Origin of the sequence: Paenibacillus sp. CECT 9249 (genome assembly GCF_918697855.1) — a bacterium.
GTDB lineage: Bacteria > Bacillota > Bacilli > Paenibacillales > Paenibacillaceae > MSJ-34.
The window spans coordinates 1-46,446 of sequence record NZ_CAKKLI010000044.1 but is presented as its reverse complement, the minus strand read 5'-3'; the positions used below and the strand labels follow the sequence as shown (position 1 = coordinate 46,446).

General features: G+C 49.9%; 43 protein-coding genes and 1 tRNA gene. 34 read left to right on the top strand and 10 right to left on the bottom strand.

What is annotated here, in order from left to right; translation table 11 throughout:
* Positions 1-294: 294 nt before the first annotated feature.
* On the bottom strand, positions 295-1,368 hold the full coding sequence (locus LQ229_RS21925; RefSeq protein ID WP_230192915.1) for an HD-GYP domain-containing protein: 1,074 nt from the start codon (positions 1,366-1,368) through the stop codon (positions 295-297).
* Positions 1,369-1,541: 173 nt separating this feature from the next.
* Positions 1,542-4,082, bottom strand: coding sequence for a DNA gyrase subunit A (gene gyrA, locus LQ229_RS21920; RefSeq protein WP_216537705.1), 2,541 nt, complete (start codon positions 4,080-4,082; stop codon positions 1,542-1,544).
* A 232-nt stretch (positions 4,083-4,314) separates the two neighbouring features.
* Here gyrA and LQ229_RS21915 point away from each other — a divergent pair, with 232 nt between their 5' ends.
* Positions 4,315-5,103 carry a YheC/YheD family protein gene (locus tag LQ229_RS21915; protein WP_356711636.1) on the top strand — a complete coding sequence of 263 codons (789 nt, stop codon included), beginning with the start codon at positions 4,315-4,317 and terminating at the stop codon, positions 5,101-5,103.
* Between the two features lie 52 nt (positions 5,104-5,155).
* Here LQ229_RS21915 and gyrB read toward each other — a convergent pair whose 3' ends face one another.
* From gyrB to dnaA, 6 genes are all read right to left on the bottom strand, one after another.
* A complete protein-coding gene (gene gyrB / locus LQ229_RS21910) occupies positions 5,156-7,066 on the bottom strand; it encodes a DNA topoisomerase (ATP-hydrolyzing) subunit B (RefSeq protein WP_216537703.1) in 1,911 nt (636 codons plus the stop codon).
* Between the two features lie 43 nt (positions 7,067-7,109).
* Positions 7,110-7,361 carry an extracellular matrix regulator RemB gene (gene remB, locus LQ229_RS21905; RefSeq protein ID WP_216537702.1) on the bottom strand — a complete coding sequence of 84 codons (252 nt, stop codon included), beginning with the start codon at positions 7,359-7,361 and terminating at the stop codon, positions 7,110-7,112.
* A gap of 12 nt (positions 7,362-7,373) precedes the next feature.
* Positions 7,374-8,474, bottom strand: coding sequence for a DNA replication/repair protein RecF (recF, locus tag LQ229_RS21900; protein WP_216537701.1), 1,101 nt, complete (start codon positions 8,472-8,474; stop codon positions 7,374-7,376).
* Between the two features lie 35 nt (positions 8,475-8,509).
* Complete coding sequence (gene yaaA, locus LQ229_RS21895) at positions 8,510-8,725, bottom strand: S4 domain-containing protein YaaA (protein WP_216537700.1); 216 nt, start codon at positions 8,723-8,725, stop codon at positions 8,510-8,512.
* A gap of 33 nt (positions 8,726-8,758) precedes the next feature.
* Positions 8,759-9,901: a DNA polymerase III subunit beta gene (gene dnaN, locus LQ229_RS21890; protein WP_230192914.1), complete on the bottom strand. Its 1,143-nt coding sequence runs from the start codon at positions 9,899-9,901 to the stop codon at positions 8,759-8,761.
* Positions 9,902-10,098: 197 nt separating this feature from the next.
* The gene (gene dnaA / locus LQ229_RS21885) at positions 10,099-11,457 is read right to left on the bottom strand and encodes a chromosomal replication initiator protein DnaA (RefSeq protein WP_216537698.1); all 1,359 of its coding nucleotides are present in this window, start codon (positions 11,455-11,457) and stop codon (positions 10,099-10,101) included.
* Positions 11,458-11,972: 515 nt separating this feature from the next.
* On the opposite strand from dnaA, the gene rpmH reads away from it, so the two are divergent.
* The 12 genes from rpmH to LQ229_RS21825 all read left to right on the top strand — a co-directional run bounded on the left by rpmH (position 11,973) and on the right by LQ229_RS21825 (position 23,370).
* Positions 11,973-12,107, top strand: coding sequence for a 50S ribosomal protein L34 (gene rpmH / locus LQ229_RS21880; protein WP_040735642.1), 135 nt, complete (start codon positions 11,973-11,975; stop codon positions 12,105-12,107).
* Positions 12,108-12,289: 182 nt separating this feature from the next.
* Positions 12,290-12,646 carry a ribonuclease P protein component gene (gene rnpA, locus LQ229_RS21875; protein ID WP_216537697.1) on the top strand — a complete coding sequence of 119 codons (357 nt, stop codon included), beginning with the start codon at positions 12,290-12,292 and terminating at the stop codon, positions 12,644-12,646.
* 105 nt (positions 12,647-12,751) lie between these two features.
* Entirely contained in the window at positions 12,752-13,525 is a 774-nt protein-coding gene (locus LQ229_RS21870; RefSeq protein WP_216537696.1) for a YidC/Oxa1 family membrane protein insertase, read from the top strand.
* A complete protein-coding gene (gene jag / locus LQ229_RS21865) occupies positions 13,522-14,193 on the top strand; it encodes an RNA-binding cell elongation regulator Jag/EloR (RefSeq protein WP_216537695.1) in 672 nt (223 codons plus the stop codon). Before LQ229_RS21870 ends, jag begins: the two co-directional genes overlap by 4 nt.
* A 135-nt stretch (positions 14,194-14,328) precedes the next feature.
* Positions 14,329-15,705 carry a tRNA uridine-5-carboxymethylaminomethyl(34) synthesis GTPase MnmE gene (mnmE, locus tag LQ229_RS21860; protein ID WP_230192913.1) on the top strand — a complete coding sequence of 459 codons (1,377 nt, stop codon included), beginning with the start codon at positions 14,329-14,331 and terminating at the stop codon, positions 15,703-15,705.
* A 103-nt stretch (positions 15,706-15,808) separates the two neighbouring features.
* A complete protein-coding gene (gene mnmG, locus LQ229_RS21855) occupies positions 15,809-17,701 on the top strand; it encodes a tRNA uridine-5-carboxymethylaminomethyl(34) synthesis enzyme MnmG (RefSeq protein WP_216537693.1) in 1,893 nt (630 codons plus the stop codon).
* Position 17,702: 1 nt separating this feature from the next.
* Positions 17,703-18,425 carry a 16S rRNA (guanine(527)-N(7))-methyltransferase RsmG gene (gene rsmG / locus LQ229_RS21850; protein ID WP_216537692.1) on the top strand — a complete coding sequence of 241 codons (723 nt, stop codon included), beginning with the start codon at positions 17,703-17,705 and terminating at the stop codon, positions 18,423-18,425.
* Between the two features lie 605 nt (positions 18,426-19,030).
* Positions 19,031-19,846: a nucleoid occlusion protein gene (noc, locus tag LQ229_RS21845; RefSeq protein ID WP_216537691.1), complete on the top strand. Its 816-nt coding sequence runs from the start codon at positions 19,031-19,033 to the stop codon at positions 19,844-19,846.
* A gap of 118 nt (positions 19,847-19,964) precedes the next feature.
* Positions 19,965-20,726: an AAA family ATPase gene (locus LQ229_RS21840; RefSeq protein WP_216537690.1), complete on the top strand. Its 762-nt coding sequence runs from the start codon at positions 19,965-19,967 to the stop codon at positions 20,724-20,726.
* Positions 20,719-21,558, top strand: a complete 840-nt coding sequence (locus LQ229_RS21835; RefSeq protein ID WP_216537689.1) for a ParB/RepB/Spo0J family partition protein — start codon at positions 20,719-20,721, stop codon at positions 21,556-21,558. The genes LQ229_RS21840 and LQ229_RS21835 overlap by 8 nt, the downstream gene beginning before the upstream one ends.
* A gap of 135 nt (positions 21,559-21,693) precedes the next feature.
* Complete coding sequence (locus LQ229_RS21830; RefSeq protein WP_216537688.1) at positions 21,694-22,857, top strand: aminotransferase class V-fold PLP-dependent enzyme; 1,164 nt, start codon at positions 21,694-21,696, stop codon at positions 22,855-22,857.
* 21 nt (positions 22,858-22,878) lie between these two features.
* A complete protein-coding gene (locus LQ229_RS21825; RefSeq protein WP_230192912.1) occupies positions 22,879-23,370 on the top strand; it encodes a DUF4446 family protein in 492 nt (163 codons plus the stop codon).
* On the opposite strand, the gene yyaC is transcribed toward LQ229_RS21825, so the two are convergent.
* Positions 23,345-23,953, bottom strand: a complete 609-nt coding sequence (gene yyaC, locus LQ229_RS21820; protein WP_216537687.1) for a spore protease YyaC — start codon at positions 23,951-23,953, stop codon at positions 23,345-23,347. The genes LQ229_RS21825 and yyaC overlap by 26 nt on opposite strands.
* Before the next feature lie 150 nt (positions 23,954-24,103).
* Between yyaC and LQ229_RS21815 the strand changes: the two genes are divergently transcribed.
* From LQ229_RS21815 to LQ229_RS21800, 4 genes are all read left to right on the top strand, one after another.
* Positions 24,104-24,358, top strand: a complete 255-nt coding sequence (locus tag LQ229_RS21815; protein WP_230192911.1) for a DUF3343 domain-containing protein — start codon at positions 24,104-24,106, stop codon at positions 24,356-24,358.
* 28 nt (positions 24,359-24,386) lie between these two features.
* Positions 24,387-25,325, top strand: a complete 939-nt coding sequence (locus tag LQ229_RS21810; RefSeq protein ID WP_230192910.1) for a mechanosensitive ion channel family protein — start codon at positions 24,387-24,389, stop codon at positions 25,323-25,325.
* Positions 25,315-25,536 carry a DUF951 domain-containing protein gene (locus LQ229_RS21805; RefSeq protein WP_216537686.1) on the top strand — a complete coding sequence of 74 codons (222 nt, stop codon included), beginning with the start codon at positions 25,315-25,317 and terminating at the stop codon, positions 25,534-25,536. Before LQ229_RS21810 ends, LQ229_RS21805 begins: the two co-directional genes overlap by 11 nt.
* A gap of 128 nt (positions 25,537-25,664) precedes the next feature.
* Positions 25,665-25,755, top strand: a tRNA-Ser gene (locus tag LQ229_RS21800).
* A gap of 802 nt (positions 25,756-26,557) precedes the next feature.
* On the opposite strand, the gene LQ229_RS21795 is transcribed toward LQ229_RS21800, so the two are convergent.
* Positions 26,558-26,749, bottom strand: a complete 192-nt coding sequence (locus tag LQ229_RS21795) for a YjzC family protein (protein WP_216537685.1) — start codon at positions 26,747-26,749, stop codon at positions 26,558-26,560.
* A 214-nt stretch (positions 26,750-26,963) separates the two neighbouring features.
* On the opposite strand from LQ229_RS21795, the gene rpsF reads away from it, so the two are divergent.
* The 17 genes from rpsF (at position 26,964) to LQ229_RS21710 (ending at position 46,268) form a co-directional block, all read left to right on the top strand.
* Positions 26,964-27,248, top strand: a complete 285-nt coding sequence (gene rpsF / locus LQ229_RS21790; RefSeq protein ID WP_216537684.1) for a 30S ribosomal protein S6 — start codon at positions 26,964-26,966, stop codon at positions 27,246-27,248.
* 46 nt (positions 27,249-27,294) lie between these two features.
* Positions 27,295-27,801 carry a single-stranded DNA-binding protein gene (ssb, locus tag LQ229_RS21785; protein ID WP_216537683.1) on the top strand — a complete coding sequence of 169 codons (507 nt, stop codon included), beginning with the start codon at positions 27,295-27,297 and terminating at the stop codon, positions 27,799-27,801.
* A gap of 21 nt (positions 27,802-27,822) precedes the next feature.
* The gene (gene rpsR / locus LQ229_RS21780) at positions 27,823-28,104 is read left to right on the top strand and encodes a 30S ribosomal protein S18 (protein WP_216537682.1); all 282 of its coding nucleotides are present in this window, start codon (positions 27,823-27,825) and stop codon (positions 28,102-28,104) included.
* 285 nt (positions 28,105-28,389) lie between these two features.
* Positions 28,390-30,195, top strand: coding sequence for a sensor histidine kinase (locus LQ229_RS21775; RefSeq protein WP_230192909.1), 1,806 nt, complete (start codon positions 28,390-28,392; stop codon positions 30,193-30,195).
* 2 nt (positions 30,196-30,197) lie between these two features.
* Positions 30,198-31,862, top strand: a complete 1,665-nt coding sequence (locus LQ229_RS21770) for a response regulator (RefSeq protein ID WP_216537680.1) — start codon at positions 30,198-30,200, stop codon at positions 31,860-31,862.
* A 181-nt stretch (positions 31,863-32,043) separates the two neighbouring features.
* A complete protein-coding gene (locus tag LQ229_RS21765; RefSeq protein WP_230192908.1) occupies positions 32,044-33,618 on the top strand; it encodes an extracellular solute-binding protein in 1,575 nt (524 codons plus the stop codon).
* A 34-nt stretch (positions 33,619-33,652) separates the two neighbouring features.
* Positions 33,653-34,615: an ABC transporter permease subunit gene (locus tag LQ229_RS21760; protein WP_216537678.1), complete on the top strand. Its 963-nt coding sequence runs from the start codon at positions 33,653-33,655 to the stop codon at positions 34,613-34,615.
* A gap of 16 nt (positions 34,616-34,631) precedes the next feature.
* Positions 34,632-35,525, top strand: coding sequence for a carbohydrate ABC transporter permease (locus LQ229_RS21755; RefSeq protein ID WP_216537677.1), 894 nt, complete (start codon positions 34,632-34,634; stop codon positions 35,523-35,525).
* A gap of 60 nt (positions 35,526-35,585) precedes the next feature.
* Positions 35,586-37,619, top strand: a complete 2,034-nt coding sequence (locus LQ229_RS21750; protein WP_230192907.1) for an alpha-L-arabinofuranosidase C-terminal domain-containing protein — start codon at positions 35,586-35,588, stop codon at positions 37,617-37,619.
* Positions 37,616-39,379: a sugar-binding domain-containing protein gene (locus LQ229_RS21745; RefSeq protein ID WP_230192906.1), complete on the top strand. Its 1,764-nt coding sequence runs from the start codon at positions 37,616-37,618 to the stop codon at positions 39,377-39,379. Before LQ229_RS21750 ends, LQ229_RS21745 begins: the two co-directional genes overlap by 4 nt.
* A 192-nt stretch (positions 39,380-39,571) precedes the next feature.
* Positions 39,572-40,267 carry a Crp/Fnr family transcriptional regulator gene (locus tag LQ229_RS21740; RefSeq protein WP_216537674.1) on the top strand — a complete coding sequence of 232 codons (696 nt, stop codon included), beginning with the start codon at positions 39,572-39,574 and terminating at the stop codon, positions 40,265-40,267.
* A 38-nt stretch (positions 40,268-40,305) separates the two neighbouring features.
* Positions 40,306-41,052: a nucleoside phosphorylase gene (locus LQ229_RS21735; protein ID WP_230192905.1), complete on the top strand. Its 747-nt coding sequence runs from the start codon at positions 40,306-40,308 to the stop codon at positions 41,050-41,052.
* Positions 41,053-41,081: 29 nt separating this feature from the next.
* Positions 41,082-41,690 carry an ECF transporter S component gene (locus LQ229_RS21730; protein WP_216537672.1) on the top strand — a complete coding sequence of 203 codons (609 nt, stop codon included), beginning with the start codon at positions 41,082-41,084 and terminating at the stop codon, positions 41,688-41,690.
* 42 nt (positions 41,691-41,732) lie between these two features.
* Positions 41,733-42,500 carry an energy-coupling factor transporter transmembrane component T gene (locus LQ229_RS21725; RefSeq protein WP_216537671.1) on the top strand — a complete coding sequence of 256 codons (768 nt, stop codon included), beginning with the start codon at positions 41,733-41,735 and terminating at the stop codon, positions 42,498-42,500.
* Complete coding sequence (locus tag LQ229_RS21720) at positions 42,497-43,342, top strand: ATP-binding cassette domain-containing protein (RefSeq protein ID WP_216537670.1); 846 nt, start codon at positions 42,497-42,499, stop codon at positions 43,340-43,342. The genes LQ229_RS21725 and LQ229_RS21720 overlap by 4 nt, the downstream gene beginning before the upstream one ends.
* A complete protein-coding gene (locus tag LQ229_RS21715; RefSeq protein WP_230192904.1) occupies positions 43,339-44,166 on the top strand; it encodes an ATP-binding cassette domain-containing protein in 828 nt (275 codons plus the stop codon). Before LQ229_RS21720 ends, LQ229_RS21715 begins: the two co-directional genes overlap by 4 nt.
* Positions 44,163-46,268 (top strand): 5'-nucleotidase C-terminal domain-containing protein, encoded by a 2,106-nt coding sequence (locus tag LQ229_RS21710; protein WP_230192903.1) that lies wholly within the window; start codon positions 44,163-44,165, stop codon positions 46,266-46,268. Before LQ229_RS21715 ends, LQ229_RS21710 begins: the two co-directional genes overlap by 4 nt.
* The last annotated feature ends 178 nt before the right edge of the window (positions 46,269-46,446 follow it).

Genomic DNA, 46,446 nt, shown 5'->3' with positions numbered 1-46,446 from the left:
TTCGTTGCTGACGAGAACTTGTCGTTCTCATTTATTGTTGCTTAATTCGCTCGTTGTTCAGTTTTCAAAGAACAAATTTTTTTGCTCATCTCCGCTCTTGTTCAGCGGCGACTTAAATAATATAACATATTCAATCTATAAATTGCAAGAGTTTTTTTACAAGAATTTTTTGTTAATAACAATTCTTTATTTACAAACAAAAAAACTGTTGCAATCCACTCCCCGCTCCCGTAAAAGCAGGAATATGAATATACCACAGTTTGATACGAAAAGTCCAGCTTTATACCGTTGTAATTATTTCCGAATGATGCCCTCGATCATCAAATCCCGCTCCAACGCCAAATTAAAAATGTCTCCGTCGATGGACACCCAAGGCCGAGTCGGGTGGCTGCGGTCGGTAAATACGATTTCTCCCAGTCGGCCGTTATTCAGCCGGACAAGAGCCCCGTTCTGAAACTGCGTTACTTTCACAATAAACGTCTGAACATAACCGGCGTCCAATTTGCCGAACGACTCCTTCGATAACTGCTCAAGCACCGTGAAAGGGGATTGTTTCTTCTTATAAGCGCGATTCAACGTCATGGCGTGATAAATATCGGCCACGGCGACGATTTTCGCATAGGGATGGATTTTATCCCCTTGGACCCCGAGCGGATATCCGCTACCGTCCACTTTCTCGTGATGCTGCAACGCCGCCAATTTCACGCCGTCATTAATGGCGGTTATATTTTTCAACAGTTGGTAACCGTACTTCGTATGATTTCTCATTTCCCGCTCTTCTTCCTGCGTTAATGACGCGGGCTTGCTTATAATCGCCGGATCGATCCGCATATTTCCGATGTCGTGCAGCAATCCGGCCAGGGCGACTTGCATCCAATCCTTAGGCCCGAGCCCCACCCATTTGGCCAATAAATAAGAAGTTAAAGCGGATAGCGCCGCATGATGATACATGTATTCTTCTTCCATTGCTTGTTCGGGCATGAATGTCAAAATATTGTATTCCGATATTCTCGCGAACAATGACTCCAGTCGTTTCCGCAATTCGATAATCGGGATATCTCCCGCCAAGGCGGACGAAAACGCCCGTTTGACGAGAAGAATCGTCTGGTCGTACTCGCTTTGGAACGAATCGGCAATCGCTGGCACTCTTCCTTCCATCGCCGGTTGCAAATCATCTTCTTGGACCGTCGCCTCCCCTTCTCTTTCTCTTTGGACGGAAACGGTCCGGACCAGAAAGGCTTCGAGAATTTCCAAGTCGCGGCTGCTAATCACTCTTCCCTTCTGAAAAAGGACGCTGCCTAGCGGACTATGCACGTCTTCCGCAATCGTATCGCCGGGTTTCAATTCGGATAATAATAATTGAGCCATACGCGTTAAACAACTCCTAAAATCAACCTATGTTTGTCATATATTCATCACATTTTCGGCAAATCCTGCTGGCTGAACCCGTCAATACGAAAAATAAAAAAGGCATGAACCGATGAAAATGGGCATCTTCCTCACCGATCAAGGAAAATGCCCATGTCCCTATAAAACGCTAGCTATTGTTCGTCATCCGCCGACGGGTCGGCGATTTGTTGTCCGTCCGCATCGGATTCGGTTCCTTCAACCGCCGCGCTGCCGTCCAATGCGGATTGCTCCGCATCTTGATCTTCTTCTTCGCTCTTATCCGCGCGCGCAACCGTCGCTACGGAATCTTCCTCGCGAATGTTGATCAATTTGACGCCTTGCGTGTAGCGGCCCATGGTCGAAATGCCGCTCATGCTCATACGGATCAATGTTCCGGACTCCGTAATAATCATAAGGTCTTCGTCATTCTGAACGACCTTCAGCCCGACAACCGGCCCGTTCTTCTCGGTGACATTGATCGTTTTGATCCCTTTGCCGCCGCGGCTTTGGATCCGGTATTCAGACATCGGCGTCCGCTTGCCGTACCCTTTCGATGTAACGATCAATACGTCTTGATCCGGCTGCACGACATCCATATCGATCACTTTATCGTCGTCGTCGATGGCGATCCCTTTCACCCCGGAAGCGCCGCGTCCCATCGAACGCACGTCCTTCTCCGGAAAACGAATCGACATGCCTTGACTCGTACCCATGATGATCTCTTGATTGCCGTCCGTCAGTTTGACGCCAATCAACTCGTCCTCTTCGCGCAGCGTAATCGCAATCAGACCGACTTTGCGAATGTTGGAGTAATCGTCGAGCGGCGTTTTCTTGACGATTCCGTGGCGGGTCGCGAAGAACAGGAATTTATCCGCTTCGAATTGCTCCACGGGAATGACCGCATTGATCATTTCTCCTTGCTCGATCTGAATCAAATTGATAATCGGCGTTCCGCGGGCAGTCCGGCTTAATTCCGGAATTTCGTATGCCTTTATCCGGTACACCTTTCCTTTATTCGTGAAGAACATAAGATAGTGATGCGAGTTCGTCACGAATAAATGCTCGACGAAGTCGTTATCCTTCGTATCCATTCCCATGACGCCTTTCCCGCCGCGGCGTTGGCTGCGGTACGTATTCAAAGGCAATCGTTTGATATAACCGGTATGGGTAATCGTTACGATAACTTCCTCGCGCGGAATCAAATCTTCATCGAGAATGCTCTCTTCGCCGACCGTAATTTCGGTGCGGCGCTCATCCCCGAACTTCTCTTTAATCTCGTTCAGCTCTTCGCTAATGATGTCGAGCACCAATTGCTCGCTCGCCAAGATCGCGCGATATTCTTCGATCTTTTTCAACAATTCCGCATATTCGCTCTCGATTTTCTCGCGTTCCAATCCGGTCAACCGGCGCAAACGCATGTCGAGAATCGCTTGGGCTTGATCGAAGCTTAAACCGAACCGTCCCATCAGCCCTTCGCGCGCTTCCTCATCCGATTTCGACGAACGAATTAATGCAATCACTTCGTCGATATGATCGAGCGCAATCCGCAGCCCTTCGAGAATATGAGCCCGCGCTTCCGCTTTCTTCAAATCGAATTCGGTGCGGCGGCGGATCACTTCAATCTGATGCTGCAAATAATGGCTTAACATTTCTTTCAGATTCAGAATTTTCGGTTCGTTATTCACGATCGCCAGCATATTAATGCCGAAATTGGATTGCATGGCGGTATGTTTGTACAGGTTGTTCAACACGATGTTCGGATTAACGTCGCGGCGCAGTTCGATGACAACTCGCATGCCCGTGCGGTCCGATTCGTCGCGCAAATCGGTAATGCCCTCGATCTTCTTCTCCCGCACCAGCTCGGCGATTTTCTCGACGAGACGCGCCTTAATGACTTGATAAGGCAGCTCGTGCACAATGATGCGGGCTTTGCCGCCCGACTCTTCAATCGTCGCCCGCGCCCGCATCGTGACGGTACCGCGTCCGGTCGCATATGCTTGGCGAATGCCTTCGCGCCCGAGAATAAAGCCGGCCGTTGGAAAATCGGGGCCTTTAATATATTCCATCATCTCCAGCGGCGTAAGATCCGGGTTGCGGATTAACGCCTGGACGCCGTCAATGACTTCCCCTAAGTTATGGGGCGGAATATTAGTCGCCATCCCGACCGCGATCCCGGAGACGCCGTTCACAAGCAAGTTCGGATAGCGCGCCGGCAACACGACCGGTTCTTGCTCTTCTCCGTCATAGTTCGGAGCGAAGTCGATTGTCTCCTTATTGATGTCGCGCAGCATTTCCATTGCAATTTTCGAAAGACGCGCCTCCGTATAGCGCATCGCCGCAGCCATATCTCCATCGATCGAGCCGAAGTTGCCGTGCCCGTCCACCAGCATATATCGAAGCGAGAAGTCCTGCGCCATCCGCACCATCGTCTCATAGACGGCCGAATCGCCGTGCGGATGGTACTTACCGATGACTTCGCCGACGATTCTCGCCGATTTCTTATAAGGCTTGTCCGGCGACATGCCGAGTTCCGACATCGCGTACAAAATTCTGCGATGCACCGGCTTCAGTCCGTCGCGAACGTCCGGCAATGCCCGGCTTACAATGATGCTCATTGCATAACTCATAAAAGAATCGCGCATTTCTACGCCAATATCGCGATCTTTAATTTGCGAGCTTTTTTCCTCTGCCATGATGGACCTCCTCAATAAAGCGTTTATGCTTTTATATCAAAAATGCCGGTTTTTCCTATATTTACGCTAACATTCATTATATTACTTTCACGAAACAAGTACAATTAAACGTATGCCTACTTCCGAATCGCCTCGTTCTACATACTATGAACCATGAGATAACACGCACAACAGATTTATTATACCACTCAATTCCTTTTCTGTCCTTCGTGAATTAATTCTAAGCGAAAGGTTGATCGCTTTGGCTATTCAGCGGGTATTCAGCAAATGGGCCAAAACAAAGACGCTGCTAAAGAATAGCAAGTTGCAAAACTGTATTCCGGAGACGCGCAAAATGAATGCCGCATCTTTAAAATCGATGCTGGATCAATACAACATGGTGTATGTGAAGCCGGTACGGGGTACGTACGGCATCGGAGTCATGCTGGTGGAAAAACATTCGGGCCAAAGCGGGGGCGCCGATCATTATCGTTACCACGTTGGTACGGAATCGAAAAACTTTGCGTCCTATGAGCGAATGTACCTGTCTCTTATGCCCAAAACTCGAGGCAAACCGTACATCGTCCAGCGCGGCATTCATTTGTTGAAGCATCGCAAGCGCCGTTTCGACATTCGCGTCATGGTACAAAAAAATTTGCAAGATGAATGGGAAACGACGGGGATCATCGGGCGGTTGGCTGCGCCGCAGAAAGTGGTGACCAATTACCACAGCGGCGGTAAACCGCTCTCATTCTCCAAGTTAATGTCGTCGCATCTGAATCCCGCGGAAAAAAAACAGTTGGCCGAAAAGCTGAAAATACTAGGAGTAACCGTCGGCCGGCAATTGGAGAAATCGTATCCCCGCCTGAAGGAGCTGGGACTGGACGTAGCCATCGACGAACAATTCAAGCCTTGGGTGCTGGAGGTCAACACCTGTCCGGACCCGTTCATCTTTCGCAACCTGAAGAACAAAAAAATATTCCGGAAAATGTACCGTTATGCCCTGCATTACGGGCGCTACAAGCCTCGAAAAAAGAGTTGAGAGAAGATGGGAAACCATCTTCTCTCATTATGAACGATAGGAACAATTCAAATTAAATATCCAAATTCTTGACATGTTTCGCATATTGTTGAATAAAATCGCGGCGCGGCTCCACGTTATCGCCCATCAGCGTATCGAACAGCGTATCCGCCTCAATCGCATCTTCGATCGATACTTGCAGCATCGTCCGGCTTTCCGGATCCATCGTCGTTTCCCACAATTGGCTGGCATTCATCTCGCCCAAACCTTTGTAGCGTTGAATGTTCAATTTGACGCCCTCGCCGAATTCCGCGATAATCTCGTCCCGCTGCTTCTCGCTTTCCGCGTAACGGACGACTTTATTGCGTTCGATCTTGAAGAGCGGCGGCTGCGCGATATAGATATATCCGGCTTCGACCAGTTTCCGCATGTAACGGTAAAAGAACGTCAGCAGCAATGTGCGAATATGAGCGCCGTCCACGTCGGCGTCGGTCATAATAATGATTTTGTGGTAGCGCGCTTTGCTCAGGTCGAAATCGTCGCCGATCCCGGTGCCAAGCGCCGTAATGATCGCGCGAATTTCCGCGTTGGACAAAATGCGGTCCAATCTGGCCTTCTCTACGTTCAAAATTTTACCGCGCAGCGGCAAAATCGCCTGGAAGTGACGGTCGCGGCCTTGCTTCGCTGATCCGCCGGCCGAGTCGCCCTCGACAATATACAATTCGCTGATAGACGCGTCTTTCGACGAGCAGTCCGCCAGCTTCCCGGGAAGGGAGCTGACTTCGAGAGCGCTTTTGCGCCGCGTCAGTTCGCGCGCCTTGCGCGCAGCTTCGCGCGCACGCGACGCCTGCAAGCCTTTTTCCACGATCTTCTTGGAGACGGCCGGATTCTCATCCAGAAACTCCTGGAATTTCTCGGCAAAGAACGATTCGACGATACTGCGCACTTCGCTGTTGCCAAGCTTCGTCTTCGTCTGTCCTTCGAACTGCGGCTCCGGAATTTTGACGGAAATAATCGCCGTCAAGCCTTCGCGGACGTCGTCCCCGGACAAGTTGGAATCATTGCCTTTGATCGCATTCGTTTTGCGGGCGTAATCGTTAATAATGCGCGTCAAAGCGCTCTTAAAGCCCGATTCATGCGTTCCGCCTTCATGCGTATTAATATTGTTCGCGAACGAATATATATTCTCGGTGTATGAATCGTTGTATTGCAGCGCCACTTCCACCTGAATGGAATCTTTCGCGCCTTCCACATAGATCGGCGTCTCATGCAACGGTTCGCGGTTGCGGTTCAAATATTCGACGAATTGAATGATTCCCCCGTCGTATTTAAATGTGTTCGACGTATCCGTTCGTTCGTCATGAATGGAAATCTCAATCCCTTTATTCAAAAACGCCAATTCGCGTACGCGGGATATCAGCGTATCGTAATCGTATTCCGTCGTTTCCGTAAAAATATCGGGATCCGGCTTAAACCGTACGATCGTTCCCGTTTCTTCCGTATCGCCGACAATTTTCAAATCGTATTGCGGAACGCCGCGGCGGTATTCTTGCTGGTAAATATGCCCTTTGATTTTGACTTGTACGATCAGATGCTCCGACAACGCGTTGACGACCGACACCCCGACGCCATGCAAACCGCCCGACACTTTATACCCTTCGCCGCCGAATTTTCCGCCCGCATGCAATACCGTCATAACGACTTCCAGCGTGGAACGTTTCATTTTCGCATTTTCCCCAACCGGAATTCCTCGGCCGTTATCGATGACGGTTATGCTGTTGTCCTGGTGGATGATAATGCTGATTTTGTCGCAAAATCCCGCTAAAGCTTCGTCAATACTGTTATCGACAACTTCCCATACCAGATGATGAAGCCCTTTGGCGCTCGTCGAACCGATATACATCCCCGGACGTTTGCGAACCGCCTCGAGTCCTTCCAATACTTGAATCTGGCTCTCATCATACGTATGTTCATTCAAAGACATGCCCTTCACCTACTTCTATAAATTCAGTTGCAACATATCCCGTTTACGCTCCCGCCGTAAAGGAATTCGCCCGCTTCTTCAACGTTGTGGAGGATATCGGCGAATAATACACTTTACTTTTGGTGACGACGATGGATTTCGCTTCTTCTTCTCCGATCATTTCCGCGTGTTTATGTTGATGCGCATGCGCTAAATATTGTTTCGTCAATTTAGACGATTTCTCAATCGTAATATCGAAAATGGCGATAAGCTCCGAGCTGCGAATGACTTTTTCTCCGCCTAAATGTATATACACCGCGCTTCACTCCTAACGCATCACATGCCCTTGCCGGACATGATAAATATTGGCATCCTTCAACTTGCTCGCGTTAATGCTTTCTATGCCGGTCGTCGTAATGAAAGTTTGCACTTTGTTCTGAAACGTCTCGATAAGCTGCGTTTGCCGATATTGATCCAGCTCCGACAGAACATCGTCCAAGAGCAAAATCGGATATTCGCCGATTTCCTCGTTAATCAGCTCGATCTCCGCCAATTTCAACGATAAGGCCGTCGTCCGCTGTTGGCCTTGCGAACCGTACGTCTGGACTTCTTTATCGTTAATATAAAAGGACATGTCGTCGCGATGCGGCCCAACAAGCGTCATTCCGCGCCTCATCTCTTGTTCCTTCATTTGTGATAACTTTAACATAAAATGATCAAATAGAACAGTTTCATCTTCCTCTTCCGCGCGAAAGGACGGCAAATAAGCCATCGAAAACGATTCTGCCCCGTTCGTAATCCCATGGTGTATCGTCGTTGCCCAATGTTGCAGTTTTTTTATAAATTGTTTCCTTTTCAACATGATTTTAACACCGTTTGCCGCAAGCTGTTCGTTCCAAACGGCGAGCAATTCCGATTGATGCCCGCCGTTTTGTTTCAGCATGTTGTTGCGCTGAATCAATATTTTCTGATATTGCTGCAAATGGTACAAATAACTGGGCTGCACTTGCCCGATCTCCATATCGAGAAAACGCCGCCTTATCCCCGGGCTGCCTTTCACGATCTCCAAATCTTCGGGAGCGAACATGACGACGTTGAGCGCGCCGATAAAATTGCTCAGCTTCTTTTGTTCCAGCCCGTTGATTTTCGCTTTTTTCCCTTGCTGCGAAATGGACAGATCCAATGCGACAGCTCCGTATTTTTTGTCGATCGCCGCATGCAGTTTGGCTGCGTCCGCCTCAAACCGGATCAGTTCCTTGTCTTTGCCGGTGCGATGCGATTTCGTCAACGCCAGCACGTAAATCGCTTCCAGCAGATTCGTTTTGCCTTGCGCATTTTGCCCGATAAATATATTCACTTTCTGATCGGTATGAAGTTCCACTCGCTCAAAATTGCGATATTGCTGTAAGTCGATCTGTTTTAAAAACACAACCCGGCCTCCTGCAGTTCAAGTCCGACCGTCCTTTACCCTTGCACGACCTGAAACTCGCCGCATCCTTCCACATGCACGATATCGGACGGATACAGCTTTCGTCCCCGCCGATTTTCCGGCTCTCCGTTCACGCGAACGGTACCTTCCTGCAAGAACGCTTTGGCATGGCCCCCGGTAGCGATACAGTCGGCCAGCTTGAGAAACTGTCCTAACGTAATATATTCGGTTTGAATTTCAACCTGGTTCATCTCGGCAATTCCTTTCCGACCGCAGCCGCCGATCTAGTTCGTCGTACGGTACGGCAATATTAAATGCAAGCTGTCGCTATGTTCCTTCGGAATAATAATAATCGGACTCATCGCCCCCGTGAAGCCTAGAAATATATATTCGCTGTCGATGACTTTTAATACGTCGAGCATATATTTGGAGTTGAACGAAATTTTGAGCGGTTCTCCGGTAAATTCCTTGACATCAAGCTGCTCCGTAACTTTGCCGAGCTCCGACGAGCTGGACGAAATTTCGATCGTACCGTCTTCTTTCGTCATCAGGCGGACGATATTCGTTTTCTCTTCGCGCGACAATAAATAAGCGCGGTCGATCGCATCCGTCAATTTTTTTGTATCCAAAGTTAGTTCTGTTTTGTAGTTTTGCGGAATAACTTTAGAAACATCGGGGTATACTCCGTCCAATATGCGCGAATAGAACAATACGCGATCGATTTTGAACAAAACTTGATTATCGGAAACGACAATTTCAACCATCGTATTTTGATCCGGCACGATTTTGCTTAACTCGTTTAACGTTTTACCCGAAATGACGACATTGTTGAATTGCACGTCCTCATTCGTGTCGAGCCGGACGGAACGGCTGGCTAGCCGAACGCGGTCCGTTGCCATAAACTTCAATTCATTGTCTTTCAGCGTCCATAATATGCCTGTCAGTATCGGCGTGCTTTCATTGGTCGAAATGGCAAACACCGTTTGCTTAATTACCGTTTTCAATAAATCCCCATTAATGGTAATCGTTTGATTTCCTTCAATCGTCGGCAAGACGGGGAATTCTTCCGGATCGAGCCCGACCATTTGAATATCGGTGGAGCCGGAGCGAATAAACGTTTGAAAATGTTCTTTTACTTCGATTTCGACATCTTCCAAAGGAAGCTTCTTAATAATGTCGACAAAAAACTTGGCCGGTAAAACAACGCTTCCCGTTTTTTCGATCCGGGCGATCGTCCGTTTCCCGTCTTCAAGCGGTATGAAGCTTTGAATCGAAATATCGGTATCGCTGGCGGTTAATGTTACGCCTTGATGCGTGACATCGATTTTGATTCCATGCAGGATCGGGATTGTCGTACGGCTCGTAATCGCTTTGGAAACATGCTGTATCGCTTCGTTTAATTCGTTTTTGTAGATCGTTAATTTCATAAAATTCACTCCTCGGTTCCTGTTGTGAGTATCAGTCACACTCAACTCCCGTATATAGTAGATGATTCTTTTAAAATCTTATTAGTAATAGCAGTAGGCACACTGAATATGTGGATAAGCCCTTGAAGCATTCATAAAGGAAGCCTATCCACATGTGTATAGATTGTGCATAGGCTTTTTATTTGTTCACCGTCGTTTCAAGTTGTCGGATTCTTAATTTTTTCGGTTAAATTGTTAATAATTTTATATAAGTTCTCGTCCGTCTCCAGCGTTTGGCTAATTTTCTCATGCGCGTGAATGACGGTCGTATGGTCGCGGCCGCCGAACGCTTCGCCGATTTTCGGCAACGAGTAATCGGTCAGCTCCCTGGATAAGTACATGGCGATTTGACGCGGGAACGCGATGGCTCTCGTTCGTTTCCTCGCCTTGAAATCTTCCAGCTTCAGATTGTAATACTCTCCGACCTTCTGCTGGATATGTTGGATCGTGATCATTTTCGGCCGGCCGGAAGGGATAATGTCCTTGAGCGCTTCCGCCGCGAGATGGGATGTAATGTCTTCGTTAATTAGAGACGAATAGGCGACGACACGGATTAAAGCGCCTTCCAACTCACGGATGTTCGTATCGATTTGATTGGCGATGTACATCATCGCCTCGTTCGGGATATCGAGGTTTTCCGCTTTCGCTTTTTTGCGAAGAATGGCGATTCTCGTCTCCAAATCGGGCGGTTGAATGTCGGTAATGAGCCCCCATTCGAACCGGGAACGCAGCCGCTCCTCGAGCGTCGGTATTTCTTTAGGCGGCCGGTCGCTTGAGATGACGATTTGCTTCCGCGCTTCGTGCAAGGCGTTGAACGTATGGAAAAATTCCTCCTGCGTCTGCTCTTTCCCGGCCAAAAATTGAATGTCGTCGATCAGCAAAATGTCGATATTGCGATATTTGTTGCGGAAACTTTCCCCTTGGTTGTCGCGGATCGCGTTAATAAATTCGTTGGTGAACTTCTCCGAAGAAATGTAGAGCACTTTCGAATTAGGGTTATGTTCCAAAATATAATGTCCGATCGCATGCATTAAGTGCGTCTTCCCCAATCCGACGCCTCCGTACAAAAACAGCGGATTATACGCTTTGGCCGGCGCTTCCGCGACCGCGAGCGACGCGGCATGGGCAAAACGGTTTCCGGCTCCGATGACGAATGTGTCGAATAAATATCTTGGGTTCAACATATGGCCTGCCGGCTCGTCGTGGACGACAGGTTTCGCAGGAGGCGCTTGCGACGGCGCTGCGGCCGGCTCGGCATGCTTCGGCTCGTCAATGACAAAGAAGACCTCGACTTGATTCCCTGTGTACTCCATAATCGTCGAGGCGACCAACTTGGTATAACGGCTTTCGAGCCATTCCACGGCAAATGTTGTCGGTGCGGAGATCGTAACGGAGGAATCGGTAAATTCGACGGCCTTCGTCGCTTTAAACCAAGTATCGAAACTCGGTTTGCTTAATTTGGTTTGAATGCCAGATAAGATCTGTTGCCATAGTTCGTTCGTATGGCTGCTATCCACAGATTGTCAACTCCTTTAATATTCAAATGTGGCGTAGCCATGGGCGATCATTGTCGAAAATCTGAAGAACGATGCGGTATATATCCACATAATTCAACTTTCGCAAAAGTGAATTATCGAGATGGATCGAATTTTGTTCACAAAGTTATCCACAGGTTGTTAATAAGTTTGGGGATTAATCTATCTATTCACAACGAAAAGTAATCTAATCATAGCAAAAGAAGGCTTGTTTTTCAACGGAAATGCGCATATTATCCACAAATTCAATAGGTTGTGTATAAGAAATATCTACACCACAAGATATTGTTTATAACTTGTTGAAATTTCGACAATGATCGCCATTCTTCACTTTTTTTTATTCACAGGCTCTTTTTTGTGGATGAATTTACATGTTTTTTTGCGAGAGAGCGGGAGGATCATTTCGGTTGACTTTTTAAGGCCGGCGTGATTTAATGTAAAAAGGTGTTTTATGCAGAAGTATGAATGGGATTCCCCTTTGAGGAGGTGCAAGATAGATGAAACCGACTTTCAAACCGAATGTGAGCAAGCGTAAAAAGGTTCATGGTTTCCGTAAAAGAATGAGCACGAAAAACGGCCGCAAGGTGTTGGCTGCTCGTCGTCAAAAAGGCAGAAAAGTATTGAGCGCGTAAGCCGAAGAATAACCTTCGAACTTTTAGACGGCTTTATAGACCACTGAAGTGGTCTTTTTTCATATTCTCTTTAGAGATCCACCATTTTTAAGGTTATTTTGTTTATCGCGCAATTCGCTTGCGTATACTTGAAGTATGGTCGTCTTGCGTGTCCATTCCATCATCGGGTTGGGGAGTTTGTCGTGCAAAAAAAGTTGCGTTTGCGGAATAGGGCCGATTTTACCCGGGTATACCGTCACGGGAAATCTTTTGCGAATTACCAGTTTGTCGTTTACTGGTTTCATAAGCCGGAAATCGAACGGTTTCGCGTCGGCATTTCGGCCAGCAAAAAAATAGGTAATGCCGTCGTTCGCAATCGGATGCGGCGTCTGGTGAAAGAAATCGTGCGCGCGCACGAGGCGAAGATCGCCGATCATGTCGACCTTGTCTTTATTGTAAGAAAAGGGGCGGTCGGACTGTCTTACGCGGAGCTGGAAAAGAGCGTGCTGCATGTCTTGAAAAAAGCGGCGTTGACGAAGCGCCGGGAAAGTCGAAATTAGGCGGTTTATTTTTTGGACAACCTCTTGGGCGGACTGTTTCTTTGTTCTGCCAAATATGATATATTTACATTGGAATCGTGACGGATAAGAGAGGAGTTTTGAAATTTGTTCCTGGACAAGCAACGGAATCGGAAATGGATACTGATCATCGCGCTTGTCGTCCTGGCGGCTGTCGCATTGGCGGGCTGTACGCCTACGACGACAACGACGACGACGGAAGATATGAAACAGGGCGGATTCTGGCAAGCAAACGTCGTGTATTATTTCTCGCTTGCTTTGGACACGTTTGCAAAATGGTTCGGCGGTGAATACGGATTATCCATTCTATTACTAACCATTATCGTTCGATTGATCATATTGCCTTTGACAATCAAACAAGTACGCAGTTCCAAAGCGATGCAGGCGATTCAGCCGGAAATCAAGAAACTGCAGGATAAATACAAAAACGATCAACAGAAGCTTCAGGAAGAAACGATGAAGCTGTTTCAGAAACATCAGGTCAATCCGCTCGCAGGATGTTTGCCGCTGGTGGTGCAAATGCCGATTTTCATCGCTTTGTATAACGCGATCTATATGAATTCGGAAATTCGCGATCATACCTTCTTATGGATGCAATTGGGCACGCCGGATCATCTGTTCATTTTGCCGGTCATCGCCGCGATTACGACGTTCATTCAATCGAAAATGATGCCGACGCAAGCAACCGGCCCGATGCAAGTGATGTTCTTTATATTCCCGGTGCTCATCTTCATTATGTCGATGCAGTTTCCGGCCGCGCTTCCATTATATTGGGTATACAGCAACATCTTTACGATCGTTCAGAACTATTTTCTATATAGAAAAGGGTCGAATGATAAGGAGGTACTCCCGGCGAAATGAGAAAAGTCGTTGTATCAGGAAAATCGATCGAGGATGCGGTAAGGAACGGTTTAGCCCAATTGAATACGACAAGAGATCGCGTTACCGTCGAAGTATTGGAACAGCCTTCGAAAGGGTTGTTCGGATTGATCGGTTCGCGAGAGGCGAAGGTCGAAGTTGCATTGCTGCCTGACCCGGAACCGATTCCGGAACCGGCGCCCGAAGATTCATCGGCCGCTGAGCGTCGTCCGGTGGACGAAGCCATCCGGTTTGTGAAAGAAGTGGCGCAATCGATGAAGGTAGACATCGCGATTGAAGAGCAGACGGAGAAGGAAGGGACGATCCTTAATATATCCGGATCCAATCTCGGATTGTTGATCGGACGTCGCGGACAAACGCTGGACTCTTTGCAGTATTTAACGAACATTGTCGCAAATCGTTATTCCAAAAACCATCTACGAATCATTCTTGATGCAGAACAATTTCGCGCTCGCCGCAGGAAGACGCTTGAATCGTTATCGGATCGTTTGGCGGGACAGGTGATCAAGAACCGGAAAGATGTCGTTCTTGAACCGATGTCGCCGCAAGAACGGAAAATTATACACTCCAAGCTGCAGGATCACCCGAAGGTGAAAACGTACAGCGTCGGAGAAGAACCAAACCGCAAAGTTGTAATTACGTTGAAATAATATAGAATGCAATGACTCTAATGATTAGTGCGAGTTCAAAAAGTCACCTTCCAGGCATGCATCGTGATCCAAAGGGGACTTTAGGACAACCTCTACGAGAGTCATTGCTTTTTTTCTAGATGAGAGGTGTATGATATGACACATGATACGATTGCCGCCATCTCTACGGCTGTAGGGGAAGGGGGCATTGCTGTAATTCGGGTCAGCGGTCCGGAATCGGTGCCGCAGGTGGAACGCATATTCAAATCGAAAACGAAATTGACCGATGCGGCGACGCATACGGTCCATTACGGGTTTATCGTCGATCCCGATTCGGGCGAACGAATCGAGGAAGTGCTCGTTACGGTGATGAGAGCTCCGCGTTCGTTCACGATGGAAGATGTGGTCGAGATCAGTTCGCATGGCGGCGTCATTTCCGTGAAAAAAATAATGGATTTGCTGCTGCAGTTGGAAATTCGTTTGGCCGAGCCGGGCGAATTTACGAAGAGGGCGTTCTTGAACGGGCGCATCGATCTGTCGCAGGCGGAAGCGGTCATCGATTTGATTCGTTCGAAATCGGACCGCGCTTTTTCGATTGCGCTCAAGCAGGTGGGGGGGACGCTGTCGAGACGGATTCGCGAATTGCGTCATACGTTGATCGAAACGATGGCGCACATCGAAGTGAATATCGATTATCCGGAGCATGACGTGGAATCGCTCACCAGCGCCTTTATCCGCGAGAAGTGCCAGGCGGTGATGGCCGAGATCGAGCATTTGTTAAAAACGGCGAATGAAGGCAGAATATTAAGAGAAGGAATTGTGACGGCCATCGTCGGGCGTCCGAATGTCGGCAAATCCTCCCTGTTGAACGCGCTGGCCCAAGAGAGCCGGGCGATTGTGACGGATATACCGGGGACGACGCGCGACGTCATCGAAGAGTTCGTGACGATTAACGGGATTCCCCTGAAACTGCTCGATACGGCCGGCATTCGGGAAACGGCGGATGTCGTGGAACAAATCGGAGTGGAGCGATCGCGCTCGGCGCTGCAAGAGGCGGACTTGATTTTGTTGGTGCTCAATCATAACGAGCCGCTGAATGAAGATGAGATAAAATTGATCGAACAAATCGGCAGTAGACAAGTGATTGTCATTATTAATAAAATGGATTTACCGCAAAAATTAGATCTGGATACGGTTCGCGCCCATTTCAACGACGACCGGATCGTGCAGATGACCATTGCCGAACAGAAGGGGATGGACGATTTGGAGGAAGCGATCTCCTCGATCTTCTTCAGCGGTAAAGTGGAATCGAACGATCTGACATATGTCAGCAATGTTCGCCATATTGCGCTATTGAAAAAAGCGCATCGTTCGTTGCAAGATGCTTATGAGGCGACGGAACAGCATATCCCGATCGATATGATTCAAATCGATGTTCGTTCCGCGTGGGAGTCGCTTGGCGAAATTATCGGCGACGCGGTCGGCGATTCATTGATCGATCAAATCTTTTCGCAATTTTGTTTGGGCAAATAATCGACATGCCGTATCGAACATGTCGATATCATTGATTAAAGCGAGTTGAAAAAGTCGACTTTTTGAACAACCTCTATAGAAAAATGGCAAAGGAGGCAATGGAATGAAAGAATATGCAGCCGGTGAGTATGAAGTAATCGTGATCGGCGCCGGCCACGCAGGCTGCGAGTCGGCGCTTGCGGCAGCCCGCATGGGCTGCAATACGCTTCTGCTCACAATAAATTTGGATATGGTGGCGTTCATGCCGTGCAATCCTTCGATCGGCGGACCGGCGAAGGGGCATGTCGTACGCGAAATTGACGCTTTGGGCGGCGAGATGGGCCGCAATATCGATAAAACGTTTATCCAAATGCGAATGCTGAACACGGGGAAAGGCCCGGCCGTTCATGCGCTTCGTGCGCAAGCGGATAAATTTCTGTACCAGCATACGATGAAAGAAACGCTCGAGAAGACGGATAATCTTACGCTCCGCCAGGGGATGGTGGAGGAATTGATCGTTGAAGACGGACATTGCGTCGGCGTTCGCACGAAGACGGGCGCGGAATACCGCGGCAAAGCGGTCGTGCTCACAACGGGCACCTATTTGCGCGGCAAAATTATTATGGGAGAGCTGAAGTACGAGAGCGGCCCCAACAATCAGCAGCCGTCGATTAAACTGTCCGATTCGCTTCGCAATCTTGGATTCGAACTGGTTCGTTTCAAAACGGGGACGCCGCCGCGGGTGCATCGGGATACGATCGATTTCTCCAAGACGGAGATTCAGCCAGGAGATGAAAATCCGAAATTTTTCTCTTATGAAACGAAATCATCCGATAACGAGCAATTGCCATGCTGGCTGACCTATACATCGGAAGAAACGCATCGCATCATTAACGAAAACTTGCATCGGGCGCCGATGTTTTCCGGATTGATCGAAGGGACGGGCGCGCGCTATTGCCCATCGATCGAAGATAAAATCGTCCGGTTCAGCGACAAGCCGAAGCATCAAATTTTCTTGGAGCCGGAAGGGAAGACGACGGCGGAATATTATGTGCAAGGGCTGTCGACCAGTATGCCGGAAGATGTCCAATTGCGCATGCTTCGTTCCGTCCCGGGTCTGGAAAACGTCGAAATGATGCGTACCGGCTATGCGATCGAGTACGATGTCATCGTACCGTCCCAATTGTGGCCGTCGTTGGAAACGAAGCTGGTACCCGGGTTGTTTACGGCGGGGCAAATTAACGGAACGTCCGGGTATGAAGAAGCCGGAGCGCAAGGCATTATGGCGGGAATTAACGCGGCACGCAAAGTACAAGGGAAAGAACCGGTTATTCTGGACCGTTCCCAAGGATATATCGGCGTGCTCATCGACGATCTCGTGACGAAAGGAACGAACGAACCGTACCGGCTATTGACGTCGCGGGCGGAATACCGTTTGCTGCTTAGACATGACAATGCCGACCTGCGGCTCACCCCGATCGGATACGAAATCGGATTAATATCTGAAGAACGGTATGCTGCATTTATCGATAAGAAGAACCGGGTGGAGCTTGAAATCGAACGATTGAAATCGACGAAAATTCAACCGTCCGAAGTCCAAGCGCTGCTTGCCGAACTCGGGTCCGCACCGCTGCAAAACACGAGCGACGCGATGTCGTTATTGCGGCGTCCCGAGATCACATACGCTCATCTGGAGTCCATTTCGTCTTCTCCTTACGAATTAAACGATGAGATGAAGGAACAAGTCGAAATTCAAATTAAATATTCGGGATATATCGAAAAACAGTTATTGCAAGTGGAACGGTTGAAAAAGATGGAGAAAAAACGGATTCCGGAAGATATCAATTACGACGATATCCACGGCATTGCGACGGAAGGAAAACAAAGGCTCGCCAAAATTCGCCCGATTTCGATTGGGCAAGCGTCCCGTATATCCGGCGTTAATCCGGCCGACATATCCATTCTGCTCGTTTACTTGGAGCATTATAACCGCGTGACCGCAGCGAAAGGATCGTAAGATGGACCAGATACAATTGCAATTCCAGCAACGTTTGCACGAACAGGGGATCGACGTAAGTAACGAGCAATTGGAACAATTCGAAACGTATTACCGCGAGTTGGTCTTGTGGAACGAAAAAATGAATTTAACCGGCATCACGGAAAGAGAGCAAGTGTACACGAAGCATTTCTTCGACTCTGTCTCTCTTTCCTTCTTCATCGATATGAACGAAGTGAAGTCCATAGCGGATATTGGATCGGGAGCCGGTTTTCCGAGCTTCCCTTTGAAAATTTGCTTTCCTCATCTCCAGGTAACCATCGTCGACTCTTTAAATAAACGAATTCAATTTTTGCAGCATATTGCGTCTCAGCTTACATTGCACGATGTGGAATGCATTCATGGAAGGGCGGAAGACGTAGCGCGTAACGACGCTTATCGCGATCGTTTCGATCTTGTGACCGCCCGCGCAGTTGCGCGTTTGTCGGTATTGAACGAATTTTGCCTTCCTTTTGCTCGAAAAGGGGGACAATTTGCCGCAATGAAAGGCTCCGATCCAACGGATGAAATTCGAGAAGCGAAACGAAGTTTCAAAGAATTAAAGGGAGAGTTGAAGGGAGTTTATCCTTTCACATTGCCGGTGGAACAATCGGATCGCCATATCATCTTGATCACGAAAACGGAGAAAACGCCCGCAAAATATCCCCGCAAAGCAGGTATGCCGCTTAAATCGCCGATCGTATGACGGCGATAGCGGACATACCTTTATGTTTCACGTGGAACATTCCATCTCATGAAATATTTATTTTTCACGATTTGTTCGGCAGGAAAATGGGGATAGATTGGAGAATATATAATAGTAATAGGTAGAGCGGAACTAGCCCGTGTACCGTGGCAAATCGCGACCGCAATGAGAAAACCTCTATCGAGGCCTTTCGAAGATGAGCGACCGCGTTCAGCGGCAGGTTTTATCGCCAAATAGAATTTGGTATCTCCTCAGGTTTGGGAAACTTATAAATTCTATTGTGGTTGAAAAAGCCGCTTTGGCAACCTTTTGCTAAGCATAACAACGGCGTAAGCTTGCAGCTTTGAATGCGTTTATTGCCGTCGATTGGAATGCCGATTGAAAGCGGAATGATAGATACATAGAGTCTCAAACTAACGGATAACGTCACAGTTTTAGAATTTTTTTCTTGTTGTGCATGTTTAAAAAGTTGGCGTATTCTATAAATGCGACGAGTTCATTGACATCAATTGAACACTCTCGGTCTGTGAATCGAAGAATCGTTTTCTAAAAGATTACGCTTTTTTTAACACGCATTCCAGTACTTTAAGGTGGTATAATACGGAATGAAAGAACAATTTTCAAGATTGTTTGGTTTGCAGGAACGAAACAACCAAGAAGAAGTGAAACAAATCTCCGTTGATGAAATCGTTACCAGTCCTTATCAACCGAGAACGGTATTTGACGACGAGAAAATTGATGAACTATGTCAAACGATTAAGACGCATGGCATTATTCAACCGATTGTCGTTCGCGTTCGAAATGGCAAGCATGAGATCATAGCGGGGGAAAGACGTTGGAGAGCGGTGAAAAAGCTCGGCCTGACGACGATTCCCGCGATTATACGCGAAATTAACGATTCGCAAGCCGCATCCATTGCATTGATCGAAAATTTGCAGCGGGAAGGATTAACCTCGATCGAAGAAGCGATCGCCTATCAAAAATTGATCGACTTGCATCAATTGACGCAAGAAAGTTTGGCGCAGCGATTAGGGAAGAGCCAGTCCACTATTGCCAACAAAATTCGGTTATTGCAATTGCCGGAGCAAGTCAAAGTCGCTCTTATGGAACGCAAAATAACAGAACGGCATGCCCGCGCGTTGTTGTCGCTCGATTCGGAAGAGCTGCAGTTAAAAATATTGAACGATATCATCGCGAAAGACTTGAATGTGAAGCAAACGGAGGCGAGAGTCGCCTTTTATAAAGAGTCGGTCAAAACAAAGAAAGCGAAAAGAATCTCTTTTACGAAAGACGTCAGGCTTGCCGTAAATACGATTCGCCAATCAATCGAGATGGTAACGGGATCGGGATTGAACATTAAAACAGACGAGAAAGATCATGAAGACCACTACGAGATTGTTATTAAAATCCCAAAAAGATAACAGCAACTTACGCTCAAGGGCGGCTGAGTGAAGCCGCTCTTGAATAACCTAAAAAGCAAAAACAGTACGTCAATAGACGTTTTTTTTGCGCCTTTTTAAAAGATTGAGGTGAATTGATTTGTCTAAAATAATTGCAATAGCCAATCAAAAGGGTGGCGTCGGAAAAACAACGACTTCCGTTAATTTGGGCGCAGGGCTTGCAACTCTTGGAAAACGCGTTCTGTTGGTCGATATCGATCCCCAAGGAAATACGACTAGTGGAATCGGGATCAACAAAGCGGATGTCGTTAATTGCATTTACGATGTAATCATTAACGACGTACATCCCAAAGACGCGTTGCAAGAGACGAATATAGAAGGACTGCATATTATCCCGGCAACGATTCAATTGGCCGGCGCGGAAATTGAGCTTGTTCCTACGATTTCCAGAGAAGTTCGGTTAAAAAAATCGCTGCAGTTAATCAAGCATATGTACGATTATATATTGATCGATTGTCCGCCTTCGCTCGCCATACTGACGATCAACTCATTGACGGCGGCGGATTCGGTTCTAATACCGATTCAATGCGAGTACTACGCGTTGGAAGGGCTCAGCCAATTGTTGAACACGGTTCGTCTTGTTCAGAAACATTTGAACACATCGTTGCAAATTGAAGGCGTGCTGTTAACGATGTTTGACGCGAGAACGAATTTGGGCATTCAAGTGATTGAAGAAGTGAAAAAATATTTCCAGCAAAAGGTGTACCAAACGGTGATTCCGCGTAATATTCGGTTGAGCGAAGCTCCGTCGCACGGCCAATCGATTATTACGTACGATCCGAAATCGAAGGGTGCGGAAGTCTATTTGGAGCTTGCAAAGGAAGTGATTTCTTATGAGTAAACGTTTAGGCAAAGGGTTAGACGCATTAATTCCTTCGTTGGCGATTAACGATGACGACAAAGTCGTAGAAATCCCCTTGAGTCAGTTGCGCGCCAATCCTTATCAACCGCGTAAATCGTTTGACGACGAATCGATCCGCGAATTGGCGGAATCGATCAAACAACATGGCGTCATCCAACCTATTATCGTGCGGAGCATTTTGAAAGGCTTTGAGATTATTGCCGGAGAACGGCGTTTCCGCGCTTCCCAATATTGCGGGAATGCTACGATTCCGGCGGTCGTTCGAAATTTCACCGATCAGCAAGTGATGGAGATTGCATTAATCGAAAACTTGCAGCGCGAGAATTTGAACGCCATTGAAATTGCCGTCGCCTATCAAGGTTTGATGGACCAGTTTTCATTAACGCAGGAAGAATTGTCGATGAAAGTCGGTAAATCGCGTTCGCATATCGCAAACTTTTTACGATTATTGCAATTGCCCGAGGAAGTGAAGGATAATGTTTCACGTGGAACATTGTCGATGGGACATGCGCGTGCGATTGCCGGAGTGAAAGATACGGCTACCGTAAAAGAGTTGGCGAAACTAACGATCGAGAACGAGTGGAGCGTACGGGAGTTGGAAGAGGCGATCCAAAAGCTTGACACGAAAGGGAAAGACCGTGCGAAACCGAAAACGAAGAAAAAAGACCCTTATATCGACGGCGTGGAAGAATTGTTGAGAGAACGTTTTAAAACGACCGTTAAAATTAAACATAATAAAGATAAAGGGAGAATTGAGCTGCTGTATTACAGTAAGCAAGATTTGGAACGGTTGCTCGAAATGTTGCAATAACTTTTCTTATCTGAATTGTAATGTAGCGATCTCGCATCCATGGATGCGAGATTTTATGTATCTGCCAATCGTTTGGTTTCATGCATAGAGGACGGTGCAAGATTTGGGATGTAGAAAGAACAGGGGGGTGGGAGAATGGGGCATGAAGTTATTCGTTATTTCGACCATGCGGCGACGTCCTGGCCAAAACCGCCGCAAGTCATCGAAGCGATGCAAAAGGCGATGCTCGATTATGGAGCGAATCCGGGCAGAGGAAGTCATGCGATGGCGGTGCAGGCGAGCAGGGTGATCTATGAAACGCGCCGTCATTTGTCCCAATTGTTCGGCGTTCGCAATCCGATGGATGTTATATTTACACTCAATACGACGATGGCGTTGAATTTGGCGATTAAAGGCATCGTCAGGCCGGGCGATCACATCGTTGTTACCGGGATTGAGCATAATTCGGTTCGCAGGCCTGTCGAATATTTGCGACGGATTTGGAATTTGGACGTAACCTATATTAAAGCGAATCGCCAAGGTGTCGTAGATCTGCGCGAATTGGAACAATCGTTTCGCCCGCATACCAAATTGGTCGCCTGCTCCCATAGTTCGAATTTGTTGGGGACGATTTTGCCGGTTGGCGAAGTTGGAGAAATGACAAGAAAACGCGGCGTAAAATTATTAGTCGATGCGGCGCAGACGGCGGGAACGATCCCGATCGATGTGGCGTCGATGGGCATTGATATGCTGGCTTTTCCGGGTCATAAAGGCTTGTTGGGGCCTCAAGGTACAGGCGGATTATACATTGCGCCCGATATGGAATTGGAGCCGTTGTTGCACGGAGGAACAGGGAGCCAATCGGATGCGGTTGAACAGCCAGGCGTTCGTCCGGACCGATACGAAGCGGGAACGCCGAACACGGTCGGCCTGGCCGGATTGAACGAAGGCGTGAAGTTCATTCTGAATGAGACCGTTGAAAAAATTCATACTAAAGAATGGAAGTTGACGCAGCGGATGATGGATCAATTGCGTCAACTTCCAGGTATCGAATTGTTAGGTCCCGATCTGGGGGAAGATAAAACGGGAATCGTCTCCTTTACCGTAAAAGGAGCGGATAACGCGGAAATCGCGTTCCGATTGGATCGCGAATACGGCATAGCCGTTCGAGCAGGTTATCACTGTACTCCGCTGGCGCATGATGCTGCCGGTACGACGCGAACGGGAGCGGTACGGGCGAGCGTAGGGTATACGACAACGGAAGAGGACGTGAATGCGTTTCTTGACGCGATGCGTGATATTCAAACACATTCGAAATAGGGCGGGGGAGAGTTCGTTAACGTGAATGAATTAATATTGGAACAGATGCAGTGGATCGTCGCCGGGTTTGTCGTCATATTGATTGTGATGTTGGTCTTGATCATCGCACAAGGCGTGAAGTTATCCAAACTTCGGCGAAGTTATCATCAAATGATGGAAAATAGCGGCGTACCGAATTTGGAAAATGTAATTATTTCAATGAAAGAAAATATAGCCGAAATGCAGAAAGGGCAATCGACCCTAGTTTCGGAAATGCGGGGCATCACGGAAAGATTGTTGAAGATGAAGGCGAAAATCGGCATTATTCGTTATAATGCCTTTAGCGAAACCGGAAGCGATTTGAGCTTTTCCTTGGCGATTTTAAATGAAAAACAAGACGGCATCGTTTTGTCTGCACTACATAGCAGAGATAATTCCTATGTGTATGCAAAGCCCGTCCAAGGAGGCAGCTCCAATTATTCTCTTTCTCCAGAAGAGAAGACGGCGATTAGTCTCGCCGCCGAGCAGGAGTAGCGCCGGCAAGATGCCATCGCTTTACGGCAATATATAAACTGTTCGCAATAATGTCGGACAATTTCATGACCAGGCTTAACCGGGTGTTTTGCAACACGAAGTATTCCATAAAACCGCCGACGTTTACGATGCCCGTAATGTGGATATCGCCGACCGGCGGTAATTCTTTATGTACGCCCGCGCCCGGCCGTACCGGACCGAAACCGACTTGAATATTGCCGACGCTTGACGTTTGGCCGAGACAAGCATCGATCCCGACGATAAAAGGGTCGGTAAAGTTGTTATGGATATGTTGAAGCGTGTCTTTTAAATTGACGGCATGGACGGGTTCGTCCAATGTGCCGAATAAGTGAAACAAAGGGCTGTTATATTTGGACAATGCGGTTCCGACGAGCGGGCCGAGACAGTCTCCGGTCGAACGGTCGGTGCCGACGCATACGACGACCAAACGTTGCTCGGGCTCGATGAATTGAAAATGTTCTACCAATCGGTTCGTGACGGCGGTATGAATATGAGGTTCGGTATGAGACAATTTTAGAGAAGGCAAAGCTTTTAATACATGATGATCAATGGAAGATGGCATGACATTCAACCTCCGTCTATGATTTGTATTCCTAGTATATGGATGTTGAAACCAATTTATACTTGCGAGATTCATATTTTGTGGAAGTTGCGCGGAAAGTTCGCGCAGCGGATCAAAATGATCTGCCAGCGAAGGAAGGACCGAAAGCGGATGGATTCGGATATGTTGCTTATTGCATTCGATTCGACACAACAAGCTTTACGCGCGGAGATGCTCTTGGAGTATGCCGGCATCGAAATCGATATTTGCCCTACGCCGAAGGAAATTACGGCCGGTTGCGCTCTATCGATCGAATTCCCTGCCGCAAGCTTGGATCGGGTGAGGGAGATGATACAAAGCGAGCGGGTTGAGATCAGAGGGATCTATTTTAAAAATGAAAAAGAATATGTTACCATCGAATCATGACCGAACCGCACGACTGGAGGGTTGATTCGTGTACAAGTTTCATGAAATGCCATTGGCCGAATCGTCGAATATAGAAGCGGAAATTCAAGAGAAGCTGAACGTGTTTCAACAATTTTGGAATTATGTGACGAGTTCGGAGACGTGGGGAGGATATTTATGGAGCTTGATTGATATTGTCATCATATTTATCGTAACCCGCGCAGTCATAGCGATCGTACATCGCATCATCGATCATACGATGAGCAAAAAGGAAAAGATGCGCCTAAACGTCAATTCGAGAAGAATGGTTACGGTCGCCAAGCTGCTCAAAAACGTGACTTTCTATACATTGAATTTTATTATGTTATTGCTGGTGCTGGCCGAATTCAATATTAATTTGGGTCCGCTGCTGGCGGGAGCCGGCGTCGTAGGGCTGGCGATCGGTTTTGGCGCCCAAAGCTTAGTAAAAGATGTGATCACCGGTTTCTTCATCATCTTCGAAGACCAATTCGCCGTCGGAGATATCATCGAGACCGGGAAATTCAGAGGTACGGTGGAAGTGATCGGTTTACGGTCGACGCGCATTAAAAACTGGACGGGAGAAGTCCATATTATTCCGAATGGAATGATTAATGAAGTGACAAATTTTTCGTTGGAAAATTCGATCGCGGTAATCGATATAGCGGTCGCGTACGAAGAGGATGCGGAGCGAACGATTCAAATCATTAAAGAAACCGTCGAGCCGATGGTTGCTGAAATAGAAGATTTGTTGAAAGTGCCGGAAGTGTTAGGGGTACAAACGTTTGGTTCGACGGGAGTAACGATTCGCGTAATTGCCGAATGCAAACCATACACGCATTATGGAGTGACACGGATCATCAATGCGAGATTGAAAAAAGCGCTCGATGCGAAAGGGATCGATATTCCATATCCGCGGCTCGTCACGTATCAAAGAGCGGGTAAAGGGGGGATGAACGATGGAACGTAAACAATTCGAACTTGGGGATGTCGTACAAATGAAAAAGCCGCATCCTTGCGGCTCTAATGAAATGGAAATCATACGTATGGGGATGGACATCCGGATTAAATGCGTCGGCTGTCAGCATAGTGTTCTCATTCCCCGGGTGAAATTCGAGAAAAATATGAAGAAGGTGTTGCGGTCCGCCGCAACGCAGAAGGAAGAAGGAAACGCGACGTAGAGCGATGATACTCGCTGCGTACATTTCCATTCGTTAGACAGGGGGGAACTGGGAAGTTCCCCGGATTTTTACACTTTAAAAATTGTGTTGCAATATTCGATAGACTGTGATAATATTATTTTTGCTGTGGAAAGGTACCCAAGAGGTCCAAGGGGGCTGACTCGAAATCAGCTAGGCGTCATCAGGCGTGCGTGGGTTCGAATCCCACCCTTTCCGCCATACATAACGTTACATCACCTCTTACGTGAGATCGTAGGAGGTTTTTTGATTGTTGAAGTTTTGACGTTCCGCGCAACAGCAACTGCAGAAATCCAGCTATTTCTCGGGAAAAAGGCCTTTATTGCGCCTATAAAAGGGGATAGAACCCTATTTCGAAGGCGATCCGCTCTAACCTACGCTCCTTGTTTGGCGCTAACGAAACTGACCATCCTTATTGGGCAAAAAATGAGGACGTTGCCAATCTAACGAAAGTACGTATCGGTATTCATTGGAAATCGGCGCTTTTATCGCCTTTTTCCCCTCATTAGCGTGTTTCAGTTTCGTTACACCAGCAACAGAGTCATTTACAGGCTATTAGCGTGTTCTAGTTTCGTTAGCCCACCCTGCGGGTCGTCACGGTTTTTTGCCGGCCAATCTGACCTTAATTGATGAAACGCCCAGTACCAAATCGGGCGATTCAATGGATTTTTGCACTTACATACGAGGGAAACATCAATGAATATTCGCGCTTACGCGCCGGAGTCACGTCATCGAGCCTCCGAACGCCAAAAGGGCCCTTTCGGACCCTTCGCTGGTTGACGGCGTTTGATTGTTGGAATTCTTTACTCAAAGCATGTTAAAGCTCGGTGTATTGAAAGATCAATACGCATGTGTTGCAGACAAGTGTCTTTGGCACATTCCTCCGCTTTTATGCCGTGTAGCCAAGATCTCCTTGCGGTTGTTGCGCTGTCACGTTCAACGGAACCACACCTCTCTATACGCCGTCGGAATTACTATGCGCGAATTGCCGCGATAATATACATCACTTCAGCGCATTCCGCTTGCTCTTCCATTTTCGGTTATGATTCGACGTTTCCGGGAATCGTTCGCCTTTCCGCAAACGAATCTGTTTCGGATCGTTAATTCCCATATGAAAATCGGCCTCGCCCACCTCGATATAGGTCGCGTCGTTCGGCGCTTTGTCGCCCGGTTCGAACTCCGTCTGTTCGCCCAATACGTTCACCTCCGATAAGCTTGAATGAAAATGACTGTTCCACCATATTGTTTGCCGGGACGGTACCGAACATAAGTGTGAAAATATTTCCGCAAACGCCGCCTTGACTTGTCATCGGACCTAGGTTTTGATATATTAGTTAGGTGCGAGTTTTCCTCGTACCCCTTGCTCCCAACATGATTGGGGGCCGTTAGTCCAAGAGGAGGTGAAAGATATGCGCAAATATGAAGTGATGTACATTATTCGTACCGACATTGAGCAGGAAGCTGTTCAAGCGGCAGTCGAAAAGTTCCAAGGCATCATCTCCAACGGTGGTGAAATTACGAAGCACGATGTGCTCGGCAAACGCCGTCTTGCGTATGAGATCAACAAGTTTCGCGACGGAATTTATGTCCTTGTCAACTTTACGGCAGAGCCTGCAGTTGTAGCGGAACTTGAGCGTGTAATGAAGATTTCCGATGAAGTCATTCGTTACTTGATCACGCAAGATGTTGCTTAATCGAAACATTGGGCTTTTGTAATGATCGTTGAAGGAGGGGATTCGATTGTTAAACCGTGTCATTCTGATCGGACGCTTAACCCGCGATCCGGAGTTGCGTTATACTCCTTCGGGTGTCGCAATAACCCAGTTCACCCTGGCGGTGGACCGTCCGTTTACAAGCCAAGGCGGCGAACGGGAGGCGGATTTTATCCCTGTCGTTACGTGGAGGCAGCTCGCCGAGACATGCGCGAATTACTTGCGCAAAGGCCGTTTAACGGCGGTGGAAGGTCGCATTCAAGTACGCAATTACGAGAATAACGAAGGAAAGCGCGTTTACGTGACGGAAGTTATTGCAGATAATGTGCGTTTCTTGGAATCGGCTAACCGCGATGGCGGCGGCGCTCCGCGCGAGGAATCGGGCTTTGGCGGCGGCGGATTCGGGGGCGGCAGCGGCTACGGCGAAGGCGGACAGGGCAACCGGAATTCGGGAGTTTCGCGCAACAACAATCAAGATCCTTTTTCCGATGACGGAAAACCGATCGATATATCGGATGATGACTTGCCATTTTAAGAACGAAAGGACTGAATACGGATGAGCTTCAAGCAAAGAGAAGGCAATGAAGAGCGCGGCGAGAAAAAATTCGGAGGCCGCCGCGGCGGACGCAACAAACGCCGTAAAGTGTGCTACTTCACAGTGAACAAAATTACTCACATTGACTATAAAGATACGGATTTGCTTCGTAAATTTATTAGCGAGCGCGGAAAAATTCTTCCTCGCCGCGTCACTGGAACAAGCGCGAAATATCAACGCTTGCTGACGATCGCCGTGAAACGCGCGCGTCAAATCGCATTGTTGCCGTACACAACGGAATAATCGATACCCAATCAAGGGACTGTTCCTGCAGGTCTTTCCATGGACTTGAGGGACAGTCCTTTTTTGTTGCGCTCAGCGGCGCTTCTCAACCCTTGTTTATTCAAGGGTTCTTTTTTTATAATTAGCAAAATGTTAGGTGGTCTCGACAACACAATCTCCTCGAATTATGATATTATTAAAAAATTATAACTGCCGCATAATTTTTTATTGTCATTTTGTTAATGTGCGAAATGGAAAGCGCTTGCACCAATCAAATGCCTATGATCGTAAAGGAGACCTCCCGCTATGAAGTTTACGAATCTTCTAAGGCTGATATCGCCTGCATTGAGCATTCAAGGAAAAATATTTATCGCATTCGGCCTCGTCACCCTTCTCTCGATCGTCTCTATTACCGGCATCGTCTATATGAACATGCGCGAGACGATCAAGCATAACGCGGTTACTTCGGTAGCGGACAGCATCCGGCAAGCGGATGAGTCGCTCAATGTGATGCTGGAGGAAATAAACCGGTTGAACACGGTCGTTGTGTCCAGCAAAAATACGGTCATCGATACGGTATTGAGCCCTACGGAGGAGATCAGCTACGAATGGTTTCAAGAGCAGAAGCGGATTAATGAATTTCTATCGGGCTTAATCGATTATAAGCCGTATATTACACGGATTGCCGTTGTCGGCTTGAACGGCAAAGTATTCTTCACCGGAGGCCCATGGATCGACCGTACCGTGCTCGGAACGCCGATGATGGATTATATGCTCCGCAACGGTTCGCGTCACGCCTACTTCAAGCCGACAGGCGGGGAGATGGAGGCAATCACCGTCGGCCGCGAGATTCGTTATAATCGCGAGACGATCGGCGTGGTCATGGTGGATTTGAATTATGATTTCATCAAAAAAACGTATGGCGTGAAGCCGACCGCAGACAGCATGCTGTATGTGTTGGACGAGGAGAACGGATTCGTCTACCAATCCGAATCGGCGCCATCCTCTTACGCTCCTTCCATCGAGACCGTTGTCAACATTAATCAGGAATTTGCGGGAATCGGCCACGCGGTAGAAAAGATGATCGAAGGAAGATCCTACATCGTCGTCAGCCGCATATCCGATTATACAGGCTGGACTACATTGGCGCTCATTCCGATGGATTCCCTGCTTAGCGAATCTACCAGAATCCGCAATTTGATGGCGGAAATATCGATCATCGTCTTTATCGTCGTCTTGATCGGATCGCTGCAGGTGTCGTCCCGGATCACGATCAATATTCGGCGGCTGAGATCGATGATGATGTTCGTGAAAGACGGAAATTTGACGTTCCCGAAAACGGAAATTAAAACGAAGGACGAGGTCGGGCAGTTGTACCGTGTCTTCGTCAGTATGGTGGAAGAACTGAAGCGGCTGCTGGAAGGGATCCGGATTAGCGAGAAAGAGAAGCGCGAGGCCGAGATAACCGCGCTGCAGGCGCAGATTCGTCCGCATTTTCTCTATAATTCGCTCAACACGATCAAGTATTTGGCCAAACTGAATGGGGCCCCCAATATCGAAGAGGTGTCCGGCTCGTTAATCGAATTGATGCGGGGCGTACTCGGAAATTCAAATGAATTTATTACGGTGCGGGAAGAGTTGGACTATGTATCCAGCTATGTATCCATCGAGAAGTACAAGTATATGGAGCCGATCCAGGTGTACACTCAGGTCGAGGACGAAGCCTTGCTGGAGTGCCGCGTGCTGAAGCTGATGCTGCAGCCTCTCGTGGAGAATGCAATCATTCATGGAGTCGGCCCGTCGGAGGATGGGGGATTCGTGCTCATTCGCGTCTACGAGGAGCATAACGATCTTAAAATCGAAGTGAACGACAACGGCCAAGGCATGACGCAGGAGCAAGCGGATCTTCTGCTGGGGGACACGGACAAGAAGGAGATTCCGTCGCGCTTCAGCGGCATGGGAATTCGCAACGTGCACGAGCGGATTGTTCGCATGTACGGCGAGCGGTATGGCATGAAGCTGTATAGCGAGCCGGGACGGTATACGAAGGTGGAGGTTACATTCCCTAAACTATCGAGTATGGATCAATCGGATAAAGAAGAGGTGGTCTGAGCATGTTTCAAGTGATGCTGATTGATGACGAACCGTTGGTGCATAACGATCTAGGGACGTTATTGGATTGGAGAAAGCATGGCTTCGAGATATGCGGCGAAGCGTATAACGGAGCAATGGCATTAACAATGATCGAGCAATCTCCGCCTCATATCGCCATCATTGATGTGAATATGCCCGACATGAACGGTGTCGAGCTCCATCGAACGATTCGGGACAGGTTCCCTTCCGTGAAGACGATCATGCTTAGCAGTTACGACGATTACGATTATGTGCGGGAGAGCTTGAAGAACGGAGCCGTCGATTATTTGCTGAAGCATCGCTTGGACGATGCGACGCTGTTAACGATGTTGAACAAAGCGGTCCGGGATCTGCAGCAGGAGGATCGGATGCATGAAAGCCGTGCGGCCCACAAACAATTAGCGGAGAGAATGAGTCCCGTCCTCATCCGCGACTATATAGCGGATCTCGTGAGAGGGAAGGCGGATGCGGCGACGGAGCTGGAAGCCTATGCGCGGAAGAACGGCTTGTATGCACAAGCGGTCGGCTACGCGGCGGCGGCGGTGCAGATCGTGCCGTTCCTGTTGCTCACGAAATCCTGCAGCGATGTACAGACGAACCGGCTGGTTCAACAAGCCGTCGACATGATGCAGCAGGGCTTGGGCGATATTCACGAGCGGTCTGTCGCTTATATGGGGGACGGTCGCTTGGTTGTCGTGTTCTCGTTCAAGGAGCGCAGCGAACATGCCGCCGCAAGCGAGGCCGGGAGACTGATGAGCAAGCTTCGGCATTCGCTTGAGCTATTCTTGAATTTGAAATGCATCTATGCCGTCGGGCATGTGTGCGGCAGCTTGCCGCAGCTTGGCTCCAGCTACCGCTCGGCCGAACGGGCGCTCGACCTCCCCCCTTCTGCAGAGCGGTCTGCGCCTCATAGGTCTTCCGAGAAACCGGATCAAGCGGAAGGAAGGGGAACGAGCGTCTTTACTCAACGCGTTTCCTTGACGATCGAGGAGCAGAAGCAGCTTCTGCTCGCCATCGAAAGGCTGGATAAGGAAGGCATGCACCGATTGATTGCATCCGTCTTCGTTTCCATTCGCCATCAGCCGATCCATTCCCATACGGTGCAGATGGTCGTCGGCGAGTTGTTGCATATCGGCGATAAAGCATGGAAGAGAGGGATGCCGACGGCTTTGGCCGAAGCCGTGACGGGGGAGCTGCCTTCCCGCAGCGATTTGGGGAAGATCGATAATATAGGCGAACTGGAGCAATGGCTGCAGCGCTATTACGACTGCTTGCTGAAACTGCTGCGGCAGCAGCGTGCGATCGGACCCTATTCCCGCCACGTGTCGCAGGCGATCGATCTGATTCTGGAAAAGTATCCGGGCTACATTACGTTGGAACTGGCGGCAGGCGCCATCGGCCTGAATCCCTCGTACTTAAGCAGAATATTCAAAGAAGAGACGCAATCGACCTTTTCCGAATATGTAAATCGAGTCCGCATCGAGGCGAGCCGCAAGCTGCTGGAGAGCGGCCAGTATACAATCAAACAAGTTAGCGGTCAAGTAGGCTTCTCTACGCACAACTATTTTTTCAAAGTGTTTAAGGAAGTAACCGGGATGACGCCGCATGCGTATCTGAACGGCTTGGGCGGGGGGAAGGCGGAGTGAAGCCGTCCGCGACCGCGGAAAAGAAGCGGCACGGAGTCGAGGGATTGTAAAAATTGTAGAGTAAATAGTCATATTATTATAATTTGCCCCCATTTCTGATGACTTATAATAATCACACGCCAACGGAAAACGCTTACAGCGTTGTTGTTTGGCGAATACGAAATATGGGGGTTACAAATTCATGCGTAAACGCTGGGGAAGATATGCACTCGTCACGATGATCGCATCCGGTTTGATCGTATCAGGATGCAGTTCCAATGCCGGTACGACCAAAGAGGGCGAGCCGGCCGCTCAAACCGGGAATGCCGTCAATGCAACCGGATTTCCAATTGTAGACCAGCCGGTCAAACTGAAAATGTTCACTCGAATCGCGCCCGTTAACGGTCCGTTCAAGGAAATGCCCGTTTTCCAGGATTACGAGAAAATGAGCAATGTGCAGGTGGAATTTATCGAAGCGCCGACGGACGGCTTCCAGGAGAAGAAAAACTTGCTGTTCGCGTCGAACGAGCTTCCCGATGCATTGTTCCGTTCCGGCATCTCGCCGCTCGAGGCGGTCCGCTACGGATCGGCAGGTCAATTGATTCCGCTGGAGGATTTGATCGATCAATACGCTCCCAATCTAAAAAAGCTGATGGAGGAATACCCGGAGATCCGTGCGGGGATCACGACTCCGGAAGGCCATATCTATGCCATTCCGGGCATTGTAACGCTCGGAGCGGCGCGTACGGATAAGAAATGGATCAATAAGAAATGGTTGGATAAGCTCGGCCTGAAGGAGCCGGAGACGACGGAAGAGCTGTACGAGGTGTTGGTTGCGTTCCGGGATCAAGATCCGAACGGAAACGGAAAGCCGGATGAAATCCCGATGACCGCACGGGCAGGGTTGCCGATCGTTCATATGATGAGCGGGTCGTTCGGACTGGATCTGCAGCTCGGTTACAATATCAACCTTGAAAACGACAAAGTCAACATTTGGATGGGCAACGACCGGAACAAAGAGCTGCTGATGTATCTCAACAAGCTGTACAAGGAGAAGCTGCTGGATCCGGAGGTGTTCTCGCATAAAGAAGCGCAATATTTGGCCAAGCAAGGGTCGGGCAATGCGGGATTCTTCTTCGACCAGACGAATAATAACTTCTTGTCGATCCAGGATCAGTATGTCGGAATCGCGCCGCCGGCAGGCCCGCACGGGGACCGGCTGCAAAGCCAGGCATTGCCGATCGCGCGCGATTTCGGAGCCTTTGCCATCACTTCCGTCAACAAATATCCGGAAGTCACGATGCGTTGGATCGATTATTTCTATAGCGACGAAGGCTCGACCATGCTTAGATTCGGCCGGGAAGGCGAGCATTATGAGCTGAGGGACGGAATTCCGTACTATAAAGAAGATTTTCTGGAGGATATTACGAATCAAGCGAAAATTACGCCGTACGCCGGAGGAGGGGCGCCGCACATTATTAGCGACAAGGTTGCCTCGTTTATTAATCCTCCGCAGGTACAAGAAGCGCAAAACAAGCTGGATCCGTTCATGCCGAAGGTTAAGTACGCGGCGCCGGTGTTTGACGAGCAAACCGCGCAGCAAGTGAACGTCTTGCGCAACGATATCGACAAATATTACGAGGAGCAAAGTACGAAATTTATTGTCGGTTCGCTTAGCTTCGATAAATGGGACGAATTCCAGGCGACGCTGAAGAAAATGAAAATCGACGAGCTGGAGAAGCTGTATCAGGACGCCTATGACAAGATGCAGAAATAATGCCGATCCCATCACGCATAAGGAGTAGATTCCCATGAAGAGCGCGCAAGCCAATGCGACGGCCGCTCCGCCTCGAACCGCTTCGAGACGCGGGGCGCGCCTGTTCAGACAGATGGCGAAACGGTATGACCTGTACCTCATGCTGCTGCTGCCGATCGCCTGGTATTTGGTCTTTCACTACGGCCCGTTGTACGGGCTGCAAATCGCGTTTAAAAATTTCAATCCGGCCAAAGGAATATTCGGCAGCGCCTGGGCGGGCTTCGAACACTTCGAACGGTTTTTCGAATCGTATTATTTCTGGAGGCTCTTATGGAATACGTTGTCCATCAATTTATTTTCGCTGTTGATCGCTTTTCCGATACCGATCTTGCTGGCATTGATCATTAACGAAATTCGCAGCAAAACATTCAGCAAAGTGCTGCAAAACATCACGTACATCCCGCATTTTATTTCGGTTGTCGTCATCGTCGGCATATTGACGGTATTCCTCTCGCCCACAAGCGGTCCCGTCAATAAGCTGATCGAGTTGTTCGGCGGCACGCCGATTCGTTTCATGGAGGAAGCGGGTTGGTTTAAAACGATCTTCATCGGATCGAACATATGGCAAAATATGGGGTGGCAATCGATTATTTATATCGCAGCCCTCAGCGGAGTGAATCCGCAGCTATACGAGGCGGCCAAGATGGACGGGGCTACGAGGCTGCAGCGCATATGGCATGTTTCCATGCCGGGGATCGCTCCCGTCATCGTCATTCTGCTCATCCTGGATATCGGAAATTTCATGAACATTGGGTTTGAGAAAATTTTGTTGATGCAAAATAATTTGAATTTGGAAGCGAGCGACGTCATCTCCACATTCGTCTATACGACGGGGATTTTAAAGGGGGAGTACAGCTATACCGCTGCGATCGGGCTGTTCAACTCGCTCATCAATCTAACGCTGCTGCTGCTCGTCAATCGTTTTGCGCGCAGAACGTCGGAGACGAGCTTATGGTAAAGGGAGGGATCGAGCGATGTCCAAGCAAGCAACAATAAGAAGCGCTTCGAGCGAACGGGTATTCGATGCGATCGTGTATGCCATAGCTGCAGTGATTATCGCTATTGTGTTGTATCCGCTGCTCTTTATTGTCAGCGCTTCGTTCAGCGATCCGGCGAAGGTGTTGAACGGGGAAGTATGGCTGCTGCCCAAAGGGGTCAACTTGGACGCCTATACGAATATTTTGCAAAACGCAAAAATTTGGACCGGATACCGCAACACTATTCTCTACACAGCGGTCGGCACAGTCATTAATATCATCATGACGGTCTTGGCGGCGTATCCACTATCGAGGCCGGATCTTCCCGGACGCAATGCAATCATGGTGTTCATTACGCTTACGATGTTTTTCGGCGGAGGGCTGATTCCAACCTATTTGTTGGTCAAAAACTTGGGGATGGTCGATACGATGTGGGCGCTCATCGTTCCCGGCGCGATCGCCACGTACAATCTGATCGTGATGAGGACATATTTTCAATCGAGCATTCCTTGGGAACTGCAGGAAGCCGCCCATATAGACGGTTGCTCGAATTGGCGGCTGCTCACGCACATCATTTTGCCTTTATCGAAACCGATTCTGGCGGTTATGGTTCTGTTCTATGCGGTAGGCCACTGGAACTCGTTCTTTAACGCGCTCATCTATATCCGGAGCGAAGATTTGCATCCGCTTCAGCTTGTGCTGCGCGAAATTTTGATGATCAGCCAGTCCGATGCGGTGGACGCAAACGTCGGATTGGAGGATAAAATTTTGCTCGCCGAAAGCATCAAATATGCGGTGATCATCGTCTCCAGTTTGCCTGTCCTGGTTATGTATCCGTTTGTGCAGCGTCATTTTGTGAAAGGCGTCATGATTGGGTCGATCAAAGGATAAATCCGCCGTTGTTTGCGAAACGCAGCCAATATTACTAACGAACTTATGGAGGCTTTTATTTTGAAAACGAACGCGACGATTACAATTGATTGCAGCCGAACGAGCGAGCATACGATCAATCCTTACTTGTTCGGGCATTTTGTAGAGGACATTCGGGACCATATGGACGCGATGCTCGCTTTTCCTGTGAAAGACATGGATTTCGAGAGCGAGGCCGAGACGAAGAGAGCGGTATCCGGAAGCTGGGTTGCCTATACGAACGGGCGCAATACCGAATACGCCCTGGAAGCGCCGGCCCCGAGACATTCGGGCCGCGCGCAGCGGATCCGCTTGCTGAGCGACGACGAGGCCTACGCCGGCATTGCGCAGAAGGTTGCCTTGAAGGGACCGATGGAGTACACGGTCCAACTTGTCGCACGGGCTTCCGTCGAGCTTCGCTACTTGTTCGTCGAAGCGGCGGACCGGCGCACGGGGGATACGCTCGGCCGGGTGCGCGTCGAACTGGTCAGCCATAACTGGCGGGAATACGAGGCGCGTCTGCCCGTATCCCGCGTATGCGCCGACGCCGAGCTTCGGGTATATATTCCGGCCGAGCACCCAAGATGGGCCGATCACGTCTCGACCGGCATGCTCTGGCTTGACCATGTGTCGCTCTTGCCCGCCGACAGCATCGGTATGGTCAAACGCGAGGTGGTAGAGATGGCGCGCGATCTGAACGCAGGGATGATGAGAATCGCGGGCAATTACATTAGCGCCTATCATTGGGAGCACGGCATAGGCCCCGTGCTGGAGAGACCGGTCATGTACAACGAGGCGTGGGGAGGGTGGACTTCCAAATATTTCGGCACGGACGAATTTATCCGCTTTTGCCGGGAGCTGCGGGTTGAGCCGCTCATCTGCGTCAACGACGGATCGGGTACGCCCGAGGAAGCCGCGCAATGGGTGGAATATTGCAACGGAAGCGTCGATACGCCGATGGGAGCGCGGCGGGCGGCGAACGGCCATCCTGAACCGTATCAGGTCCGGTATTGGGAGATCGGCAACGAAGTATGGGGTCCGTGGCAGGTCGGCACTTGTTCGGCCAAGGAGTTCGCGGAACGATGCGTTTCCTTCGTGCAAGCGATGAAGGAGGCCGACCCTTCCGTCTCGATCTTGGCTTGCGGGCATACCGACCAGGAATGGAACAAGGCTGTACTTGATATCGCGGGCGAGCATATCGATTATTTAACGCTGCATTTATATCACGGCTACGGACCTTTCGGGATGAACCGGGACACTCCGGCGGAGGAGCGTTATAAGGCGATCGCATCTTTCCCGGAGTGGACGCGCTACCATATTCGGCAGACCGTGGAGCATATTCAATCGAATGCGAAGCATCGCCATGTGAAGCTGGCTATCACCGAGTACAACACGATGTACTATCCGAATACGATTCGCAAAGGGCTGCCGAACGAGCATACGCTTGGCGCAGCGGTTGCCAACGCCGCCAACTTGAATGAAATGATTCGCTTAAGCGATACGGTGCATATCGGCAGCTTCTCCGATTTGGTGAACGGCTGGCTCGGGGGATGCATCCGCGTAGGCGACTATTATGCCGATCAATATTGCGGGAAGGAGGCCGGTTGGAGCGGGTTACCGCTTGCCGTATACGGAACGCCGACCTATGAAGTGCTGAAGCTTTACGCCAATCGGGACATCCGGCATCTTCTTCCCGTCGATGTCGAGTGCGGCACCTTCTCCGTCCTGTCGAATAAGCCGACGCCGATCGGGACGGATGCGCTTCCCGATTTGGACATCGCGGCCTGTACGAATGAGGACCGCAGCGTCGTCACCGTCTTTATCGTCAACCGCAGCTTGCAGGAAGTGAAAGCCGAGCTTCGATTGCAGTCTTTCGAGGCTTCCGCGGAAACGATCTTATACGAAATAACAGGCGATTCCTTCGACGATATCAATTCGGTATTCGAGCCGAATCGTATCGCCTGCAAGGCCAACCTTGTCCCTGCCGCCGCATGGCAGCGAGGATACCCGCTGCGGCCCGCATCCGTATACGCGCTTGAAATTAAGGCAAAGCATGCGTCGGGAGGTGCGGTATGACAACGAAAGCTTATACGAAGGATTACCCCAGACCGCAATTCGTACGCGATCATTGGTTGAATTTGAACGGCGAATGGAGCTTTCGCTTCGATGACGACAATGCGGGGGAGCGGGAGAAGTGGCAAGAGAAGTTTGCCGGCACCCACACGATCACCGTGCCTTACACATACGAAACGAAGGCGAGCGGGATCGGAATCGAAGCATTTCATCCGCAAGTATGGTACGGCAAATCGGTTCATATTCCGAAGGAGGCGGAAGGCAAGCGGGTGATCTTGCATTTCCAGGCGGTCGATTATATCGCCAAAGTGTGGGTCAACGGCGCGATGGCGGGCCGGCACCAGGGCGGCTATGCGGCTTTCTCTTTCGATATTACCCCGTATCTCGTCTTCGGAGCCGACAACGAGATTACGGTAAAAGCGGAGGACAGCGACAACTGCACCCAACCGCGGGGCAAGCAGCGTTGGATTAAGGACAATTTCGAATGCTTCTATGTCCAAACGACCGGCATATGGCAGACGGTATGGTTGGAATATGTGGAGGAGCAGCGGCTGGACGCCGTCAAGATGACGCCGGACATCGACCGTCAGGCCGTCCGTTTCGATTACGAAGTGACCGGGGTGGATGCGGGCAAGGAGCTGAGGCTGGAAGCGATCGTCACCTTGAAGGATAAGCCGGTGAAGCGGGTAAGTCTGGCGGTGGACCGACCGTGCCTGACGGTGGAGGTCGACTTGATCCACGAGGCGAACGGGCCGTGGAAGAAATGCCTGTGGTCGCCCCAGCGTCCGAATCTGTACGATGTCGAGTTTGTGCTGTATGCGGACGATCGCGTGGTCGACAGAGTATTCTCCTACTTCGGGATGAGAAAGATCTCCATTGAAAACGGGAAGGTGCTGCTCAATAATACGCCGATATACCAACGGCTCATTCTGGATCAGGGATATTGGACGGAGAGCCATTTAACGCCGCCGAGCGAGGAAGCGATCATCGAAGATATCGACAACATGTTGGCGATGGGCTACAACGGCGTTCGCAAACATATGAAAATCGAGGACGCCCGTTTTCTATACTGGTGCGATGTGAAAGGGCTGCTGGTATGGTCCGAAATGGCCGCAACCTTCGAGTTTCACGATCGCGCGGTCGAGGCGTTTACGCAGGAATGGCTGGAAATCGTCCGGCAGCAATACAACCATCCGAGCATTATCGCCTGGGTGCCGTTCAACGAATCGTGGGGCGTTCCGACGATTCTCCGCGACCGGAGGCAGCAGAAGTTTACCGAGGGCATCTATCATCTGACAAAATCGATCGACCCGTATCGTCCGGTTATTACGAACGACGGTTGGGAGCATACCGTGTCGGATATTGTGACGCTGCATGATTATGTCGAGACCGGGGACGGATTTTTGAAGCGATATGCGAACAACAAAGATGCGATCGTGAACAATGAAACGACTTGCAATCAATGGAAGTATGCCATGGCCGAAGGGTACGGGTACCAAGGGCAGCCGATCATCATTAGCGAGTTCGGCGGGATTGCGTTCCAGTCGGATCAAGGCTGGGGCTACGGCCGTCAAGTTTCATCGGAAGAGGAATTTGTGAAACGGTTCGGCGGCCTCACCCAAGCGATCAAGAGCGTGGATTATATTTGCGGCTATTGCTATACGCAGTTGGCCGACGTCCAGCAGGAAATCAACGGCCTTCTAACGGAAGACCGCAAACCGAAAATTCCATTGGCCAAAGTGAAAGAGATTAATTTATCTTAAACTCATGAAACGCCAATCAAGGGACCCCGCTTGCAGGTCTTCACCGACCGCAAAGGGGTCTCTTTTTCGCTTATCGGACATCTTTCCTAAAAACAGTATAAATTTCTTTTGAAAACGGTTTATAATGAGGGTAAACGGGGACGGGAGTCCTATTCTTATCGCGGCAAAACATTTATGATTTGAGGTGAACCGATGATTGTAAGCGTTATCATCAAGTTGATGGAAGAAGACCGGAAAATTTACGAATTGCTGAAGCATTGTCCCTACGAGATTATGCGGCAATGGAAGCTATGCGAATACCCCGGCGGAGAAACCGTATTCCGGCAAGGCGATGTGGTAGACCGTCTCTACATTATTGTGGAAGGATCGGCGGATATTAACATTGTGGCGGAGAACGGGCGGGAATATTCGCTTGCCGTTTATCGGAAGGGAGATATTATCGGCGAACTGGAAATTTTCGAACGGAAACCTTTCGTTTGCAACGTAGAGGCGCTTACCGATCTGAAGCTGATCGGTTTGGAACGAGAAGCCTTTTTCCAATGGTTGGAATTGGACATGAACGTCAATCGTCAATTCATCAAGTATTTGTCCAAATTATTTTATAATCTGTCGCAAAAGGCGGGTGATGACACACTTTATTCCCTATATCACAGAGTTTGCGGTTATTTGGTCGAATGTTTGGAGCAAGGCGGCAAACGAGGCGGCGAAGTGCAAATCAATGTGAATAAAAACCAGCTCAGCAGCCGGTTTGCCGTCACGCAACGCAGCGTCAACCGGGTATTGCAAAGCTTGAAGGAGAAAGGAATCATCGAGATCCGCAGTCAAGATATTATCATTCGCGAGATCGCGAAATTAAGAGAAGAGGAACGAACGAGCAAAATGCAATAACGCCAACACGGACAGCTTGAAAGTAGGTGGCATCATTCGTGACAAACTTCATTCAACCCCATATTCGCATCGGAGCGGACAGCGGCGCCGAGTATGTGATTTTGCCCGGCGATCCGGGACGGGTCGCGACCGTGGCGCGATTTCTGGAACGGCCGCGGGAGCTGATGGTTAACCGCGAGTACCGCACCGTATCCGGATGGTACAAAGGGGTGAAGGTGCTTGTAACGTCGACAGGGATCGGCGGCCCTTCGCTGGGCATTGCGGTAGAGGAACTGAAAAATATCGGCGTCACGACGATGATTCGCATCGGCAGCTGCGGCGCGCTGCGGCAAGGCTTGCGCTTGGGCGATCTCGTCATCGCCGCCGGAGCGGTCAGGGACGACGGAACTTCCGCCGCCTTTGTGGAAAGCTCGTATCCGGCGATTCCCGACTACCGTTTGCTGCATCGGCTCAATCAGGTTTCCGCCGAGCTGCATGTCCCGCGCCATTGCGGAATCGTCCGCAGCCACGACAGCTTCTATACGGAGAGGGAGGATGATATTTGCCGGTATTGGGGCAGCCGAGGGGTGCTGGCAGCCGATATGGAAACCGCGGCTTTATTCGTCATCGGCGGTATAAATGGACTGCGAGTCGCATCCATATTAAATGTAGTCGTAGAAGCCGGAGGTGATGTGGAGAAGGGAATTAACGAATACGTCAATGCGGATGAGGCGTGCAAGCAAGGAGAAGAGCGGGAAATTGAAGTCGCGCTGGAAACGATAGCGTCAATCGACAAATTGAAATGATATGAAAATTCGATGAGGAGGCAGTAACCATGAATACGAAACAAAACGTTTGGTCGTTTCGCTTCTCGACGGCGGCGTTAGTGTTGATTCCCGTAGCGGTCGGCATCAACTATATCGGCAAGCTGTTCGCCGGCGTGTTGAAATTGCCTTTATGGCTCGATGCGATCGGCACGGTATTATCCAGCATGTTGGCGGGACCGATTATCGGCGCTATATCCGGGCTGATCAACAACATTATTTACGGCTTGACCGTCGATCCGATTTCTTTCATTTATGCGCTGACGAGTGTATTTATGGGCCTGGTCGCAGGTTATATGGCTATGAAAGGATGGATCGGCAGTTGGGGGAAAGCGATCGTGGTCGGCTTGACGGTCGGCTTGACGGCCGTCGTTATCTCCACGCCGTTGAATGTATGGTTCTGGGGCGGCCAGACGGGCAATATTTGGGGAGACGCGCTGTTTACGTATATGATGGCGCAAACGGGCTCCATCTGGCTCGCTTCTTTCCTCGACGAGCTTGTGGTCGATTTGCCCGATAAGCTCATTACCGTGCTGGCGGCGTACGGCATTTACCGCCTGCTGCCGAAGAGCTTGACTTTGCTGTACAAAAACAACAATAGAACGGAATCGATCGACTAGAACGCGGGTTCACGGCAACAAGACAGAAAGACGGTGAAGTCCTTGAAAGCAATGAGTTTATACGTAAGCCGCCGGTCGGCGGTGCATGACGTTGATCCGATTACGAAACTGTATTATGTGGCGATGGCGATCGTTCTTCCGTTTATCATCCCGTCCTTCCATGCGGCATGGGTCTGTCTGCTGGTTAGCGCAGCACTGCTGCTGATTGGCAAAGTATTGCGAAACGCCCTGCCGATGCTGGGCTTCGTCGCCTTCGTACTGTCGACGGTGATCGTCATTCAATCGTTATTTTATCCCGGCAACGAACACGCGATGTTCTATATCGGTTCGCTCGGCTGGTATGAAGAAGGGTTCCTGTACGGACTTGGAATCAGTTTCCGCGCGCTCAATATCGTATGCGCATTTGCCATTCTCGTATTGACGGCCAAGCCGTCCGATCTGGTAGAAGCGCTTGTGCGCAAAGGGTTGTCTCCGCGCATCGGCTACGTGATGAGCTCCGTATTTCAAATTATTCCGCAAATGGTGGCGACGATGGGGACGATTACCGATGCGCAGCGGTCGCGGGGCATGGAGACGGAAGGAAATTTGCTGGTGCGGACGAAGGCTTTCCTTCCGCTGCTCGGCCCGGTCGTATTAAGCTCCTTGCTGAATACGAAGGAACGGGCTCTCGCCCTGCAAGTGCGGGGATTTAACGCCTCGGGCGCCAAAACCTTTCTATACGAACAACAATCATATCGTTACAGTACGCATCTGCGCTGGGCTTTCGCCGGCATCGTGCTTATAGCGGTCGTTTGGAGGATTGTAGCATGAACAAAATCGTCGTAGAGCATTTGAAATACCGGTACCCTCTAACGGAGAAGCTCGCGCTTGACGATTTATCGTTCGAAGTGGAAGCGGGACAGTTCATCGGTCTCGTCGGTCAAAATTTGGCGGGCAAATCCACGCTGTGCCAGGCGTTAACCGGGCTTGTGCCTCATTTCTACCACGGCGGGTACGGCGGGAAGGTCATCGTGGACGGCCTGGAAGTCGGCAAGTCGGATATCAACGATATCATTCAGAAAGTCGGCATCGTCTTTCAAAATCCGTTTACGCAGGTTACCGGCTCCAAATTGACGGTATACGAAGAAATCGCGTTCGGTTTGGAAAATATGGGCGTTCCCCGCAAAGAGATGATCGAACGAATCGATCATGCGCTGGATCTGCTGGACATCGAACCTTACAAGGATCGCGCGCCCTTCGATTTATCCGGCGGCCAAATGCAGCGCATGGCCATTGCCGGCATCATTGCGATGCGGCCGCAAATTATCGTGCTGGACGAACCGACGTCGCAGCTCGATCCGCAAGGCTCGGAGGAAGTGTTCCGCGCGATTCAAAGCTTAAGCCGCCAAGGAATGACCGTCATTATGGCGGAGCACAAAATGGAGAAGGTCGCGCAATATTCCGACCGCATCCTGTTGCTTCACGAAGGGCGGCTGATCGATGACGACAAGCCGGAGAAGGTATTCTCCAGGGACGATCTGGCCGCGTACGGCGTCGCCGCCCCTGTATATACCCAAGTATGCAAGGCGCTGCAAGCGAAACCGGCGGCTGAGCCCTCTTATCCGGCCACGCTGGACAAAGCTTATGAAGCGTTGGCAGGTGATGCGTCATGACGAATATTCGCGTGGAGAACGTTTCGTTCGCTTACGGCAGAGGAGCCGACATGATTAAGAAGATCGACCTGGAGTTGGATCATCGGTCGACCGCGTTGATCGGCCAGAACGGAGCGGGCAAAACAACGCTGGTCAAATTGTTGAAAGGGCTGCTGAAACCGGGCACGGGCGACATATTCGTGCGCGGGATCAATACGAAAGAAAGCACGGTCGCGCAGTTATCCCGGCATATCGGGCTTGTATTTCAAAATCCGAACGATCAACTGTTCAAACGAACGGTGCTAAGCGAGGTCATGTTCGGGCCGATCAATTTGGGGCAGGCCGAACAAGAGGCCAAGCAACAAGCGCTGCAAGCTTTGGAGCGGGTCGGCCTCGGAGACAAGCTGGAAGTGAACCCGCATGATTTGGGCCTATCGGAGAAAAAGCTGGTCAGCATCGCTTCCGTCGTCGCGATGAATACCGATATTATCATATTGGATGAGCCTACCATCGCCCAGGATTTCGCCGGCAAAGAGCGGATCAGGCAGATCATCCAATCGTTGAAGGAGGAAGGCAAACTCGTTCTGACCATTATTCACGATATGGATTTTGTGGCCGAAAATTTCGAAAGAACGGTCGTATTGAATCAAGGAACCGTGCTGTTGGACGGGGCGACCCGGGACGTGTTCTCGCATAAGGACTTGCTTCGGCAAGCTTGCCTGGACATTCCGTACGTTACGCAGCTAGCGGAAATGTTGGGCGCACCCCGTACGATGCTTACCGTCCAAGAGCTGATTGAATGGAAAGGTCAATCGAGCGAACGGAGGGTGAACGAAGTCAAATGAGAACCTATGTGAAAACATGGCTCGTCTCGTTAGTCGCCGGCTTGTTGATCGCAGGCGCCGCCTTGCCTTTGACCGGACAGGCCGCGGCTTCTCCTGCCGGGGGGGCGGCGGGAGCGCTGAATTTCGTGGGGGAGCGATATGAGAAAAGCGCGCATCCTTTATCCGAGACGACGCTAACGATTATTCACGACTCGCATTTTCACGGTAATTTCTATACCGCAGACGATGCGCTGAATATTGCGAATTATTTCGGACTTATCAATCATATTCGGGAGAAAGCGCCGCATTCGCTCGTGATTTTCAACGGCGACGATACGGCCACCTCGCTGTTGTCGACCGCTTTTCAGGGCCAGCATATGATCGACGCGTTGAATGCGATGAAGATTGACATCGACACGTTCGGCAATCACGATTTCGATATGGGGCCGGACCAGCTCAAAAAATTGGTCGGCGCGAGCAAATTCCCTTGGGTCAGCGCCAATGTCGTCGATAAGGACGGGAACATGTTCGCCCATGCGGAAGGGGCCAAACCGTATATCGTTAAGGAAGTGAACGGCGTGAAGGTCGGTCTTACCGGATTGATTACGGAGGAAACGCCGGCCATCACCACCGTCGGCGACAACGTCGTCCTGAATCCGGTGGAAGCGATGAAGCAAGTGGTGCCGCAAATGAAGAAGGATGGCGCGGAGCTGATTATCGTCGCTTCGCATTTGGCCAGTCCGGAGGCTAGAATCGTGGCGCAAGAGGTCGACGGCATCGACTTGATCGTCGGCGATCATGCGGCTTTCGCCTACGAGATGCCCGAGAAAATTAACGATACGCTGCTGTGGTTTATCGGCGACGAGTATACTTATTTGGGCGAAATCAACCTGCAAGTGAAGGACGGCGGCATCGCCGATTTCAATTACCGCCGTTATACGCTGGAGGACGAAGTGAAGGAAGAAGGATTTAAGCCCGATCCTGCCGTGCTGAACATCATGAACGATTATAACGGGCGGCTTGAAAAAGAACTTGAAACGGTCATCGGCAAGACGGACGTCGAATTGAATATGATGAAGGCCGTTCAACGGCAAGGCGAAACGCCGATCGGCAATTATGTGGCCGATACGGTTCGGGAATATATTCAGGCCGACGCAGTCATCGTCGGCGGCGGGGATATTCGGGCGGACTATGTGCTGCCTCCCGGACCGATCACGAAACGGAATGTGATGGAGACGCTCCCGTTCCAGAATTACTTGGTGAAGCTGGAGTTGACCGGCGAAGTGTTGCGGCAAGCGCTTGAGAACGGAGTTAGCGAGATTGAGTCCGGAGCGGGACGGTTCCCGCAAGTGAGCGGCATCGAGTTCAGCTTCAATCCGAACTTGCCGCAAGGATTCCGCGTCGTTGACGTGAAGGTGGGCGGCAAGCCTTTGGATCCGAACGGCGTTTACACGCTTGGCACGACGGATTACCTGGCCGAGGGCGGAGACAATTACGATATGCTGACGAAAGCGAAGGTGCTTGTCGACGGCCATGCCGGTCCGCTGATTTCGCTCCTCGTGCTGGATCGTATTCAAGAGCAGGGCGCGATCGCGCCGAAGATCGAAGGCCGGATCGTTCGCACCGACCGCAAGCCTGAAGGATATCCGGCATTTGCCGATATCGAAGGCCATCCTTACTTGCCGAGCATTGTGAAGCTGTACGCGCAAGGGGTGGCGAGAGGGCAAAACGATACGGCGTTCGCTCCCGACGAGCCGATTACGCGCGCGCAATTCGCCGCGCTCTTGACTCGAATCGTGGGCCCGGGAGAAGCGACCGAACCGTCCGCTCCGCTGCCGTTCCAGGATGTGGAGAACGGCGACTGGCATTACGAGGCGATTCGGGACGCTTACCGCCAAGGACTGATGCAAGGCGTGACGGAGGAGCGATTCGCTCCGGCGGACCCGATCACGAAGGATGAGCTGCGGCTAATCCTGCAGAACGCGCTGAAAGTGTTGCATATCGACGCCGACGCGGATTCGCTCATGGAGGCGCTGAAGGATGCCGAGGCGAAGGACCGTATGACGCGGGCGCAGGCGGCCGCGGCATTGGATCGATTGATCGGGGTGCTTGATTCCAAGTAAGCTGCAGAGCATTAGGGAGAACGGCTGTGGGAGGCCGTTCTCCTTTTTTTGACATTATAGAATTTATAAAATTTTGGGGTGGGCAGGGCTTCCGCCTCGTTTTTGTTTTTGGTAAGGTTAGGATATGGAGACGAACGTGCTAAAACGAATCTTCTTTGATGAACATGGACATTGGGAT

Coding starts and splice junctions, on each gene's coding strand:
- LQ229_RS21760 (WP_216537678.1), top strand. CDS start 33,653: ATGAAGAGCGCGCAAGCCAATGCGACGGCCGCTCCGCCTCGAACCGCT.
- LQ229_RS21730 (WP_216537672.1), top strand. CDS start 41,082: ATGAATACGAAACAAAACGTTTGGTCGTTTCGCTTCTCGACGGCGGCG.
- mnmE (WP_230192913.1), top strand. CDS start 14,329: ATGACACATGATACGATTGCCGCCATCTCTACGGCTGTAGGGGAAGGG.
- mnmG (WP_216537693.1), top strand. CDS start 15,809: ATGAAAGAATATGCAGCCGGTGAGTATGAAGTAATCGTGATCGGCGCC.
- LQ229_RS21755 (WP_216537677.1), top strand. CDS start 34,632: ATGTCCAAGCAAGCAACAATAAGAAGCGCTTCGAGCGAACGGGTATTC.
- LQ229_RS21775 (WP_230192909.1), top strand. CDS start 28,390: ATGAAGTTTACGAATCTTCTAAGGCTGATATCGCCTGCATTGAGCATT.
- rsmG (WP_216537692.1), top strand. CDS start 17,703: ATGGACCAGATACAATTGCAATTCCAGCAACGTTTGCACGAACAGGGG.
- yyaC (WP_216537687.1), bottom strand. CDS start 23,953: ATGCCATCTTCCATTGATCATCATGTATTAAAAGCTTTGCCTTCTCTA.
- LQ229_RS21745 (WP_230192906.1), top strand. CDS start 37,616: ATGACAACGAAAGCTTATACGAAGGATTACCCCAGACCGCAATTCGTA.
- LQ229_RS21715 (WP_230192904.1), top strand. CDS start 43,339: ATGACGAATATTCGCGTGGAGAACGTTTCGTTCGCTTACGGCAGAGGA.
- LQ229_RS21925 (WP_230192915.1), bottom strand. CDS start 1,368: ATGGCTCAATTATTATTATCCGAATTGAAACCCGGCGATACGATTGCG.
- rpsR (WP_216537682.1), top strand. CDS start 27,823: ATGAGCTTCAAGCAAAGAGAAGGCAATGAAGAGCGCGGCGAGAAAAAA.
- LQ229_RS21835 (WP_216537689.1), top strand. CDS start 20,719: ATGAGTAAACGTTTAGGCAAAGGGTTAGACGCATTAATTCCTTCGTTG.
- gyrA (WP_216537705.1), bottom strand. CDS start 4,082: ATGGCAGAGGAAAAAAGCTCGCAAATTAAAGATCGCGATATTGGCGTA.
- LQ229_RS21830 (WP_216537688.1), top strand. CDS start 21,694: ATGGGGCATGAAGTTATTCGTTATTTCGACCATGCGGCGACGTCCTGG.
- rpsF (WP_216537684.1), top strand. CDS start 26,964: ATGCGCAAATATGAAGTGATGTACATTATTCGTACCGACATTGAGCAG.
- dnaN (WP_230192914.1), bottom strand. CDS start 9,901: ATGAAATTAACGATCTACAAAAACGAATTAAACGAAGCGATACAGCAT.
- LQ229_RS21710 (WP_230192903.1), top strand. CDS start 44,163: ATGAGAACCTATGTGAAAACATGGCTCGTCTCGTTAGTCGCCGGCTTG.
- LQ229_RS21815 (WP_230192911.1), top strand. CDS start 24,104: ATGGATTCGGATATGTTGCTTATTGCATTCGATTCGACACAACAAGCT.
- yaaA (WP_216537700.1), bottom strand. CDS start 8,725: ATGAACCAGGTTGAAATTCAAACCGAATATATTACGTTAGGACAGTTT.
- LQ229_RS21765 (WP_230192908.1), top strand. CDS start 32,044: ATGCGTAAACGCTGGGGAAGATATGCACTCGTCACGATGATCGCATCC.
- LQ229_RS21720 (WP_216537670.1), top strand. CDS start 42,497: ATGAACAAAATCGTCGTAGAGCATTTGAAATACCGGTACCCTCTAACG.
- noc (WP_216537691.1), top strand. CDS start 19,031: ATGAAAGAACAATTTTCAAGATTGTTTGGTTTGCAGGAACGAAACAAC.
- LQ229_RS21770 (WP_216537680.1), top strand. CDS start 30,198: ATGTTTCAAGTGATGCTGATTGATGACGAACCGTTGGTGCATAACGAT.
- gyrB (WP_216537703.1), bottom strand. CDS start 7,066: ATGTCTTTGAATGAACATACGTATGATGAGAGCCAGATTCAAGTATTG.
- LQ229_RS21805 (WP_216537686.1), top strand. CDS start 25,315: ATGGAACGTAAACAATTCGAACTTGGGGATGTCGTACAAATGAAAAAG.
- rpmH (WP_040735642.1), top strand. CDS start 11,973: ATGAAACCGACTTTCAAACCGAATGTGAGCAAGCGTAAAAAGGTTCAT.
- jag (WP_216537695.1), top strand. CDS start 13,522: ATGAGAAAAGTCGTTGTATCAGGAAAATCGATCGAGGATGCGGTAAGG.
- LQ229_RS21740 (WP_216537674.1), top strand. CDS start 39,572: ATGATTGTAAGCGTTATCATCAAGTTGATGGAAGAAGACCGGAAAATT.